The sequence below is a fragment of the Pseudomonas izuensis genome (assembly GCF_002356535.2).
GTDB lineage: Bacteria > Pseudomonadota > Gammaproteobacteria > Pseudomonadales > Pseudomonadaceae > Aquipseudomonas > Aquipseudomonas izuensis.
In genome coordinates, this window is sequence record NZ_AP017423.2 from 2,175,487 (window position 1) to 2,232,767 (window position 57,281).

At 61.3% G+C, this 57,281-nt stretch carries 51 protein-coding genes and 1 pseudogene (1 of these 52 running past the window's edge); 26 read left to right on the top strand and 26 right to left on the bottom strand.

What is annotated here, in order from left to right:
* The 13 genes from LAB08_RS09810 to LAB08_RS09870 form a co-directional block, all read left to right on the top strand.
* Positions 1–525: the end of a GspE/PulE family protein gene (locus LAB08_RS09810; RefSeq protein WP_096512408.1), read on the top strand. The gene continues 1,182 nt to the left of window position 1, outside the view; the window shows 525 of its 1,707 coding nt (coding positions 1,183–1,707); its start codon lies beyond the left edge, outside the window; it ends in the stop codon at positions 523–525.
* A complete protein-coding gene (locus tag LAB08_RS09815) occupies positions 506–1,309 on the top strand; it encodes a hypothetical protein (protein ID WP_096512407.1) in 804 nt (267 codons plus the stop codon). Before LAB08_RS09810 ends, LAB08_RS09815 begins: the two co-directional genes overlap by 20 nt.
* A 1-nt stretch (position 1,310) precedes the next feature.
* On the top strand, positions 1,311–1,856 hold the full coding sequence (locus LAB08_RS09820; RefSeq protein ID WP_096512406.1) for a pilus assembly protein: 546 nt from the start codon (positions 1,311–1,313) through the stop codon (positions 1,854–1,856).
* Positions 1,843–2,391: a GspMb/PilO family protein gene (locus LAB08_RS09825; protein WP_096512405.1), complete on the top strand. Its 549-nt coding sequence runs from the start codon at positions 1,843–1,845 to the stop codon at positions 2,389–2,391. The genes LAB08_RS09820 and LAB08_RS09825 overlap by 14 nt, the downstream gene beginning before the upstream one ends.
* Positions 2,391–2,909: a hypothetical protein gene (locus tag LAB08_RS09830; protein WP_096512404.1), complete on the top strand. Its 519-nt coding sequence runs from the start codon at positions 2,391–2,393 to the stop codon at positions 2,907–2,909. The genes LAB08_RS09825 and LAB08_RS09830 overlap by 1 nt, the downstream gene beginning before the upstream one ends.
* Positions 2,906–4,831: a secretin GspD/PilQ domain-containing protein gene (locus tag LAB08_RS09835; protein ID WP_096512403.1), complete on the top strand. Its 1,926-nt coding sequence runs from the start codon at positions 2,906–2,908 to the stop codon at positions 4,829–4,831. Before LAB08_RS09830 ends, LAB08_RS09835 begins: the two co-directional genes overlap by 4 nt.
* A gap of 2 nt (positions 4,832–4,833) precedes the next feature.
* Positions 4,834–5,307 carry a type II secretion system protein gene (locus tag LAB08_RS09840; RefSeq protein WP_096512402.1) on the top strand — a complete coding sequence of 158 codons (474 nt, stop codon included), beginning with the start codon at positions 4,834–4,836 and terminating at the stop codon, positions 5,305–5,307.
* A 4-nt stretch (positions 5,308–5,311) separates the two neighbouring features.
* Positions 5,312–5,686: a type II secretion system protein gene (locus LAB08_RS09845; RefSeq protein WP_096512401.1), complete on the top strand. Its 375-nt coding sequence runs from the start codon at positions 5,312–5,314 to the stop codon at positions 5,684–5,686.
* Positions 5,661–6,200, top strand: a complete 540-nt coding sequence (locus tag LAB08_RS09850; RefSeq protein ID WP_096512400.1) for a type II secretion system protein — start codon at positions 5,661–5,663, stop codon at positions 6,198–6,200. The genes LAB08_RS09845 and LAB08_RS09850 overlap by 26 nt, the downstream gene beginning before the upstream one ends.
* Positions 6,197–6,586, top strand: a complete 390-nt coding sequence (gene csgE / locus LAB08_RS09855; RefSeq protein ID WP_096512399.1) for a curli production assembly/transport protein CsgE — start codon at positions 6,197–6,199, stop codon at positions 6,584–6,586. The genes LAB08_RS09850 and csgE overlap by 4 nt, the downstream gene beginning before the upstream one ends.
* Positions 6,583–6,999, top strand: a complete 417-nt coding sequence (locus LAB08_RS09860; RefSeq protein WP_096512398.1) for a curli assembly protein CsgF — start codon at positions 6,583–6,585, stop codon at positions 6,997–6,999. Before csgE ends, LAB08_RS09860 begins: the two co-directional genes overlap by 4 nt.
* A 28-nt stretch (positions 7,000–7,027) precedes the next feature.
* The gene (locus tag LAB08_RS09865; protein ID WP_096512397.1) at positions 7,028–7,891 is read left to right on the top strand and encodes a CsgG/HfaB family protein; all 864 of its coding nucleotides are present in this window, start codon (positions 7,028–7,030) and stop codon (positions 7,889–7,891) included.
* A gap of 1,366 nt (positions 7,892–9,257) precedes the next feature.
* Entirely contained in the window at positions 9,258–9,533 is a 276-nt protein-coding gene (locus LAB08_RS09870) for a DUF6124 family protein (protein ID WP_096512396.1), read from the top strand.
* A gap of 104 nt (positions 9,534–9,637) precedes the next feature.
* On the opposite strand, the gene LAB08_RS09875 is transcribed toward LAB08_RS09870, so the two are convergent.
* From LAB08_RS09875 to LAB08_RS09890, 4 genes are all read right to left on the bottom strand, one after another.
* Positions 9,638–11,086: a curlin gene (locus tag LAB08_RS09875; RefSeq protein WP_096512395.1), complete on the bottom strand. Its 1,449-nt coding sequence runs from the start codon at positions 11,084–11,086 to the stop codon at positions 9,638–9,640.
* A 27-nt stretch (positions 11,087–11,113) separates the two neighbouring features.
* Complete coding sequence (locus LAB08_RS09880; RefSeq protein ID WP_096512394.1) at positions 11,114–11,575, bottom strand: curlin; 462 nt, start codon at positions 11,573–11,575, stop codon at positions 11,114–11,116.
* Between the two features lie 61 nt (positions 11,576–11,636).
* Positions 11,637–13,886 (bottom strand): Ig-like domain-containing protein, encoded by a 2,250-nt coding sequence (locus LAB08_RS09885; protein ID WP_096512393.1) that lies wholly within the window; start codon positions 13,884–13,886, stop codon positions 11,637–11,639.
* Between the two features lie 35 nt (positions 13,887–13,921).
* A complete protein-coding gene (locus LAB08_RS09890) occupies positions 13,922–15,265 on the bottom strand; it encodes a hypothetical protein (RefSeq protein WP_096512392.1) in 1,344 nt (447 codons plus the stop codon).
* A 292-nt stretch (positions 15,266–15,557) separates the two neighbouring features.
* Here LAB08_RS09890 and LAB08_RS09895 point away from each other — a divergent pair, with 292 nt between their 5' ends.
* The 5 genes from LAB08_RS09895 to LAB08_RS09915 all read left to right on the top strand — a co-directional run bounded on the left by LAB08_RS09895 (position 15,558) and on the right by LAB08_RS09915 (position 24,290).
* Positions 15,558–17,006 carry an ATP-binding protein gene (locus tag LAB08_RS09895; protein WP_096512391.1) on the top strand — a complete coding sequence of 483 codons (1,449 nt, stop codon included), beginning with the start codon at positions 15,558–15,560 and terminating at the stop codon, positions 17,004–17,006.
* Between the two features lie 321 nt (positions 17,007–17,327).
* Positions 17,328–20,129: a multicopper oxidase domain-containing protein gene (locus tag LAB08_RS09900; RefSeq protein WP_096512390.1), complete on the top strand. Its 2,802-nt coding sequence runs from the start codon at positions 17,328–17,330 to the stop codon at positions 20,127–20,129.
* A 17-nt stretch (positions 20,130–20,146) separates the two neighbouring features.
* Positions 20,147–21,295 (top strand): SCO family protein, encoded by a 1,149-nt coding sequence (locus LAB08_RS09905; RefSeq protein WP_254007511.1) that lies wholly within the window; start codon positions 20,147–20,149, stop codon positions 21,293–21,295.
* Positions 21,296–21,397: 102 nt separating this feature from the next.
* Positions 21,398–22,891, top strand: coding sequence for a sensor histidine kinase (locus LAB08_RS09910; RefSeq protein WP_096512388.1), 1,494 nt, complete (start codon positions 21,398–21,400; stop codon positions 22,889–22,891).
* Positions 22,860–24,290, top strand: a complete 1,431-nt coding sequence (locus LAB08_RS09915) for a sigma-54-dependent transcriptional regulator (RefSeq protein ID WP_096512387.1) — start codon at positions 22,860–22,862, stop codon at positions 24,288–24,290. Before LAB08_RS09910 ends, LAB08_RS09915 begins: the two co-directional genes overlap by 32 nt.
* Positions 24,291–24,395: 105 nt before the next feature.
* On the opposite strand, the gene LAB08_RS09920 is transcribed toward LAB08_RS09915, so the two are convergent.
* The gene (locus LAB08_RS09920) at positions 24,396–24,794 is read right to left on the bottom strand and encodes a hypothetical protein (protein WP_096512386.1); all 399 of its coding nucleotides are present in this window, start codon (positions 24,792–24,794) and stop codon (positions 24,396–24,398) included.
* Positions 24,795–25,093: 299 nt separating this feature from the next.
* Between LAB08_RS09920 and LAB08_RS09925 the strand changes: the two genes are divergently transcribed.
* Positions 25,094–25,900 carry a class I SAM-dependent methyltransferase gene (locus LAB08_RS09925; protein WP_096512385.1) on the top strand — a complete coding sequence of 269 codons (807 nt, stop codon included), beginning with the start codon at positions 25,094–25,096 and terminating at the stop codon, positions 25,898–25,900.
* A gap of 195 nt (positions 25,901–26,095) precedes the next feature.
* On the opposite strand, the gene LAB08_RS09930 is transcribed toward LAB08_RS09925, so the two are convergent.
* The 17 genes and pseudogenes from LAB08_RS09930 to LAB08_RS10010 form a co-directional block, all read right to left on the bottom strand.
* The gene (locus LAB08_RS09930) at positions 26,096–26,788 is read right to left on the bottom strand and encodes a GNAT family N-acetyltransferase (protein WP_096512384.1); all 693 of its coding nucleotides are present in this window, start codon (positions 26,786–26,788) and stop codon (positions 26,096–26,098) included.
* 204 nt (positions 26,789–26,992) lie between these two features.
* Complete coding sequence (locus LAB08_RS09935; protein WP_096512383.1) at positions 26,993–27,787, bottom strand: ChbG/HpnK family deacetylase; 795 nt, start codon at positions 27,785–27,787, stop codon at positions 26,993–26,995.
* Positions 27,759–28,982 carry a GNAT family N-acetyltransferase gene (locus LAB08_RS09940; protein ID WP_096512382.1) on the bottom strand — a complete coding sequence of 408 codons (1,224 nt, stop codon included), beginning with the start codon at positions 28,980–28,982 and terminating at the stop codon, positions 27,759–27,761. Before LAB08_RS09940 ends, LAB08_RS09935 begins: the two co-directional genes overlap by 29 nt.
* A gap of 4 nt (positions 28,983–28,986) precedes the next feature.
* The gene (locus LAB08_RS09945) at positions 28,987–29,676 is read right to left on the bottom strand and encodes a GNAT family N-acetyltransferase (protein WP_096512381.1); all 690 of its coding nucleotides are present in this window, start codon (positions 29,674–29,676) and stop codon (positions 28,987–28,989) included.
* An 87-nt stretch (positions 29,677–29,763) separates the two neighbouring features.
* Entirely contained in the window at positions 29,764–31,683 is a 1,920-nt protein-coding gene (locus LAB08_RS09950; RefSeq protein ID WP_096512380.1) for a hypothetical protein, read from the bottom strand.
* On the bottom strand, positions 31,680–32,984 hold the full coding sequence (locus LAB08_RS09955; protein ID WP_096512379.1) for a lipopolysaccharide biosynthesis protein: 1,305 nt from the start codon (positions 32,982–32,984) through the stop codon (positions 31,680–31,682). Before LAB08_RS09955 ends, LAB08_RS09950 begins: the two co-directional genes overlap by 4 nt.
* Positions 32,981–33,982, bottom strand: coding sequence for a polysaccharide deacetylase family protein (locus LAB08_RS09960; protein WP_096512378.1), 1,002 nt, complete (start codon positions 33,980–33,982; stop codon positions 32,981–32,983). The genes LAB08_RS09955 and LAB08_RS09960 overlap by 4 nt, the downstream gene beginning before the upstream one ends.
* An 11-nt stretch (positions 33,983–33,993) precedes the next feature.
* On the bottom strand, positions 33,994–35,130 hold the full coding sequence (locus LAB08_RS09965) for a glycosyltransferase family 2 protein (RefSeq protein ID WP_096512377.1): 1,137 nt from the start codon (positions 35,128–35,130) through the stop codon (positions 33,994–33,996).
* Positions 35,123–36,091, bottom strand: coding sequence for a glycosyltransferase (locus LAB08_RS09970; protein ID WP_096512376.1), 969 nt, complete (start codon positions 36,089–36,091; stop codon positions 35,123–35,125). The genes LAB08_RS09965 and LAB08_RS09970 overlap by 8 nt, the downstream gene beginning before the upstream one ends.
* A complete protein-coding gene (locus tag LAB08_RS09975) occupies positions 36,088–37,458 on the bottom strand; it encodes an O-antigen ligase family protein (RefSeq protein ID WP_096512375.1) in 1,371 nt (456 codons plus the stop codon). The genes LAB08_RS09970 and LAB08_RS09975 overlap by 4 nt, the downstream gene beginning before the upstream one ends.
* Positions 37,455–38,570: a glycosyltransferase family 4 protein gene (locus LAB08_RS09980; RefSeq protein ID WP_254007512.1), complete on the bottom strand. Its 1,116-nt coding sequence runs from the start codon at positions 38,568–38,570 to the stop codon at positions 37,455–37,457. The genes LAB08_RS09975 and LAB08_RS09980 overlap by 4 nt, the downstream gene beginning before the upstream one ends.
* Positions 38,555–40,147: a GumC family protein gene (locus LAB08_RS09985; RefSeq protein ID WP_096512373.1), complete on the bottom strand. Its 1,593-nt coding sequence runs from the start codon at positions 40,145–40,147 to the stop codon at positions 38,555–38,557. Before LAB08_RS09985 ends, LAB08_RS09980 begins: the two co-directional genes overlap by 16 nt.
* A 17-nt stretch (positions 40,148–40,164) precedes the next feature.
* Positions 40,165–41,193, bottom strand: coding sequence for a polysaccharide biosynthesis/export family protein (locus tag LAB08_RS09990; protein ID WP_096512372.1), 1,029 nt, complete (start codon positions 41,191–41,193; stop codon positions 40,165–40,167).
* Between the two features lie 23 nt (positions 41,194–41,216).
* The gene (locus tag LAB08_RS09995) at positions 41,217–41,864 is read right to left on the bottom strand and encodes a CpsD/CapB family tyrosine-protein kinase (protein ID WP_096512371.1); all 648 of its coding nucleotides are present in this window, start codon (positions 41,862–41,864) and stop codon (positions 41,217–41,219) included.
* Entirely contained in the window at positions 41,864–42,610 is a 747-nt protein-coding gene (locus LAB08_RS10000; RefSeq protein WP_096512370.1) for a sugar transferase, read from the bottom strand. Before LAB08_RS10000 ends, LAB08_RS09995 begins: the two co-directional genes overlap by 1 nt.
* Positions 42,607–43,668 (bottom strand): NAD-dependent epimerase, encoded by a 1,062-nt coding sequence (locus tag LAB08_RS10005; RefSeq protein WP_096512369.1) that lies wholly within the window; start codon positions 43,666–43,668, stop codon positions 42,607–42,609. The genes LAB08_RS10000 and LAB08_RS10005 overlap by 4 nt, the downstream gene beginning before the upstream one ends.
* A gap of 26 nt (positions 43,669–43,694) precedes the next feature.
* Positions 43,695–43,811 (bottom strand): annotated as a pseudogene (locus tag LAB08_RS10010) (hypothetical protein); the annotation flags it as partial.
* Between the two features lie 389 nt (positions 43,812–44,200).
* Here LAB08_RS10010 and LAB08_RS10015 point away from each other — a divergent pair.
* The 6 genes from LAB08_RS10015 (at position 44,201) to LAB08_RS10040 (ending at position 51,307) form a co-directional block, all read left to right on the top strand.
* Positions 44,201–45,898 carry a sulfatase-like hydrolase/transferase gene (locus LAB08_RS10015; RefSeq protein WP_096512368.1) on the top strand — a complete coding sequence of 566 codons (1,698 nt, stop codon included), beginning with the start codon at positions 44,201–44,203 and terminating at the stop codon, positions 45,896–45,898.
* Positions 45,899–46,061: 163 nt separating this feature from the next.
* Entirely contained in the window at positions 46,062–46,730 is a 669-nt protein-coding gene (locus LAB08_RS10020; protein WP_096512367.1) for an ABC transporter ATP-binding protein, read from the top strand.
* 1 nt (position 46,731) lies between these two features.
* Complete coding sequence (locus LAB08_RS10025; RefSeq protein ID WP_096515482.1) at positions 46,732–49,203, top strand: ABC transporter permease; 2,472 nt, start codon at positions 46,732–46,734, stop codon at positions 49,201–49,203.
* Complete coding sequence (locus tag LAB08_RS10030; protein ID WP_096512366.1) at positions 49,193–50,266, top strand: lipocalin-like domain-containing protein; 1,074 nt, start codon at positions 49,193–49,195, stop codon at positions 50,264–50,266. The genes LAB08_RS10025 and LAB08_RS10030 overlap by 11 nt, the downstream gene beginning before the upstream one ends.
* Positions 50,267–50,328: 62 nt before the next feature.
* Complete coding sequence (locus LAB08_RS10035; RefSeq protein WP_096512365.1) at positions 50,329–50,571, top strand: hypothetical protein; 243 nt, start codon at positions 50,329–50,331, stop codon at positions 50,569–50,571.
* 151 nt (positions 50,572–50,722) lie between these two features.
* Complete coding sequence (locus LAB08_RS10040; protein ID WP_096512364.1) at positions 50,723–51,307, top strand: hypothetical protein; 585 nt, start codon at positions 50,723–50,725, stop codon at positions 51,305–51,307.
* A gap of 340 nt (positions 51,308–51,647) precedes the next feature.
* On the opposite strand, the gene LAB08_RS10045 is transcribed toward LAB08_RS10040, so the two are convergent.
* The gene (locus LAB08_RS10045; RefSeq protein ID WP_096512363.1) at positions 51,648–52,166 is read right to left on the bottom strand and encodes an Hcp family type VI secretion system effector; all 519 of its coding nucleotides are present in this window, start codon (positions 52,164–52,166) and stop codon (positions 51,648–51,650) included.
* A gap of 331 nt (positions 52,167–52,497) precedes the next feature.
* Between LAB08_RS10045 and LAB08_RS10050 the strand changes: the two genes are divergently transcribed.
* Positions 52,498–53,175 (top strand): type 1 glutamine amidotransferase domain-containing protein, encoded by a 678-nt coding sequence (locus LAB08_RS10050; protein WP_096512362.1) that lies wholly within the window; start codon positions 52,498–52,500, stop codon positions 53,173–53,175.
* 86 nt (positions 53,176–53,261) lie between these two features.
* Here the strand turns inward: LAB08_RS10050 and hglS are convergent, their stop codons facing one another.
* The 3 genes from hglS to LAB08_RS10065 form a co-directional block, all read right to left on the bottom strand.
* Positions 53,262–54,641 (bottom strand): 2-oxoadipate dioxygenase/decarboxylase HglS, encoded by a 1,380-nt coding sequence (gene hglS, locus LAB08_RS10055; RefSeq protein WP_096512361.1) that lies wholly within the window; start codon positions 54,639–54,641, stop codon positions 53,262–53,264.
* Between the two features lie 111 nt (positions 54,642–54,752).
* On the bottom strand, positions 54,753–55,709 hold the full coding sequence (locus LAB08_RS10060) for an alpha/beta fold hydrolase (protein WP_096512360.1): 957 nt from the start codon (positions 55,707–55,709) through the stop codon (positions 54,753–54,755).
* A 22-nt stretch (positions 55,710–55,731) separates the two neighbouring features.
* On the bottom strand, positions 55,732–57,183 hold the full coding sequence (locus LAB08_RS10065; RefSeq protein ID WP_096512359.1) for a flavin-containing monooxygenase: 1,452 nt from the start codon (positions 57,181–57,183) through the stop codon (positions 55,732–55,734).
* Between the last annotated feature and the right edge of the window lie 98 nt (positions 57,184–57,281).

Here is a 57,281-nt window from a genome sequence, read left to right on the forward strand (position 1 = left end):
GGTGAAATCCGTGACCCCGATACCGCGCAAATCGCCGTGCAATCGGCACTCACCGGCCACCTGGTGTTCACCACCATCCACGCCAACAACGTGTTTGATGTGATCGGCCGCTTCACCCAGATGGAAATCGACCCCTACAGCCTGGTCTCCGCGCTCAATGCCGTGCTGGCCCAGCGTCTGATTCGACTGGTCTGCGCCAGTTGCAGCGCCCCCTACACCCCTGGCGAAGAGGAGCTGGAAGCCTCGGGGCTCGATCCGCAACAGGTCGCGCATTACCGCTTCGTCCATGGCAAGGGTTGCGGCCATTGCCGGGGTACCGGCTACCGGGGACGCAGCGCGATTGCCGAGTTGCTGCACCTGGACGATGAACTGCGGCAAATGATCGTCGAGCGCCAACCCATTTCGAAAATCAAGGCCCACGCCTGCAAGCGTGGCTTGCGCCTGCTGCGCGAATCCGCGCTGGAACTGGTGCAACAAGGCCGGACCACTCTCGAGGAGATCAATCGTGTCACTTTTATCTCGTGAGCGTTATGTCGCCGTCCTCGGCGCCAGTGGTGTCGGCCTCGGCCAGCGCCAGGGCAGTCAAACCCTGTGGCTGGGCAGCGTCGGCTTCATCGATGAAGGTTTCCTTGCCTGGACCGTCGCCCTGGAAACCCTCGACCGCCTGCTCGGCGAACATGCCCGCGCCGGTTCGGAACTGACCGTGGTGATCTCTGGCCACTTCAGCCGTTTCTGCCTGGTGCCCTGGAGCGACCAGATCGGCAGCCCTGACGAACTGCTCGGTTTTGCCCAGCTGTGCTTCGAAGACCTCTACGGCGCCCCGAGCCAACCCTGGAGCCTGGTGCTCTCGGCTGAACCCGCCGGCTACGACCGGATCGCCACGGCGCTGCCGCAAGACCTGCTGGAGCGCCTGCGCACCCTGGTCAGCGGTCGGGGCCTGCGCCTGCGTTCGGTGCAACCGTACCTGATGGCGGCGTTCAATCATTTCGACAGGAGCTTCGACGCCGGGGACTTCCTGTTCGTGGTTGCCGAGCCGGTGCGCAGCGTGTTGCTGCTGGCCCGTGAAGGGCGCTGGACGGCGGTGCGCTCGGTGGGCAGCAGCGACAGCGATGCCGCGCTGAGCGCGCTGATCGGTCGCGAAAGCCAATTGCAGGCCTCCACCAGCGAACGGCCGCTGAACGTTTACCTGCACGCCCCGGCGCGCATCGACTCGCACCCTGATGTACCCGGTGTGCACCTGCGAACCCTGGAAGAGGACCGGACAGACGTACGCGATTGCCTGTACGTCATGTCCCGGGCGGTGGCCTGACATGCGCGCCTTGATGCTCGACTTTCAACCCCGTCACCGCTCGACCCCGCTGGGCTGGAGCCTGTTGGCCGGTGGCGTGGTGCTGGCGCTGACCTGCGTGGTGATCCAGCAACACCTCAGTGTGGAGGCCGAGCAACAGCAAGGTCATCTGCAAACCACCCAGCGCGTCCTCACCGGTGACACCGGCACCAAGGTCAGCCTGACCCCGGCGGAAACCCGCGAACAGGCGCAGAACCTGGCCGAGATGCGCAAGGTGTCGCAGCAATTGCGCCGGCCCTGGGAGCGGCTGTTCGCCACCCTCGAAGCCATGCCCCGCGAGAACATTGCCTTGCTGACCCTGACCCCGGACGCCCGCAAGGGCCAGGTGCGGATCAGCGCCGAGGCGCGGGACCTGGAGGCCATGCTCGATTTTCACCAGCGCCTCGAAGCCACCGACGAGTTGTCCGACGTATCGCTGCTGAGCCACGAAATCGTTGCCAACGTGCCGGAGCAACCTGTCCGGTTCAACTTGTCGGCTACCTGGGAGATTGGCGATGCAAATCCCTAGATTGATCGTCCACGAGTACCTGCAACGCCTGGGCGTGCCTGGCCTGGCGGGGCTGGCCCTGCTGATGCTGGCGTTGACCTGGGGCCTGGCCGGGCTGTTGCCGGACTGGCAATCGTTGCAGAACCTGAGCCAGCAGACCCGCGAAGCCAGCGAGTACCTGGCCAAGGTTGAGGACGGCACTGTGGCCGCCCCGGTGGTGCCGCAACGTCAGCTCGATGATTTCCGCAGCAAGTTGCCGTCGCAGCCCCAGGCGACAGTGGCCATCGACAAGATCTACGCATTGGCCGCCCTGGAGCACATCACCCTGGCACGTGGCGAGTACTCGCTGGGGGTCGATCCCAAGACCCACCTGGCCCGTTATCAGATTCTGCTGCCGGTGCGGGGCAGCTACCCGCAACTGCGGCGCTTCCTGCACGCCTTGCTCCGCCAGTTGCCGGCAGTGGTGGTGGAGGACGTGGAGTTTCAGCGCAAGAAGATCGCCGACACCGACCTGAACGGGCGGATCCGCATGACCCTTTACCTGTCGAGGTCATGATGAACAACAAACGCGCAGTGGGATGGGTGGCGTTCCTCGGTGTGGCCGCGGCGCTGACCTGGTTGCCCGAATATTTCAAACAGGCCGATGACACCGGGGTCGACGTGGCCGCGGTGGCCACGCCTGCCAAAGACAAGGTCCGTGGTGCATTGCCGGCCGCCAAGGCCGCCGAGGCGGCAGCGCAAATCAAGGATTTGAGCCCGGCCGGCGACCTGTTCGCCGCCCGCAGCTGGAAGGCCGCACCGACCCTGGCCAGCGTCACCGAACAAGCTGTCAACGTAGCTCCCGTGGTGCAGGTCCCCACTGCACCGCCAATGCCTTTCCAGTTCATTGGCAAGATGGATGACCGCACCGACCTGCAAGTGTTTTTGCAGAACGGCGAGAAAATCTACGTCGTGCGCAAAGGGGATGTGATCGACGAAACATGGAAGATCGAGGGGATTTCCGATCTGGAACTGAGCCTCGTCTATTTGCCTCTGCATTTGTCCCAGACTCTGTCTGTGGGGAGCGAGCAATGAACAAATCCCGTTTGCTGTTGAGCATTGGTCTGTGTGCCGGGCTGGTCGCGTGCAGTTCTTCGCAGGTTGCCAGGGATGAAGCTTCGGAACTGATGGAGTCGGGTCAGTACGAAGCGGGGCTGGCGCGGATCGAGGAGGGGTTGCGACAAAACCCTCGAGATACCGAATTACACCTGGCACTGAACAGCAACCGTGCCCGTGCGGTGACCACGCTGTTGACCCAGGGCGACATGGACCGTGCCCAGCGCGATTTCGCTTCGGCCCGCATGGCGTACGGCCGGGTGTTGACCATCGAACCGAACAACCGCCGGGCCCAGGACGCGCTGCGCCAGCTCGAGCACATGCGCAACCTGGATGAAAAACTCGAACTGGCCCGTGGCGACCTGCGTCGTGGCGACATCTACGGCGCCGATCGTCAGGTCAAACAGATCCTCGAACTGGACCCGAACAATGAAGGCGCCCTGGCGTTGCAAGGTGACATCCGCCTGGTGCAGAGCCGCAACGTGGTGCCTTATCCACAACTGCGCACCCGCCTGGACAAACCGGTCACCCTGGAGTTTCGCGACGCCAACCTCAAGACCATCTTCGAAGTGCTGTCCCAGGTCGCCGGGTTGAACTTCATCTTCGACAAGGACCTGCGCCCGGACATGAAAGCCACCATCTTCGTGCGTGACGTGCGCATCGAAGACGCCGTGGAACTGCTGCTGCAACAGAACCAGCTGCATCAGAAAGTCGTGAACGAAAACACCCTGCTGATCTACCCGGACACGCCACAGAAACTCAAGGACTATCAGGAGCTGGTGATGCGCACCTTCTACCTGACCAGCATCGATGCCAACACCGCGCTGAACATGGTCAAGACCATGCTCAAGACCCGCGATGTGTTCGTCGATGAACGCCTTAACACCCTGACCATGCGCGACACCGGCGACGCGGTGCGCATGGCCGAAAAACTCCTGCAATCGCAAGACCAGTCCAACCCGGAAGTGGTGCTGGAAGTGGAAGTGATGGAGGTCGCCACCCAGCGCATTCTCGACCTGGGCCTGCAATGGCCGAACACCTTTGGCGTGGTCAACAGCGACGGTTCGGCGGTGAGCATTCTCGATCAGCTCAAGGGCATCAACTCAAGCCGGATCACCATCTCGCCGTCGCCACAGGCCAAGATCAATGCCCAGGACAAGGACATCAACACCCTGGCCAGCCCGGTGATCCGGGTGAGCAACCGCGAACAGGCGCGTATCCACATCGGTCAGCGCGTGCCGATCATCAGCGCCACCTCGGTGCCGTCGACCCAGGGACCGGTGATCACCGAAAGCGTGACATACCTCGATGTCGGTCTGAAACTGGAGGTGCAGCCAACCGTGCACCTGAACAATGAAGTGGCGATCAAGGTCGCCCTGGAGGTCAGTAACGCCACGCCGCTGGAACCGACGCGCCAAGGCACGATTCCGGTTCAGGTCGACACCCGCAACGCCCAGACCACCCTGCGTTTGCATGATGGCGAAACCCAGATCCTGGCCGGGCTGATGCGTAACGACCATGGCGCCACCGGCAACAAGATTCCGGGCCTGGGCGACATTCCCGGCCTGGGTCGCCTGTTCGGCAGCAACAAGGATGACGTCAGCAAATCCGAACTGGTGCTGTCGATTACGCCACGGATCGTGCGCAACCTGCCGTACCAGAGCCCGTCGGACATGGAATTCCCCACCGGCACCGAAACCAGCATGCACATTCAGGCGCCGGACCGCCGGCTGGAAACGCCGACCCAACCTGAGACTCCGGAACAACCTCTGTCTTCGGTACAGGCTAAGTCTTTGGTACAGGCTAAGCCTTCGGTACAGGCTAAGCCTTCGGTGCAGGCTGAGCCTATCGGTCGGCCAGTCACCGCAACCAACGTGCAAGTCAGCGTCGGGAAGCCTTGATCATGAACGCCTCGCAACGCGGTTTTACCTTGATCGAAGTCGTGGTGACGCTGGCCCTGATCGGCCTGTTGGCCGGCATGGCCGCGCCGCTGACCGAGACCGTGGTGCGCCGGGGCAAAGAGCAGGATCTGCGCACCGCGCTGTACCAGATCCGCGATGCCATCGACGCCTACAAACGGGCCTTCGATGCGGGCTACATCGAGAAGACGCTCGACAGCAACGGCTACCCGCCCAACCTGAAAGTGCTGGTCGATGGCGTGCGTGATGTACGCAGTGCCAAGGGTGCGAAGTTCTACTTCCTGCGACGCATTCCCCACGACCCGCTGGCGGCGGTCAAGCGTGACGACGAAGGTGGCTGGGGCTTGCGTGCTTATGACAGTTCGGCTGAGAACCCACGGGATGGCCAGGACGTCTTTGACGTCTACTCCAAGGCCCGTGGCAAGGGCCTCAACGGCATCGCCTACCGGGAGTGGTGAGCATATGCGTCGGGAAAAGGGTTTTACCCTGCTGGAACTGATGGTGGTCATGGCAATCATCGCGACCCTGATGACCATCGCCTTGCCACGTTATTTCAACAGCCTGGAGGCCTCGAAAGAGACCACCTTGCGCCAGAGCCTGTCGGCGATGCGCGAAGCGCTGGACCACTACTACGGCGACACCGGGCGCTACCCCGACTCCCTCGACCAACTGGTCGAGCTGCGTTACCTGCGCAACTCGCCGATGGACCCGATCGCCGAGCGCAAGGACACCTGGGTCATGGTGGCGCCGCCTGACGGCGTGGCCGGTGGGGTGGCCGATATCAAGAGTGGTGCCACAGGGAGGGCGCGTGATGGCAGCCTTTATTCCGAGTGGTAGGCCTGCTGCAGAGGACGGTTTCACCTACCTGGGTGTGCTGTTCCTGATCATGATGATGGGCATGGCCTTGGCCAGTGCCGGCGAATTGTGGGCGACCGCCGCACGGCGTGACCGCGAACGCCAGTTGCTGTGGGTCGGCACCCAGTACGCCCAGGCACTGCGCAGCTACTACCGCAGTTCGCCAGGCCTGGCCCAGTACCCGAAAGACCTCGCCGACCTGTTGCAGGACGAGCGGTTTCCCAGCGCCAGGCACCATATCCGCCAGCTCTATCCAGACCCGATGGGCAATGGCGAATGGTTCCTGATGCGCGGCTTCGACGGACGCATCACCGGCATCAGCAGTGCGTCCACGGACAAGCCGCTGAAACAGACGAATTTTCCCACCCAGTGGTCTGACTTCAACGGCATGGCCAGCTACAAGGACTGGCAGTTCGTCGCCGAGAAGGCCTTTACCGACGGCGCGTCGGGGCCGGTGAAAGCTCAGTCCACGGCACCTCAGGCGTTGCAGCCATGAACCGCTTCTGTGTGGCGCTGATCCTGGTGTTGAGCACCGGCGTGGCCTCTGCGGGCGAGGAGGACGAGATGCTGGGTTTCATCATCGACGACACGATCTCGCATATCGGCCATGACTTTTATTACTCATTCAGTGAACGCCTGCGCGCCACCAGCCCGATGGATTTCAACCTGGTGGTACGCGAACGACCTTCGGCTCGCTGGGGCAGCCTGGTGACCGTGGAGTATCAACAACACTTGGTTTATCGGCGCTTCCTGCCGCCGAACACCGTGGACCTCAAGGACGACGCCTATAACGCCGCCGACTGGGTACGCGGGCAGATTACCCAGCGCAGGCTGGAGACCTTGTTACAGGACACCACGGACCTTGAGAGGGACGAACTATGAAAACGAAAACGTTTTTGCAGCATGCGAGCTGGTGCTTGCTGGGGCTTGGAAGCTGTGCACTGATCCAGGCCACGGAACTGGTCTACACGCCCATCAACCCCTCGTTCGGCGGCAACCCGTTGAACGGCACCTGGCTGCTCAACAACGCCCAGGCGCAGAACGACTTCGACGACCCAGACTTGAAAAACCGCACCTCGGCGGCCGGGACTTCGGCCCTGGACCGTTTCACCGCGCAGTTGCAATCGCGGTTGCTGGGGCAATTGATGGACAACATTTCTACCGGCAACACCGGAAGCCTGTCCACGGACGCATTTATCGTCAACGTCGTCGACGACTCAGGGCAGTTGACGATTGAAGTGACTGACCGGGCGACGGGTGAGCTTTCGGAAATCAAGGTCAATGGCCTGAATTAATAGGGATTTGGGACGGGGAGTTAAGGACATGAAAAAAATAATAGCGCTAGGGCTGATGTTGGCGGCATTACAAGGGTGTGCACTGCACGAGCCATTGCCGGCCGAGCAAGACCCGAAAATCCCGACCCTGACCCCCAGGGCCTCGACCTACTATGACCTGATCAACATGCCACGGCCCAAGGGCCGGTTGATGGCCGTGGTGTACGGCTTCCGTGACCAGACCGGACAGTACAAGCCGACCCCGGCCAGTTCGTTTTCCACCAGCGTCACCCAGGGCGCGGCGAGCATGTTGATGGACGCCTTGCAGGCCAGCGGCTGGTTCGTGGTGCTGGAGCGCGAGGGGCTGCAGAACCTGCTGACCGAACGCAAGATCATCCGCGCCTCGCAAAAGAAGCCGAACACCCCGGTGAACATCCAGGCTGAACTGCCACCGCTGCAAGCGGCGAACATGATGCTCGAGGGCGGGATCATCGCCTACGACACCAACGTCAAGAGCGGCGGGGAAGGGGCACGCTACCTGGGCATCGACATCTCTCGTGAATATCGGGTGGACCAGGTCACGGTCAACCTGCGGGCGGTTGATGTGCGCAGCGGGCAGGTACTGGCCAACGTGATGACCAGCAAGACCATCTACTCCGTGGCCCGCAGTGCCGGGGTGTTCAAATTCATCGAGTTCAAGAAGCTGCTGGAAGCCGAGGCCGGCTACACCACCAACGAACCGGCGCAGTTGTGTGTGCTGTCGGCGATCGAGGCGGCGGTGGGGCATATGCTGGCGCAGGGGATCGAGCGGCATTTGTGGCAGGTGGCCGGGGATAACACGCCCGTGGCTGATGCGACGCTGGATCGTTACCTGACGCAGAACAAGGTGACGCCTGAGGGTGAAGATCAGTGAACGAGGCGGCCTTCGGGCCGACCTGGTTCTTGTTGCTGCGCACGATCCGCTTCTGTAGGAGCTGGCTTGTCGGGTCGCCGCATCGCAGCGAAGGCGGCCTGCGAGTCGACCTGACTTTCACGGCTGTACCCGGTTCAACTGTAGGAGCTGGCTTGCCAGCGAAGGGGGCCTACAAGCCGACCTGACTTTCACGGATGTACCCGGTTCAACTGTAGGAGCTGGCTTGTCGGGTCGCCGCATCGCAGCGAAGACGGCCTACGAGTCGACCTGAATGTTGTTGACCGCTTACATATCCATTCCTGCGGCAACGGCCACCTATGGTTCCGCTCTTACAGCGGGTCACTTGGAAAAACGGAACGCCGCCCGGCCCTAAGTAACCAAGGGCTCTTGCCCCTTTCGTTCGGTGCCTCGCCCAGGCTCGGCATTCCCTCGCTCCGGTCCTGCTCCGTGGGCCCGCCGCGATCGGCCATCCTTGGCCGGGCGCGGCTAACCCGGCATCCATGCCGGGTTGCCCACTGCGCAGAACCTGCACTCGGCCTCTCGAGGGTGCAAGAAGATCAAAAGCCAAAGCGAGGCGGCCTGACAGCCGACCTGGCTTTTGTGGATGTACTCCGGACCAAACTGTAGGAGCTGGCTTGCCAGCGAAGGCGGCCTGCGAGCCGACCTGACTTTCACGGATGTACCCGGTTCAACTGTAGGAGCTGGCTTGCCAGCGAAGACGGTCTACGAGCTGACCTGACTTTTGCGGGCGCACCCATCCCCTGTGGGAGCTGGCTTGCCAGCGATGGCGGCCTGCGAGCCGACCTGACTTTCACGGATGTACCCGGTTCAACTGTAGGAGCTGGCTTGCCAGCGAAGGCGGCCTACGAGCCGACCTGACATTCGCGGCTTCACCTGATCCCCATGTGAGCGAGCCTGCTCGCTCCCGTTCGGCTGCGCATCAGTCGTAAATCCATTGAACGCGGTGTGTCTGGTCAAACCGTATCGCCTGATTTCGGGGCCGCTTCGCGCCCCAGCGCGAGCAAGCTCGCTCGCCACGGGGGTTTGTGGTTGCAGGAAATTTCTTAGGACTCGGAGCAAGGCTACATCGCCTTGCGTCGCTGCCTACAACTACGCCAGAATCCGCCGGCTTGTTTGCTTTGGCCTTGGTCTCTATCGTTTCCGTGTCGCTGTCAATTCAGCGATCGGGTTTAGCAGCTCGGTAACTATCAAGGCGCGCCAGTGTCACCCCGTTATGGTGACTGTGCGTGGGGCACTTCGGTGCGCCGGGTTCCTTGATCCCTGGTCTGCTAACCCGCGTACAGTCGCCACCTCTTCGTTTAGCAGCGATGTTTGGCGGCTCCACTGATGATCAAGGAGCTTCACCATGCCCAAGCCCACCCCCAATCCCCCCGAATCCCCAACCGAAACCCCCACCCCCCACAACCCCAGCACCCTCTTTCATATCGCCCCAAACATCCGCACCGAAGACCTGCTCGCCCACGCCTGCGAATCCCTGGCCTCCGCCAGTGTCATGACCAGCGATCTGGCCACCTTTCTGGACGGCCCGCAGCGCAGCACGTTACTGGGCATCCACCAAGTAATCATGCTGGCGGATCTGGCGGTGAATCGGGCTTTGGATAACCTCGATCCACAAGGTTGACCTGTAGGAGCAGCCTTCGGCAGCTCCTACAAAGAGCTATATGTACAGCCATAAAAAAACCGCGACCCTCCCCCAAGAGCCGCGGTTTTTTTCATGCCACACAATTATTGTTGCATCACGGTTGCCTGGTTGTAGTTGCCGGTCTGTTGAATGGTGGCGGTCTGGGTCATGCCGCTCTGGTCCACATTGGCGATGTTGCCGGTGCCGCCCTGGGTGACGTAGGCCACGTTCATGGTGTCAGCCTGCTTGACGGTGATCATGTTGTCGTCGCCCCACAGCTGTGTGGTGTACGCCTGGTTGCCGGTGCCTTCCTGGTTGAACTCGGTGCTGTTGCCTGTGCCGTTGGTGGTGCCCTGGGCCAGGTTGGTGGTGCCGCGCTGGTCGGCGATCAGGATGTTGTCGGTGCCGTTTTGGTCGAAGTACAGCTCGTTATAGGAATCGGCCTGGCTGATCGTGGTTTTGTTGCCGTAGCCAGTCTGGTTGGTGGTCATGACTTGGCCGACGCCATCCTGTTTGAAGCTGGCGACGTTGCCGTCGCCGTTCTGTTTGACGGTGGCGAGCTGGTTGTAGCCGAATTGACCGCCCAGTTGCGGGCCTTTCCAGTTGCTGGCGTAGACCTTGTTGTCGTTACCCACCGAGGTGGCGTTGATGACCTGGCTGTCGCCGCTCTGGTAGGTGAAGTGCACGTTGCCGTTGCCCTGTTGATAGAGCGTGACGAGGGAATTGAGGGATTCGAACTGGTCGGCATAGATGGCGTTGAGGTCGCCGACTTGCAGCACATTGGCCACGTTGTTTTCGCCGAAGCTCTGGTCGACGATGGTTTCGTTGGTGTTGCCGTACTGGTTGATGGTGACCTGGCTGGTGAGTTGGGTGTCTTGCCAGACTTCGGAGCCGTTGCCGTCGCCATATTGGTTGATGGCTTGGGTGCCGCCTTCACTGTAGCGCTGGTCGCCGTAGGCATAGTTGCTGGTGCCGGCCTGGTTGATGTCGATCTGGCCGGCCATCTGGCCGATTTGTTCGGCGGTGGCGTAGTTGGTGGTGCCGTACTGGATGATCACCGCGTTATTGGCCGTGCCGAGCTGGATCTGTTCGATGTTGGCTTCGTTGCCGTCACCGTACTGGTAAGTCCTGCCGGAAGTGCCGTCCTGGCTGTCCTGATAGACGAACGAGAAGTTGCCGCTGCCTTGCTGTTGTTGCAAGGCTTCGCTGGCACCCACACCGATCGACTGGCTGGCATGGCTGGTGTTGTAGCTGCCGACCTGGTCCTGGGTGATGGTGCTGCCGTCTTCGTACAGCTGCTCGGCGTAGCCGGCGTTGTAGTCGCCGGTCTGGGTCTGGGTAATGGTGGTGGTGGCCGTGTCTTGCACGGCTGCTGCGTTGTTGCCCTGGCCCAGTTGCTGTTGGGTGATGGTACTGAACGGTGCCGCGTTTTGCTTCACATCGGCAATGTTGGCGTCACCGCTCTGGTTTTGGGTGGACACGCTGTCGTCGGCCATCGCCTGGGCGCTGACAATGACCAGCATGGCGGCGGTAAGGGGCGCAAGTTTGAACATGATGGAACCTCCAAAGGGTGCAGTGCTTTAGCGAAATTGAGTGACCGATACGCTCATTCCATTTCCTGCCTGGGTCACAGCACTTTGCTGCCCCGTGCCGGCCTGGACGATGTTGGCGTCGTTGTTGTTGCCGTTCTGGGATATCTGCGCGCGGTTGTGGCTGCCGGTCTGGGTGATGGACGCGGCATTGCCGGAACCTTGCTGGTTGATCAAGGCCATCAGGTCGCTGCCTTGTTGCAGGATGTAGGCTTCCTGATTGCTGCCGGACTGCACGATCTCGCCGAGCAGCGATTGGCCGTTCTGTTGCAACAGCGCGATGTTGGCCAGGCCGTTCTGGTCGATCAGTGCATGCTGGCCCACCGGTGGTGGCAGCTCGCCCAGGTCGGCGGCAGGCGCCAGGTCATCGTTTTCCATCAAGTCGTCGGCACGCACGCCTGTGCTGCTGCAAAGCAGGAGCAGGCAGAGCAGGGCGGTGGTCGGCGTTTTCATGGTGTCTTCCTTTTCACGAGAGGCTCGCCCCATTCACTCACCGAGTGAATGGGGCGAGGGCTCAGTTCGAGATCACTTGCACTGTGCGCACGGTGCCTTGGGACGAGGTGATGGTGGCGGTCGGGTTAGTCGATGGAACCACCGTGGTGAGGTTGTTCGCCGTGAACCTCCAGCGACCGGTCACCGGCACTGTGGTAGTGCCCAGGGTTTGCAGCCCGGTCGGGGTGGTGACCTGGATGGTGATGGTGTTGCCGGTGGTCACCGACGAGGTGCCCGCAAAGTCCCAGGTGAAGCGGTTGTTGGAGCGGGCCGACACCGTGGCCGTGGTCACCGCGAAGGTTTCCGCGGCTGGCTTCGGCGAGACTTGCACCGTGACCGTGGCCGGCGACACCGACACAGCACCGAGGCTGTCCCGGGCGAAGTAGGTGAAGGTCGTGGTGAAGGCCGTGGTGACCGAAGCCGGTGGGGTGTAGGTCAGGACGGTGTTATCAGGGCTAAGGGTGACAGTGCCGCGAGTTGGCGGTGTGAAGCTGCTGACCGTCAGCGGCAAGTTGCCTTCCGGATCGGTGTCGTTGGCCAGCACACTGATTGGAATGGCCACACCCAGGGTCGTGACGCTGTCAGCCACCGCCGTCGGAGCCTTGTTACCCGCCACGGTGATGGTCACCGTCGCCGGGGTGGTCGAGGCCAGGCCCTTGGCGTCTTGAGCCTTGTAGGTGAAAGTCACGGTCAACGGACCGTTGCCCGTCGTTGGTGGGGTGTAGACGACCGCTGACGTACCATTCAGCGCCACGGTGCCCCCGCCGATCGCTGGAGTCAACGCGGTGATGGTCAGTGGCGTGTTGCCGTCCGGATCGGTGTCGTTGGCCAGCAGGTTGAGGGTGATCGGCACCCCGATGCTGGTACTGGCGGAGTCGGCACGGGCGATCGGCGCCTGGTTCTCACCGGTATCCGGCGCAGACCCAACCACTACGACCGTCTCGGTATCACTGCCGCCCGCCGCGGACTTGACGGTGACACTGGCCGGAGGCTGCTTCAGATCGGAGACGGTCAGGCTTTGCAGTGTCCCGGCTTTTGTCAGGCGTCCGTAACCTTGGGCAACCATGTCTGGCACGACCACTTCATCGGTGGACGTGGCTTCGATCAGCAGGCTGTGATTGCTCCAGTTGTAGCGGGCGGTCTGGACTTTCACCAGGTCGGTGAGTTTGCTCGATACAGAGGTCGGGCGGGTGGTTCCGGCCGGATTGGTGGCGGTGAGCACCACCACCGCAGGCACGGGGCCATCGATCTGATGCTGCTCAAAAAACAGGCCGTTGTTATCACCCCGCATGTTGATCAGGCATGGCGTAGGCGGTGTGGCGGGTACCAGGGCGACGGTTTCGCGGAAACACAGCTTCGAGCTGTTGCTGGCTTTGCCGAAGACTTCGACCTGGGTGCTGACGCCGGTGCCGGTACCCGAGGGGGTGCGCCGGTAGGTTGCACGGCTAAGGTCCACCTGTGTTTGCGCACGGCTGTCGAGGACTTTACCTGCCACGGTGAACAGGTTGGTCTCGATGGTCCCGGCCGGACCCTGGATGCGCACAAAGTTGGTGTTATTGGGGCTGCCGGTGACCTGTTCGGTGAGGTTCGGGTCGCCGACAAAGGTTTCGATAGCGCCGGTGTCCGGGTTCATTTCGGTGTAGGGGCCCCTGATGCTGCGCAGGAATGGCCCGATGGCACCGTTCAATGCCCCGCTGAAATTCCCCTGCGCACCGATGCCGATGTCCCGGGTGATGTTGATGGCGCGACGACCGGGTGTCGTGACGTTCACCGTCTCCACGCCATAGGGGTGGGTGATGGTGTAGGTCCCGGCGACGGGCACGTTAATCCGCATGCGAATCCGCGCAAAACTGATTTGATCGCCATCGAGCGGATTGCCACCGGCGAATGCCGCTTCAATACCGGCCACGTAGGCGTCCATTCCATAACCGGCGGCGTTGTTGGGGATGTTGGTTTCGGCAAGGAACCAGAAAGCTTCGTCTGGCCAGTTATCCGGGAACACCATCGGCAGGGTGTCGTCGAAAATGCCCGGGGTCGGCAGCAGGGTGCACATGTAGGCCGGTGGTGTGGTGGCTCCCACTCGCGAGCTGGTGGCCCGGGACTGGCACAGTTCCATCGACAGCTGATTTTTGTCCTGATACCAGATCGGGAATTTACCCGTAGCAAAGGTATAGGGGCCGGGGTCGACGGCAGCCAATTGCGCGAAAGCACTGCCGGACAGCGATAGAGTCAGTCCCAGGGCGTTGAGCGCCAGGCGTGGCAATTTATTCATGATGCCTCCTGATGAGGATCTGGTCATGTGAGTGTTCATTGCACGATGACCACTTCTTCGGTATCGCTGCCGCCATTGGATGACGTCACCTGGACCTTGGCCGGAGGAATCGGTGAAATTCCGGTGGACAAGGTCTGCACCGCGCCGCCGCTGAGGGCGCCGATCAGGGCACCCGAGCCGGTGGTGGCGGTGAGTACCGGTGGCGATGTTTCATCGCTGGTCGAAGCCTCAACGGTGATTTTTCCGGAGCTCAGGCTGTACTCGGCACGTGAGATCACCACCAGGTCGGTCAACGGCGAAGGCAACGTTGTCGGCGTACTGCTGGGGATGGCCAGGTGGTTGTCGGCGGTCACCTGCAGGGTGCTCGGTAACGTCGGGTTGGTTGCCGACTGGGCGTACCAGTGGCCTGTGCTGTCAGCTTCGGTCAGGCTCAGCGCAGGGTTGTTGCTGTCCAGCGTCACGGTGGCTGGCAGTGGCGGGGCCATGACGAACACGTCCTGCTGGGCCACCGGCGCACTTGTGCCTGCCTTGCGCGAGTAAGTGCTGCGCTCGGTGATCATCGGAGTGGGGCGCACCACCGTCGACAACTTGCCGGAAATGGCCATCACCGTCGTGCGCAAGTCCAGCCCGTTAGGCCCTTCGATGCGGATGTAGTTGGTGTTGAACGGGCTGCCGGTAAAGGCTTCTGAAAGGTTCGGGTCACCAACGAATTGCTCGGCCTGACCGGTGACCGGGTTGGTCTCGGTGTAAGGGCCGCTGAGGCTGCGCAGGAAGGGACCGACGTCACCCTTGAGCGCGCCGTCGTAGGTTTTTGGCGCGCCGATGCCGATGTCCCGGGTCATGTTGATCGCGCGCTTCCCTCCGGCGGGAACGTCGAATATGTCGACGCCGTAGGGGTGGGTGATGGTGTAGGTGCCGGCGGTGGGCACGTCGACCCGAATACGGATACGGGCGAAACTGATCTGGTCGCCTTCGAGCGGGTCGCCTCCGCTGAAGGCGGCCTCGAGGGCGCTGACATAGGTCAGGTCGATACCTCGGGCGGCGTCGACGATGGATCCGTCGCCGGAGAACCAGAACGCTTCATCGGGAAAATTGCCCGGGAAAACGACGGGTTGGGTGTCATCGAAAATGCCGGGGTTTGGCAGCAAATTGCACATGTAGGTTGGAGCGCCCGGAGCGCTTGGAACCCTGGAACTGACAGCCTTGGACAGGCACAGGTCGAGGGTTCGACCATGGGTGTCCTGATACCAGGAAGCGAAGTTACCAGTGGTTGGCAGGTAGGGTCCCTTGTCTACAGCAAACAGTGCAGCCTGCGCAACGCCTTGGGCCAGAGCGGTCACGACCAGGACGGTCGCGGTCTTGGACAGTAAAGGGTGCATGAGTAATCCCTCTATCAAAGTACCTGCCCCTTGGATATGGGTCAGTTGGCAGGACTTCGGCAACTCCCATGCCAATAAGCAAAATTGGCCGTGAGAGGCCCGGTATACAGGCGTTCACCAGGCAAAGGGAGCCGCTTCCCCCACTAGTACTAATGGGCCTCTTTCCCCAGGTTTGGGGGTGGATGGGGGCAGCAGGACAGGGTGGGGAAAGTGGGGAGAAAGGCACCCACAATCGGGCAAACGGCTAGCACTGGGCTATAAACCTATAGGGGCAGTCCGGGACAATACCTACATGACCACGCTGGCAAGAACGCTTGAATCCGACAAGGGCGATATTCGCTTGAGCACGCGCAAACAGCCGTTCAATCTGCTGCGCTGGTTTTCGCTCATCAGCATGGCGGTGATCGGCACCGTGGCGGTGGCGTTGGGTTCGGTGTCGACCAAGTTCGTGATTACCGAAAGCGTGCAGCGCGATGCACTGCTGACGTCGCAGTTCATTCAGGCGATTGCCTCGGCCGAAGTACGCCATGTGTCGATTCCCAATGTGCGGACCATGGGCGAGATGCTGGATCCACGCAAGGACCGGGACTTTCCCGACGTCGATCCGCAGGCGCGAGCCGATGTCCGTGGCGAGTTCCTCGACCACATCGAACACTTACCGGACGTGATCCTCGCCAACATTTATGCCCCCGACCGCATGGTGATCTGGTCGACCAACCCGGCGTTGATGGGCACCACCATCCATGCCGACGAGGACCTCGATCGAGCCTTCCTTAATAAGACGCCGGTGTCGGCCAGTTACCACGATGTGGACAAGTCGCGCATGGAGCAGAAGTTCGTCACCCCACCGGAATACATCTTCATCGAGAACTACATTCCGCTGTTTGACGCCGACGGCAAGACCGTCACGGCAATGGTCGAGATCTACAAGGAACCCAAGGACCTGATCAGCCGCATGGAGCGTGGCCTGGTGATGATCTGGCTGGCCACGGCCCTGGGCGGCGGCCTGATTTATTTCGGGTTGTACTGGATCGTGCGCCGTGCGGCGATTTTGCTGGCGACGCAGCAAAAGCAACTGATCACCAATGAGACCTTCGTTGCCCTGGGCGAGATGTCATCGGCGGTGGCCCACAGTCTGCGCAATCCTTTGGCGACCATTCGCTCAAGCGCCGAACTGGCGCTGGAGTTCGACAGTGGCCCGGCGCACAAGAACATCAAGGACATCATTAACCAGGTCGATCGCATGTCGACCTGGGTACGGGAGTTGCTGCAATCCCTGAGGCCGCTCAATGACGATGCCGAGCCGGTCAATCTGGTGGCGGCTTTGTATGACAGCCTGATGGCCTTCGAACAACAGATCGCCAAGGCCCGGGTGAGGGTGGTATTCGAACCCAAAGAGACACCCATGGTGATGAGCCAGCAGGTGCAGCTGACGCAAATCCTCAACAGTTTGCTGGCCAATGCGCTGGAGGCCATGGACGAAGACGGTACCCTGGCCATCACCCTGGAGCGGTCCCATTCCCATGACGTCAGCGTGGTGGTCAGCGACACCGGCAAAGGCATGAGCGAAGAGCAACGCAATATGGCGTTCCGGCCATTTTTCACCACCAAGCAGGGTGGGCTCGGTGTCGGGCTGGTGCTGGTCAAGCGGATCATGGAGCGTTTCGGCGGCGCGGTGACCCTCGACAGCCGTGAAGGCGAGGGCACCCGTGTCCGTTTGTTGTTCAGGTTGGTTCCCTGAAGCAAGGATACGCGTACCCCCTGTAGGAGCTGGCTTGCCAGCGAAAGCGTTCTTCCTGACCCACCGCCTTCGCTGCGGTGCAGCGATCCGACGAGCCAGCCCCTACAAAGGATCGCGCTGTCTGAGGCCCCTGAAAATGGGGGCGAACTTTCCCCGCTAGCGGGTGTCATTCCCCAGTCGTTTTCTCCCGGTCATGGCACATTGATGTTGATAAGCCATTGTTTTGGCGGGTATTAATTCTTTTGTATAAAACAGTTACAAATCTGGCGAGAGAATTGCAAAACCACCATCACCCCCTTCACACACACGAGGCGGCTGGTGATGGACAGAAAAGCGCGGTATCCCTTCAAGTGGTTATTGACGCCTTTGAGCGTCGCCCTAGCAATGACAATAAGCACAGGGATGTTGCGTGCGAGCCCGATCGACGACGAGCGACAGCCAGAACCGTCCGATCCTTCGGCTTACCAGAACGAACCAGCCGACGAGCCGGCGGCGCTGAACGCCATCCTGAGCATGCCGGAGGCCAACCAGGATGCCTTCGATTTGCCTGATGGCGTCAAAGGCAACCGCGACGAGACGCGGGTAGAAAACCAGCTTCCGCCGGCACAACAGACCAGTTTCAACTACCCCACCAATGGCAAGCCCAGCCCTTTGTTCGGCGCTCAGCCATTCACCCAGCAAATGCTGCTGTTCGAGGAATTCGGACCGGAAAAACTCGACCCCACCACGCCGGCAGCGCCCTTGCCGTTTCCTGCCCCGGCAATCGGCCCGCTGCCACAACAGGACCCCACCAGTGCTGCGCGCAGTGCGCCGCCAAGCCTGGCACTCGATACCTTCTTGCGCCAACCCGGCTTGACACCGTTCCCCAGCCAGTATTCCAACTCGGTTGACCGTAACCCATGGCAGGCGCAGATCGAGCAATTTCTCAACCGCCACATCGGCTCTTCCGCCGAAGGCCGTCCACCAGGAAAAGGTTGGTCCCATCAGCGCTGGAACGAGTTCTACCCGCAGAACGCCTACAAGACCGTGCAGACCGGTATACGGACCAACGGCGGCTTGCGTGATAATCGGCAGATGCACCACTACGCCGTGGGTGAGTTCGGCCCCGGTGGTCTCTATCACAACGTCGCGGGAATACAGGCAACGGATGGCACCGCCAAGGGCGTCGAGCCGCGTCTGCATCCGCTGATGCCGGTGCAGAAACACAACTCGGTGTGGACCTTCGACGGCACACTGCCACCCAAACTGTTGATGGTGCGTTACGGTCAGCCGGTGCTCATGCGCCATTACAACGGCCTGCCTATCGACCCGTCGGCCAACATGGGGTTTGGCCTGCACACCATCACCACCCATGAACACAACGGTCACGCGCCAGCGGAAAGCGATGGTTATGCCAACGCGTTTTTCTTCCCCGGGCAGTATTACGACTACCGCTGGCCGATCCAGCTGGCCGGTTACGACACCATCAATACCAAGGCTGAAGATCCGCGTGCGGCGTTCCCGTGCTCGCCGGGCGAAACCCTGTGGACCAATGACATGAGCCCGGGTCTGAAGACTTGCGACCATGGCACGATCAAGATTCGCGGCGACTGGCGCGAAACCATGAGCACCCACTGGTTCCACGACCACATGCTCGATTTCACCGCGCAGAACGTCTACAAGGGCAACGCGGCGATGATGAATTACTACAGCGCCCTGGACCGTGGCAACGAGTCGGTGAACGACGGCGTCAACCTGCGTTTCCCCAGCGGCAGCGCCTTGCCTTGGGGTAACCGCGACTACGACGTCAACCTGTTGTTCGCCGACAAGGCGTGGGATCAGAACGGTCAGCTGTGGTTCAACCCGTTCAACACCGACGGCTTCCTCGGTGACCAGGTGGTGGTCAACTGGGGTTGGAAACCGACCCTGGATGTACGGGCCCGCAGCTATCGGTTCCGCATGCTCAACGGCTCGGTGTCGCGTTACTACAAATTTGCGCTCGTGCGTGAAATCAAGGGCACCAGTGGCGAGTTCCAGGGACCAAAAGGGTCAGGTGTGTCCTATGCCCGGGTGCCGTTCCATATGATCGCCAACGACGGCAACATCATGGAACACAGCGTGCCGTTCGACGGCACCATGGACCTGGACGGCGATGGCGACAAACAGAACCACAACGCCATCCTGCCAACCCAGGGCATTGCCGAGCGTTTCGACATCATCGTCAACTTCGCGAAAAACGGCATCAAGCCGGGGGACAAGATTTTCTTCGTCAACCTGCTGGCCCACGACAACGGCAAAGGCCCGAAAGAGCCGATCCCGCTGGCCGACGTGCTGTCCGAGAAGTACCTGGCGGTGATCAAGCAAACGAGCAAGGGACCGCAGTGGGACAGGGGCGACCCGGCGGTGGGCAAGGTGTTGCAGCTCAACGTCAAGGCCTACACCGGTCAGGACCTGGCCATGGACCCGGCGTTGTACGAGCCGGCCAAACCGGGCAAGGCTGCAGGCCTGGTGATGATCCCGCTGAAAATCCATCGTGACAACCCTGCCGACATGGCGCTGCTGGCCAATGCCCGTCACCGCAGCTTCATCTTCGGCCGTTCCGACGGCACCGATGAAGCCCCTTGGACGGTCAAGACCGATGGCGGCTTCGGCTACCACATGGACCCTCGTCGCCTGAACGCGGCCACCCAGTTGAAAAACGGTCCTACCGATGCCGGCAGCAGTGGCTTCGGCACCCTGGAGGTGTGGAACATCAGGCTCGGCGGCAGTGGCTGGAGTCACCCGGTACACGTGCACTTCGAGGAGGGGATCATCCTCAGTCGTGGCGGCAAGGCACCACCGGAATGGGAAAAATGGGCACGCAAGGACGTGTACCGCATCGGCTCGGAAAGCGATGGCCTGGACAATGTGGAAATGGCGATCAACTTCCGTGAGTTCGCCGGGACCTACATGGAGCACTGTCACAACACCCAGCACGAAGATAACTCGATGCTGCTGCGTTGGGACATTGAGAAGCCGGGTCAATTCCAGTTGATGCCGACACCGCTGCCGAGCTGGGATGGCGTGCGCTACGTGAACTCTGCCGCACTGCCAACCTTCCGTACCGGCGACGGCATGGGGCCAAAAGTAGCGGTCAAGAAATGAACCGGGAGGGTGTCGACATGAAGTTGAATACACCGCGCTCACGCGCCTTGGGAATGCACCTGGTGCTGATATTGGTCACCGGTTTGCTGGCCAGCCAGCTGCTGGTCGCCAACCAGGCACCGTCGACACCCACACCCACACCCGCACCCACCTCGGTAGAAGCAATCGCAACCGCAATTGCCGAGAAAGCAGCCGACACTGAATCCGCCACCCCGTGGGGTGGCGACTATTTCCCCAACACTCTGCTGACCGACCAGGACGGTCGGCAGGTGCGTTTTTTCGATGACCTGATCAAGGGCAAGGTGGTGGTGATCAACTTCATCTTCACCTCATGCAGCGACTCTTGCCCGCTGGAAACCGCGCGCCTGCGCCAGGTGCAGAAATTGCTTGGCGACCGGGTCGGCAAGGACATCTTTTTCTACTCCATCAGCATCGACCCCTTGAGCGATACCCCCGCCGTGCTCAAGGCCTATTCGCAGCGATTCCAGGTCGGGCCGGGCTGGCAATTCCTCACCGGGGAATTTGCCGATGTCACCGAGTTGCGGCAAAAGCTCGGGTTGTTCATCGAAGGCGTCGACAACGGTCGCAGCAAGGACCACAACCTGAGCCTGATCGTCGGCAACCAGCAAACGGGGCGCTGGATGAAAGCTTCACCCTTCGAGAACCCGTGGATTCTGGCCGATCAACTGGCCAACACCTTGCATAACTGGAAACAACCGAGCGCTGGCGAAAGCTATGCCAATGCCCCCGAAATCCGTCCGCCCAGCAATGGCGAAGAACTGTTTCGTACCCGTTGCGCGTCGTGCCACAGCCTCGGCCCGCTGGACGGGCAAGGCATCGGCCTGCGCAGCATCGGCCCGGACCTGATCGGCGTGACCCGACAACGCGATCCCGCCTGGCTCAACCGCTGGATTCGTGAGCCGGACCGCATGCTTGCGGAAAAAGACCCGATTGCCATGGAGCTGTTCGAACGCTTCAGCAAAATCCCGATGCCCAACCTGCGCATGGATGAGCATTCGGCGCAGTCGATCATCGATTTTCTACAAGCGGAAACCGATCGCCAGCATCCGCCGGCCAACGCGTTGGCCGCCGGTAACGAAGAGCCCGAACACCATCACGCAATCGCTGCACCCGGCAGCTCCAAGGTACAGACTGAGGTTGAATAGTGGCGAAATACCTTCAATGCTCCGTCGTTGTTATCAATGCCACCTACACTGATCCGAAACGCGGCTGAAAAGGCTTGAAGACCAGCAATCAGGACGGTCCCCATGCAGATACTAAAAGAACAAAAAACCGCTGCGCACACGACACCGGCAGCGCAAGGCAAGGATTGGCGGCCACCGTTCAACCTGGTGCGCTGGTTTTCGCTGGCGAGTTTTTTCATCATCGCCGCCGTGGCGCTGGGGCTGGGCTACATTTCCACGCGTTTTGTAGTGGAGGAGAGCATCAAGCGCGATTCGATGCTGACCGCGCAGTTCATTCAGGCCATCGGCGATGCGGAAATTCGCCATGCCCGGATCGACCCCAAGCGGACCATGGGCGAGATGCTTGATCCGCGCCAGGACAACGCCGACCCCGATGTGTCCCCGGCGGCCCGTGCCAACGCTCGCAGCGAGTTCCTCGATCATGTAGAGCACCTGCCGGACATTCTGCTGGCCACCGTATACGCCCTCGATCGTACCGTGGTCTGGTCGACCAACCCTGAGTTGATCGGCGTGCGCATCAAGGACGACGAGGAACTGGACGAGTCCTTCGAAATGAAGGAACCGGTGTCCACCAGCTACCACGAAATTGATGAAGAAAAGCCTGAGCAACGCTTGCTGCGTGAACCGCAATATCTGTTCGTCGAGAACTACATCCCGATGTTCAATGCCGACAGAAGCAAAGTGATCGCCATGGTGGAAATCTACAAGGAACCGGTGGACCTGGTGGAACGCATCCAGCGCGGGTTCAAGGCGATCTGGCTGGCGACCCTGCTGGGCGGGGCGATGATCTACCTGGGGTTGTTCTGGATCGTGCGGCGGGCGGCGATGCTGTTGCAGAGCCAGCAAAAACAACTGGTCGCCAATGAAACCTTCGTCGCCTTGGGGGAGATGTCTTCAGCCGTTGCCCACAGCCTGCGCAACCCGCTGGCCAATATCCGTTCCAGCGCCGAACTGGCCCAGGAAATCGCCAGCCAGACCGCGCAGAAAAACATCGGCGACATCATCAGCCAGGTCGATCGCATGTCGCGCTGGGTGCGCGAGTTGCTGGTGTCGTTGCGGCCGGTGAATGACGATCATGAAGACGTCGATCTGGTGCTGACCATCGACGACACCCTGGGGGCTTTCGAACCGTTGATCAAACGCTCGAACGTTGAGGTGCGCTTCACGCCCAAAAACGTTCCACCGGTCGTCAGCCAACAGATGCTGCTCACGCAAATTCTCAATAGCCTGTTCGCCAATGCCCTGGAAGCCATGCCTACGGGCGGTGTGTTGAGTATCGATATTGAAACACCCGCCCCCGGGCAGGTGAGCATGATTCTCAACGATACCGGCAAGGGCATGAGCAAGCAGCAACAGCAAATGGTCTTCAAGCCGTTCTTCACCACCAAACAAGGGGGGCTGGGCGTGGGCCTGGCTCTGGTCAAAAGAATAATGGAGCGTTTCGAAGGCTCGGTCGAACTGACCAGCCAGGAGCAGGAAGGAACCCGCGTTTGTCTGAATTTTAAAGTGGCAACGGGAGGGGAATATGGAACACAGCATTCTGCTGGTCGAGGATGATGAACTCCTCGCCGAGAATATCCAGACCTACCTGGAGCGCAAGGACTTCGAGGTGACCGTCTGCCACTCGGCTGAAGACGCACTGGAGCAATTGAGGGCTTTCGTTCCCGATGTGGTGCTGACCGACAATTCGTTGCCGGGCATGAGTGGTCATGACCTGATCCAAAAGCTGCGCATCAGCGCGCCGGATCTGAAAGTGATCATGATGACCGGCTACGGCAACGTCGAGGACGCCGTGGTGGCGATGAAAGAAGGCGCTTTCCACTACGTGACCAAACCGGTCGCGCTGCCGGAGCTCAAGCTGCTGCTGGACAAGGCCCTGGCCGCCGATCGGATGGAGCGCACGCTGTCGTTCTATCAGGAACGCGAAGCGCAGAAGTCCGGGGTGCAGGCGCTGATCGGCGAATCGGCGCCGATGGTTTACCTCAAAGGCACCATTGCCCAATTGCTCGACGCCGAGCGCCGGATGGCCAATACCGATCTGCCGCCGGTGTTGGTGGAAGGCGAGACCGGCACCGGCAAGGAACTGGTGGCCCGTGCCCTGCATTTCGACGGCCCGCGCGCCAAGGGGCCGTTCATCGAATTCAACTGCGCTTCGATTCCGGCCAACCTGGTGGAGTCGGAGTTGTTCGGTCACGAGAAGGGCGCCTTCACCGACGCCAAGGACCGTCGCGTGGGGCTGGTGGAAGCGGCCGATGGTGGCACGTTGTTTCTTGACGAAGTGGGGGAAATGGACCTGATACTGCAGGCCAAATTGCTCAAGCTGCTGGAGGACCGGACGATCCGCCGGGTCGGCGCAGTCAAGGAGCGCAAGGTCGATCTGCGGGTGATCAGCGCCACCAACTGCAACCTCGAACAAATGGTCCAGCAGGGCAAGTTCCGCCGCGACCTGTTTTTCCGCCTGCGCATCATCTCGATCAAGGTGCCACGCCTGTATACCCGCGGCGAAGACATCCTGTTGCTGGCCCGGCACTTCCTGGCGGCCCATGGCAAGCGTTATGGCAAACCGCACCTGCGCTTCAGCGATCAGGCCGAAGAGTTGCTGCTCAACTACAGCTGGCCGGGCAACGTGCGTGAATTGCGCAACATGCTGGAGCAGACCGTGCTGCTGGCGCAACACGACGTCATCGCCGCCCATCAGTTGAACGTCTGCATGAGCCTGGTGGATGAGCCGCCGCTGTTTCAGCACGAGGCGCCAAACGGCGACCCGCGTCCGGTCTACAGCGGCACCGAGTCGATGAACCTGCCGGAAGTCGAGCGCGACATGGTGCGCAAGATGCTCGACAAGACCGACTGGAACGTCACCAAGTCCGCACGGCTGCTGGGCCTGAGCCGCGACATGCTGCGTTACCGGATAGAAAAACTCGGCCTTGCGCGCCCGGACAAACGCCAGTGGTAGGCAGAAAGATGCACTTTTCTGTAGGAGCAAAGCTTGCTCGCGATGGCGATCGTTCAATAAAACACCTGTTGCCTGACACGGCGCTATCGCGAGCAAGCTTTGCTCCTACAGCTGCGAGCCCTGCAGCGCCGGGCCTGGGCTGCTTAGGCAAGCCCGCATGCACGTCGGGTCGAAGACTTCCTGGTTCACGTAGACACCGTGCTCCTCATCGTAGGTGCGAATGAATACCCGAACGGTGGCATCGGCCACCGTCGGCAACCGGGAGTCGTAAAACACGTGCTCGCTCGACACCGGGATGAATGTCTGGGGTGATGTCGGAATGTATGAGCCCGGCGGCACGGTGCTCAGCGAGGGGGGAGCAGGGTGGGCGAAGGGTTGGTCGGCCCCGTAATAGCTGAATTCACTGCTCGACTGCTCGGTCTGCATCGGGGTGTCCTGCGCTTGTGCACAGGTGGCGGCGGTCAGGCAAAGGGCAAGCAACAGCGTCTGTTCGGTCTTGTTCATGGCAGCACCTGTGACATCGGTTTTCGTGCATATCCCCAAGGCCATTAACTATAGCGCTCCCTGTATGAGCTGGCTTGTCGGATCGCCGCACCGCAGTGAAGGCGGCCTGACAGCCGACCTGGCTTTCGCGGATGTCCCCAATCCCCTGTGGGAGCTGGCTTGCCAGCGAAGACGGTCATTCAACTTGCATTGATGTCGCCAGATAAACCGCTTTCGCTGGCAAGCCAGCTCCTACAGGGGCCGTGGGCGTCGCCAGCTGCTACAGTCGTGGGTCGAACCATTCGATAGGGACATGTGCAATGGAAATGCCGACAAAAGAAAAAGCCATCGCCAGCAACCGCGATGCCTGGAACGACTCCGCCCGCCATCACAAGGACAGCCCCGACTGGCGGGTGCTCTTGAACGCTGTGGCCCACGCGGATTTTTCATGCCTGGATGACACCCTGACCACTGTGCTGACAGAACTCGGTGTCCATGGCAAGGACGTGGTGCAGCTGGGCTGCAACAATGGTCGCGAAAGCCTGTCCCTGTTTGCCCTGGGCGCCCGGCATGTGGTCGGTGTCGACCAGTCCGCGGCGTTTCTAGAACAGGCGCGGGAGCTGGCGTCACGCTCGCCCCATGGGCCCGAGTTCATCGAGGCCGACATTCACCATTTGCCACTTGAGTTGCAGGGCCGCTTCGACGTGGCGCTGATTACCATTGGTGTATTGAACTGGATGCCGGACATCGGCGAATTCCTGCGCCATGTGGCGCAGACATTGAAGCCGGGTGGGGCGCTGGTGGTGTATGAAACCCATCCGTTTCTGGAAATGTTCGATCCCGAAGCCGCCGACCCCTACGCCCTGGCCAGCTCGTACTTTCGTAGTGAGCCTTTTGTGCAAACCGAGCCGATTGTCTACGAGGGCAAGGTCGAACAACAGGCCGCACCGTCGTATTGGTTCGTCCACACCCTGGGCGCCATTTTCACCGGCACCCTCGCGGCGGGGTTGAACATCCGCCATTTCAAGGAACACCCGCATTCCAACCGCGAAGAACTGTATGACCGTTACCAACAGCGGGAGGCGCAGTTGCCGATGTGTTTTACGTTGGTCGCGGTGAAGGGTTGAGCAGGGTGTTGTTAGTCTTGCATCTGTAGGAGCAAAGCTTGCTCGCGATGGCAGTGTTGCATTGAGCATTGATGTTGACTGAACCAGCGCTTTCGCGAGCAGGCTCGCTCTCACATTTGATCGGTGCCTATGTAGATCTTCTGTGGGAGCGAGCCTGCTCGCGAAGGTGCCAACGCGGTCTGTCAGGTACAGTCCTTACGCCTGCGCCGCGGACGTCACCACCGGCCGTCCCGGTTTGCGCAGCGGTTCCAGGCGTGAGCCGGTGTAGCGGGTTTCGCGGAAGAAGCGCCAGCGGCCGAACAGGCCGTAGACGTGGGTAACCCGTCCCTGTTCGTGATAGCCCATGCGGATGTGCAGTTTCAGGGCCGGGATGTTGTGGGTTTCGCAGACGTCCACCACCTTGTAGCACTCTTGTGCCGCCATCGCTTCCCACAGGTTGACCTGCACGTCCACCGACAGGCTGCTGCCGAAGTAGGCCCGCGTCATTTCTCCGCCGAACTCGAAGAACTCACCGGGTCTTACCGGAAAATTGCAGCCGTAGTAGTGACGGTCGTGGTAGTCGCGAGTGCTGCCCCAGATGAACGCCACGGCATGACCGTCCTCATCCAGATACATGTGCCCGGTGTGGCCTTCGGCTGCCAGTTCGGCCATGGTCTGTACGCGATCACCGAAGTGCCTGGCGAACGCCGTGGCGTTTTCCGGGGTGATGGTCACCTGACGTACGCCGGCGTAGGGTCGCAGCTTGTGCGGCGGGACCGGGCTGAACAGGTCGCGCTCCATCCACAGCAACTCCCAGTGGAAGAACACATAGCGTTTCCACAGTGTGCCGAACGTGCGGCTCAAGCCTTTTTGTTTGATGCGTTCGCGGAGTTTATCGATCAGGGTCATGAAGCCCTCCTTGGCCAGGATTGGCCATGCTGGGGGTGAAGGTACTGATGGGTATAGATCACGCTGGACGCGGCATCTGGGCGCTGCTGCCAGCAATTTGTTTCAATTTATGTTTCAGTCTTGACACAGTTTTCAGGCGTCAAAAAGCCGTGCTCCGAGGGTGTCCGGTGGGCATTCCGAGGGAAACGCCAGGTGGCCGCGGCACTATTCCATCACCGTCTCTGCGTGATGACCGAAAGCGCTGCCCGCAGCGCTGTAGGCAACCCTCGGCACCCCCGGCAACCGCTGCTCCAGCAGCGCACTCAACGACTCGCCCTGATCCAGATAGGCGTCGCCAAAATCGGCACCGAGCTGATTGGGGTGGGCGACGATCTCCAGCAAGCCGTCACTGGGTGGCGCTGCGTTGCGCAGATCCACCGGGGTACACACATAGTCGGCGGAAGCGCCGGCCAGGCTGTTCAGACGATGATTGAGCAAGTCCTTGAACAGGCGCTTGGGCAGGCTCAGGTTTTGCCCCAGGTTGCGCGCCAGCCTCACGGGAACGCCCTGGCGGGCGGCGAAGCGTGCGACGATTTCGCCGACGGGCCAGATGTTGTGTACGTGTTGATGGGAATCCAGATGGCTGGGTCGCACGCCGTTATCCACGCAGCGTTGCCATTGGGCTTCGAGTTCCTCCTCCACCGCAAGACGGTCCTGGCGACCGAGCCAGAGGCGGGTCCGGGACAGGTTGAGGTCGAACACCCCGGCGCTGTCGCAGAAGGTCCGGCGCGTGAGAATGCGCCTGCTCAACGGCCGGCCATAGGTGAGGTTGAAGTGCAGGCCGATGCGCCCCGCCAGCAAGGGATGCTGAGCGAGAGCGCAGGCCGCTTCGAAGGCCGGCATGTTGGCCATGGCGGTGGCGGAACTGATGATCCCGGCCTGGAAAGCCCCCAGTATCACCGCGTTTTCACAGGCACTGAGGCCGAAATCGTCAGCGTTGACTATGACTTGGCGTGGCATGTTTACCCTCCATGAGTCTATCGGTGGCTGCAGGCGGCTTGGGCCCGGATACAGGCGCAGGCGCTGCGACGGGGGCAGGTGTGTCGGCCGCTGCCGCGCGCCGGGCCCGCCATTGCTGCAACATGGGTTTGAAGCGCTGCCAGACCCGCAGGGCGAGCCCCAGGGCCAGGCCACCCGGACGCCAGGAGTAGAAGCTCCAGCGCCAGTGTTCCATTTGCCCGGTCATGCGTTCATGCAGTTGATGACTGGAGTTTTCCAGGCTGACCCGCGAGGCATCGATCCAGCGCCAGTGGTCGTCCAGGCCCCAGCGAATCCACTCTTCGAGCAGCACCCGACCGCTGCCCAGGTCGGCGTACTGCGGCAGGAAGGCCAGGTTGTAGTCGTACAGCCGGCCCTGTTCCAGCAAGCCCAGGCGGTAGCTGATGCAGCGCCCGTCCAGTTCCAGCACCACCACACGCACCAGGTTCCGGGCGGCGAGGGCGGTGAAGGCCCGGTCCATCCATTGGCGGCGGCGGTCATCGGCAAAAATGCCCACGCCTTCATCGCCTTTCCAGCTGACGGCTTCAACTTCGCCGAGGGTCTTGAGCAACGGACCCATGGTTGTCGCGTCAGGGGTGATGCGCCGCACTTGCGCACCGCAGGCGGCAATCCGTTTGCGCGCCCGACGCAGTTTGTAACGCGGATCGCCGGAGACTTCCTGACGATCGGCCTCACTGATCAGGTGCACCGGTACGCGACAAGCGAGGCGTCGCTCACTGGTGGAGCTTTGGTTCATCCATCCGCCCAGGGCGCTGGCGTCTGGCGGTTCACACAATTCATTGAGTTGCAGCAGGGCATGGGGCAGTCGACGGCGAATCTCGATCAACGCCTGGCGCATGTCCGCCGTGTCGAGGCAGGCGAGTAGCGCGAGGCGGTCGGCGAGGGGATACCCCAGGTGGTGCAGGACCCGAAACGGCAGTCCGCCGAACCGCTCGATGGAGGCCACCAAGGGCAGGCACAGGACCAGTTCCGGCCCCTGCCAGCCGAGCAGAACGTGCAAGCGTTCGCCGGCCGTCAGTGCCTGTTCCGACGCAGACATCCAGGCCAGTGCATTGAACGGCGTGTGGTCCATGACTCGCAGACGCAGCGCTTCATAGGCCGCCGCGGGAAAGTCTGCGGCGCACAGCGAAGTACGCCATTCAAATCGCACTGTCATGGGATCAGGCCACCGACGTTGCTGCGGGAGAACGTTCCGGTTTGCGCAAGGTATCCAGGCGCGAGCCGGTGTAGCGGGTTTCGCGGTAAAAGCGCCAGCGGCCAAACAGTTCATACACGTTCATGATTCGGCCCTGTTCCGTATATCCGGTGCGTATGTGCAGCTTCAGGGCCGGGATGTTGTGCCATTCACACACGTCCACCACCTTGTTGCAGCCCTGGGCGAGCATGGCTTTCCACAGCTCCGTTTGCAGGTCCATCGACAGTTTCGTGCCCCAGTAGCCCCGGCTCAGTTCACCACCGAATTCGAAGAACTCGCCTTCCTTCACCGGGAACCAGCAACCGTAGTAGTGACGGTCGTGGTAGTTGCGCGAGGCGCCCCAGATGAACGCCACGGCGTCCCCCTGGTCGTCCAGATGCATCTGCCCGGTATGCCCTTCGGCAGCGAGCTCGGCCATGGTGTCCACGCGATCACCGAAGTAGCGGGCAAAGGCCCCGGTGTTGTGTGGGGTGATGGCGACAACCTGCAATGGCGGGTAAGGCTTGAGTTTATGCGGTGGCACGGGGCTGACCAGGTCGCGCTCCATCCACAACAGTTCCTGATGGGAAAACACGTAGTGCTTCCAGGCTTTTTTCAAGGTGGCCCGCAGACCTTTTTGTCGGATGTGTTCACTGACTTTTTGAATAGCACTCATGGTGTTGGCTCCTGACGGGGGCGACCCGTAAATGGAGTGATCCAGTGCACGGCGAAATGCCTGTGCGGCCAAACGGTCGAGCGACGGTCACGAGGTGCTCCAGGCCAGGGCGAACAGGGTTTGCCCTGGCAGCTCGAAGCTCACGCGACCGTCGTTGCAGCTAAACGGCGCGTCGCGGCTGCGGTTGTCGGCACCGAAATAACGCAGTGATCCATTGAATAGCGGGCAGTGTGCCCCGGACAGGTCGATTCGCTGCAAGCGCGAGCCCTTGTTGACCCCCAGCAGGCTGCGGTTGGTGTCGTTGGCCATGGCCAGCACATCGACTTCGAAGGCGTCGTTTTCCATATACAGCACGTTTTGCAGCCAATGCTGCTGGATGAACTGATGAGCGAGGCCGACGGGTTTGAGTTCGAAATGGTCGTCGCCCAGCACGCGCAGCATGCCCTTGGGCCACTCAGGCTCGTCGGCCGCCTGGAACCAGTTGAGCATCTCCAGCAAACCGTCCTGGGACGCGTTGATGACCACCGAGGCCCACCACAACGAGGCGAAGTGGGTTTCTTGATCGTAAGGGCTGAGGTCGGAACCCGGGGACATGTTGGTCTGGTCCAGCAGCAAGGCCTTGCGTGGCCGGCCGTTGGCATCGAGCCCCACCAGGTCGGCGGCACGCCGCACACTGTCGCGATAGACCCGGGTCGCCAGCAGGTCGCGGACCATCCATTCGTGCCAGGCCAGGGCATCGATCTTGTCGCCCGATTGCGCCAGCAAGCGTCTGGCCCAGTCGATGCCGCGCTTGTCGGCGGCGTTGTCGGCGAACGGGCCGTTCACCAGCCGTGAACTGGCGGGCATGGCGATGCGCACGCCGGCCTTGGCGTTGTCGGGGTTGCTGCGCACCTGCCGGGCCATGCTGTCGAAGAGGCTCTGGTAGTCGGCATAGTCCGGATAGTTGAGGTTCGGCTCATCGGCGAAAGCGATGTAATGGGTACCTTTGCCCCCCAGGGTGCGGGTCGCGGCGAGCCAGGCGTCCAGGCCGGCGTTGCTCATGGTGTCGGCGCGCAGATCAGACACGCGATGGCTGCCGGCCAGTAGCGTGATGTCCTGGGTGATGCCGAAGCGCTCCTGATACAACTGGCGGAACCCGTCTTCGTAGTGCGGCCGTTGCGCGGTGATGTCGACGAAACTGTAATAGCTGGCCGCCTGTGGCTTGAGCGCATCGAGTACGGCGTAGCTGGAGGTCGGCGGCATCACGTAGGGCAGGGCGATGCCCAGGTTCGGCGTGTTGCCCAGGACCTTGTCGTGCAAGGTCAGGTGGGTTTGGCCGTTGTCTTCGCGCAGCGGTTTGAGCTGCCGTGGGTTCTGCGCGAACAAATTGGCGGTGCCGTCCAGCCAGAACGCGGCTTTGCCACTGCCCTGCAAGCGCAGGCGCCAGACCTGTTCGTCCTTGGTGACGGGCAACTCGACCTGATCGAATTGCCAATAGGCGCGATACGGTTTCAGGGCCACCGATACCTGCTTGCCGTCGCCCACGCGCTGCGCTTGCAAGGCACTGACGCCACCATGGAACTTGCCGGCCAGCACCGCGTGTTCCCCCGCCGCAACCTTGAAAAACAACTCATCGCCGTCGCGGACTTCGGTGCTGAAATGCACCTTGGCCGGAGCGAACAGGGCCACCGTGCGCTCGTCGTGTTCGACCTTGTAGCGGCGGAAGCTATAGCCCGGAATTTCCAGCTGATAGCTGGTGGCGCCCGGCGCCAATGGCCAGCTCTGAGTGCCGCTCAATTCACTGGCGGCAATCAGGCGTTCGCCCTCAAGCTTGCCCTGGCCATCGAGCAGGTACAGCCGTTCTTCGTTGGCGTCCGCTTGCCACGCCGGTGTCCAACGGACCGTCACCGTGTCAGGGCGATCCGCTTGCAGGTACAGGCTGCCGTCGCGGATGTCGGCCCAACGCATGGACGCCGCCCAGGTGTCGAGCGACAGGCCCAGGCTCAACAAGAGGACGAGGCGTTTCAAGCCGACCTCCGTTGCAGCATCTGCAGCATCGGTGCGACATCGCTGGGCAGGATGATCAGGGTTTGCCAGACCGGCACACCGCTCAACCGGCAATACATCACCAGCATCGCCAGGGTCACCGCCACGTAGGCGATGGACGATGCCGCCGCCGCGCCAACGATGCCGTAGGCCGGAATCAACAACAGGTTCAGTGCAAGGTTGAGCAAGGCACTGAGGCCCATCAACAGCGAAATCGTGCCGGGACGGTTTTTGCCCAGCAAGTCCAGGCGCAGGATGCTCGCGTAGCACAGCCCCAGCAGGCCCGGCAGCAGCGCCAGCAAGGCCGGGTAGGCAGGCTGATAGGCGACGCCGAACAAGGTGACGATCAGCCACTCGCCGATCAGCGCCATGGTCAGGCACGCGCCGAGCATCACCGTGGCCGTCAGGCGCAGGGCCAGTGGCGTGACCTTGTCGATGCCTTCTTCCTGTTGCAGCAGGCGTTTCATCAGCGGCGTCGTCACCGCTTCCGGGACGATCAACAGCAACTCGGCGGCAGCGCTGGCCATGGCGTAATGACCCAGCGCGGTACTGCCGAGCAGGGCGCCGATGAACAGGTAATCGGAACGCAGGATCACTTGCTGGAACAGCAGGTCCGGATGGCTGCGGGCGCTGTAGCGCAGCAACTCGTTCTGACTGGTGCGGTCCCATTGCAAGGTCAGCTGCTGATCGCGCTTGAGCCACAACCAGCCCACCAGCACCACCAGGCTGATGCCGGCCAGCCAACTGATCAGCGCCGCTTCCAGGGCGGCGCTTTTCCACATCCAGAACAAGGCCAGAAACAGCAACAGCGGGATCAGCGATTCAATCAGGCGCAGGGCATTGAACGCCACCACGCCGCCTGAGGCATTGTGCAATGTCAGCAGCCCGCTCTTGAGCACGGTCAGTGGCACCGCCAGCAACAACAGCCAGGCCAGCAAACCCAGTTGCGTGGTGATGTCCAGTTCGCTGCCGAACTCACGGGTCAGCGCCACCACCAGCAAGGTCAGCAAACCGGCCAGCAGGCAACCGAACACCAGCACCTGACTCAGCAGCAACCCCATCGGCCGTTGCTTGGCCGCCTGATAACCCACCGCCGAATTCAGCCCGCCACTGGTGGCGGCGCTGATCAGATCCGGCAGGGTGCTGAGCAGGGCAAACAGGCCGCGTTCGCTCGGCCCGAGAATCCGCGCCAGCAGCACGTTGCGCAGCAGGCGCAGGGCGATCATCGCCAGTTTGGTGCCCATGCTCAGGGCCAGGTGCTTGAGGTAGCTGCCGCTTCTCATGGGCGGGCCCCACGGTAGATGCGCCAGGACAGTAGTTCCGGATTGCGTGCAGTGCGCTGGCTGACCCCGAAGCGAGGCAAGGCCAGCGGATCGGCGGTGCCGCGATAAATCCCGGTGCCGGTGCCCAGGGCAAAGGGGAAGTTGTGGTCTGCCACGTGCTGGCGCACCCGCGCGTCGTTGTCGCCATTGGGGTAGCAGTACACCGGCAGCGGTCGGTTGCAGCTATTCAACAGGGCCTGGCGACTGCGGCTGAGTTCTTCGTCAAGCCGTTGATCCTCGAGGCCGGTGAGGATCGCGTGGCTGGCACCGTGGGGGCCGAAGCGCACCAGGCCGGAGGCTTCGAGCGAGCGCACCTGATGCCAATCCAGCGCCTGTGGCAAGGATTCCTGCGGGCACTCGTCGGTCAGGCGATTGAGATCCACGGGGGACAAGGTTTTCAGCTGTTGCAGAAAGTGCAGCAGCGCCAGGCTACGACGCTGTGCATCCGGGTTATCGCACAGCACCGGCAGCGGCCGGCCCAATTGGTGCAGGCATTCGATCAAGTGCATGCGGGCCTTTTCCCCATGGCTGTTCCACAGGGTTTCGCCAATGCTTTCCCACCAGAAGCGCTGGCGGCTGCCGATGAAATCGGTGGACAGGAAAATGCTCGCCGGCACCTGGTATTTTTTCAGCAGGGGAAACGCGTTCACGGCGTTGTCACGCCAGCCATCGTCGAAGGTCAGCGTGACTTTCGGCCGCTCCGAGCGCAGGCTCCCCGGTTGCAGAATATCCATCAGCGACACGCAGTCGAAATGCTTTTTCAGCCAGACCAGCAGGTGTTCAAAAGCCTTGGGACCGACGCACAGTTCATTGCGATGGGGCAGGTCGGCGGCGCTGTCGTTGGACAGCACCCGATGCAGCATCAGGATCACGCCGGCACCATGCAGTTGCTGGCGTCCGACCGGGGAATTGAGGTAGAGCCAGCCGCTGGTGCGTTTTAATAATTGTTTGATCGCCATGGCACGTGACCTCATCGAGTCTGGTCGGGATTCCATTGGTTGTAGCTGTGCCCGCGCAAGAACTGCCACAGGCCGACGGTCATGCCGGCCAGGGTTACCAGTACGAACGCGGCGAGGCGAAACGGTTTGGGCAAGCGGTGACGCACGTCCAGCAGGCCGGCCACGGCGAAAGCGTAACCGAGCGCCTGGGCGGCCAGGGTCAGGCGGTAAAAGCCATGCTCATCGAGCAGCCAGAGGTTGGCCAGCAACAAGGGCAGCAACAGCACCGGCGCCAGCCGGCGGATCAGCTTGTGGCTGATCAACGCGATGGCGTACAGGCCATGGCGCAGCGGGTTGAGCAGCTCACGCCGGGCCGCCAGGCTGATCAGGCCGCCGACGGTGACGCGCTGACGGCGACTGAACTGGCGGTGGGCCTCGTCCACGCCCTGATCGAGCACCTTGGCATCGTCGACATAGACGACGCGCTTGCCTGTCACCGGTGCGCAGGTGTTGATAAAGAAATCGTCGTTGACCAGTGCGGGAATCGGTTGATACAGCTCGCGGCGCAACGCCTGCAGGGCACCGTCGGCCGAGACCGTGCAGCCGGTGCGGCTTTCCACCCGGCGCAGCCAGTCTTCGTAACGGCGGTACAGGCTTTCGCCCAGGCTCAGGCCTGAGCCTGGGACGGGAATGTTCATGTTGCCGACGGTACCACCGACCTCAGGGTCGGCAAACGGCTCCAGCAGCCGCTGCAAGGTGCCGTCGAGCCAGTGAACGTCGGCATCGGTAAACACCAGGATATCGCCCGTGCAGCGGCTGACAGCGGCGTTGAGCACACTGTTCTTGCCCTGGCGCGGCAGGTCGAGCACTTCGATGCGCGGGTCGTCGAAGCGGCGCGCCAGGGCCACGGTCTGATCAGTGGAGCCGTCGCTGGCGACGATGATCTGCAAGCTGGCGGCGTGATAGTCCTGGGCCAGCAGATTGTTCAGTTTGTTCTCGATATTGCGTTGCTCGTTGTGCGCGGCAACGACCACGCTGACCCGTTGCGCAGGCAGGGGCGCAGGCCTGTGCCTGGGAAAAAACGGCCCGGCAATCGTTAGCAGAAGTGGGTAACCCAGATAGGCGTACACCGGCAGCAACAGGCACAACCAGAAAATGAATTCAGCCACGGGCAGGCCTCCTGGCTTTCCAACGACAAAGGCTGAGGATGAACGCCGCGCCGGCCAGGTGCAGGCGCACCCAGTGCAGGCCCCAGAGCTGCACGGTCAGGCACGGGTTTCGGTGCTTGATGCTCTGACGCACGCTCAATACCAGCGCCGGTACCGTGGTTAGCAACGCCATGAGCAGCGCGTGGTGAGGAAAACCGTTGAACAGTGCCGAGATCGCCATCAAGTCCAGTAGCCAGGCGCACAGCGAGAGCAGCGGAAAGCGCAGCAAGCGCAGGGTCAGGCCGTGGGTGCGCAGCAGTTGCAAGTGACTGCCCTGGCGCCACATTTCCTTGCCCAGCCATTCGTGCCAGTTCATTTCGTAGCCCCAGTGCAGGGCGGTGTTTTCATTGATCGACATCAAGCGTGCGCCCTTGGCGGTCTGGCGCAGGGTGAAATCCTTATCCTCGCCGGTGCGCAACGTTTCATTGAAGCCGCCGACGGTGTCGAACCACGTGCGGCGCATCAGCAGGTTGGCGCTGGGCAGCCAGTCCACGCTTTGTACGGTGTGACGGGAGGGGCGCAAGGTCCGCCGCTGCCAGGCCGTGGCGTACCAGGGCGCTTGCGCGGGGGTGTGAAGGTCCAGGCTGAAGACGTCGCCGAGGCCGGCAGCCTCCACTTTCAGCAGGTGGGTCAGCCAGCCCTCGGGCATCTCGACGTCGGCGTCGATGAAGGCCAGCCATTCGCCGGTGGCGACGTCCGCCCCGCGATTGCGCAAGGCACCGATCAGCACGCCGGGAACCTCCAGCACCTGGGCGCCGAACTGCCGGGCAATCTGCGCGCCCTGATCCAGGGAACCGTTGTCGACCACGATCAACTCGCTTTCCAGACCCGCGGCGTTGGCGGCGCGTTGCGCAGCCAGCAGGGTCCGGGCGATGTGCCGGGCCTCGTTGTACATTGGAATGACAATACTGATGCGGCTCATGCCTTGGCCTCCATGACGGGACTTTCTTCAGCTTTCAGACGCAGCACGCTGGTCATGGCGAGCATGATCCACACGTACTTTTGGTTCGGTGCACTGAGGAACATCAAGAACAGGGTCAGCGACAGCATGCCCATGCCCAAGTGTGTGATCAGGTCGGCTTGCTCCCATTCGTGGCGCTTCAACCAGGCACTGCGGGCGCGATGCATATTGAGCAGGCCCATGCCGAGCAGGCCGACAAACAGCAACCCCGCCGGGATCCCGATTTCGCTGAAGATTTCCAGATAGGTGTTGTGAGCGCGGCGGTACAAGTCGCCGATCTTGCGGTTGGCCGAGAAGGCCTTGGCGTAGCCGGTGGTCGCGTAGTGCAGCGGGAAGGTTCCGGGGCCGGAGCCGAGCAGCGGATTCTCGCGGATCATCTGGCTGCCGACCACGATGTACGAAGCACGGCGTCCGAGGGATTCGTCGGTGTGACCGCTGGCGCCGGCACTCAAGACACTCAATGACTGGATACGCGCGACGTAGCCGGGCGGCATCAAATAGATCGCCAGGGGAATCAGGATGGCCCCCCCGAGCATGGCAAACCCCAGATGACGCGGACGAATGCGCGGCAGGTGGGCGCGGTAATGGTAGAGGCCAATGATCAGGCTGAGGAACAACACCACCAGCCCGGAACGGGATTGGGTCTTGGTCATGCCGCCCAGCAGCATAACGCTGCAACCGATCCAGAACAGCCTGTACATCAGGTTCGGGCTCTTGAGCGCCAGCAGCAGTGCCAGCGGAAAGGCAAAGGCGATCAGCATCGCAAAGCCGTTCGGGTCTTCCAGCAGACCGGAGGCGCGGCCTTGATCCTGAAACTTGGTGGAGAACATCGCGAGGATGCAGGTCAGCGTCACGCTGAGGGTTACCAGCCGGCAGAACATCATCAGGTTCAGTTCGCGACCGATCAGCAAGGTGATCACGAACAGCACCAGCCCGACACTCAGTTCGCGCAGGTGACCCAGGGACATGCCCAAGTCTTCAGTCAGCAGCATGCTCAGAAAGTACAGCACCATGAACCCCGTCAGAAACCGCCACAGGTTGCTGCGCAAGCGATCGGGCGGCAGTTGTTGCAGGGCCAGTTGCAAGGTCAGGATCAGTGCCAGTGCGGCACCGAGGAGTTTCGATCCGGTCAGCATGCTGTCCTTGAACAGACCTTCGAGTGGCACCAGCGCGGCGATCCCCAACAGACCCCAGGCCGGGCGTCGATACAACACCGCCAGACCGACCAGCCCCAACACGGCGCCAGGCGCCAGGAACGGCCAGGGACTGGCCAGCAGAATCAGACACACCAGCCCCAGGAGGCTGATCACCGACAGAGGAATAATCACGCGCGTGCCTCCCGTGCGGTATGGATATAAAGCTGCGACCAGCGTTCGGCCAGGGCCTTGAGGTCGTAGCGATCCAGTTGCGTACGTCTTGCGTTGTCGATCAGGTCACGCGCCAGGGCCGGGTCACACAGCAGGCTGTCGAGCTGCCGGGCGAGGGCGGCGCTGTCGGTGGGGGGCGCCAGCAGGCCGTTGTGCCGATCCTCCAGCACATCGGGAATTCCGCCGACGCCAAACGCCACCACCGGCACGCCGGCCTGCATGGCTTCGAGCAGAATCATCGGCGTGCCCTCGGTGCGCGAGCTGATCACCAGCGCGTCGAGTTGGCGCCACCACGGGCGCATGTCGGTCTGATAACCCGGCAGCGAGATGCGCTCCTGCAACCCGGCGGCGTTGATTCGCGCCAACAGATTGTCCCGTTCCGGGCCGTCGCCGAGCATCACGGCGTCCAGTTGCGGGGACTGTTGGCACAGCGGAATCAGGGCATCGAGAAACAGGTCCGGACCCTTTTCGCTGCTCAGGCGCCCGACGTAGCCGGCCAGCCAACGCGGGTGTTGCGCGGCCTGCGGTTGCAGATCCTGGCTGGCCGGCAGGCCGTTGGGGATCACTTGCAGTTTCTCTGCCCGCACACTGGCCTGGCGGCACAGCGTGGCAATGCTTTCGGCGACGCACACCACCCGGTTCACCGACGCCGTGCGGCACAGTTGCAGGCTCAACCACGTATAGAACTTTTGCTTGCGACTGCGCGGTGTGAAGCCGTGTTGGGTAATCACCAGCGGCAGGCGCAACAAGGTTGCGCCGACCCAACCGAACACCAGGCCCTTGAAATTGTGCGTGTTGATCAGCGGCCGCTCGGCCCGCCGCTGGCGCAAATGCGCCAGCAATGCCCCCAGCCCCGTGCAGTTGCGGCAGTCCACCCCGGCCTCGCGAAACCGCGTGAGCAGCTCGTAAGGGGCATCGAGAAACAGCACCTGATGCTGCCCCGGCGTCGCCAGGCAGTGGTCGAGCAACATCCGCTCGGCCCCGTAGAACCCGCCACTGCTGAGCAAATGAATGATCGGCAGTGATGGCCTGCTTTGTTGAGAGGGCAGGGGCGCGTTCAATTGCGCACCCAATGCACGAAGCGTGGTACGCCCCAGTTGCTGTGCGGGTTGATCGGCTCCACGTTCTGATCGTTGATCACCAGCAGGACCGGCAGGCCCAGTTCATGGGTGATTTGCGCCGGATGCTTGAAGCGATGATCGAAGAACTCACGCACGTAGACCAGGGCAATCGCCAACAGCAACCCGGTGAACAGCCCGAACGGAATGATCAGCAGCGGTTTGGGAAACGCCGCTTCGGTGGGTTCGAACGGCGGGCTCAGGACCCTGGCGTTGGACAGGTCGTTGTCCAGCGAACGGGTGGTGCTGCTTTCGGCGAAGCGCTGGGCGTAGGTGGAGAACGCCGCGTGCAGGGCATCGATCTCGGTGTCCAGTTGCCGCAGCTTGCTCTGGGTTTCCTGCAACTGATGGATGCGGTTCTTGAACTCGGCGATGCGCGCGGTCTTCTGGTCGATCACCGAGCTGACAATCGCCAGGTCGTTGGTGCGTTCCTGAATCCGGTTGCTCACCACCTTGAGGAACTGCTGGCGGGTGCGGGCGATTTGCTCGCGGGTCAGCAGCATCGGTTCACTGCCTGGCTGGAAGATCGCCAGGTCGTTCATGTAGCGACTGACCTGGGTGGTCAGCGCCTCACCCATCTGTTTGATCTCGCGATCTTCGAAGGCGACGTTGTCCACGGTGGTGGTGAAGGTGTAGGGGAAGGTGTAGTCATTGAGCTTGGAGTCCTTGGCGGCGGCCAGGCTGGTTTTCAGGTAGTCGAGCCAGCGTTGGCTTTGCAGCAGGCGATCGCGGTACAGGTTGAGCGCTTGCTCCTCAGTGTTGATCGCGTTGAGGCGGAAGGTGATTTCTTCCTTGGGATCGGACGCGCCGATCGCTCCGAGCAGTGTCTGCCGGTTGGCTTCCAGGCCGTTGAGGCGCACTTGATACTGGGTTTTCTTGGTTTCATAGAAGCTCTGCGGCAGGTCGATCGATTGCAGCGCCTGACGGCTGACCAGGTAGTTTTGCAGCAGCGCCGCGACAAACTTGGTGCCCTGGGCCGGGTCGGGGAAGCTGTAGATGATCGAGATCACGTTGGAGCCCGGCAGGGTTTCGATCTTCATGCTGTCGACGGCTAGTTGGGTCAAGTCGTCGAGCTCGGTGTCGCGCACCGGATCGGTTTCCATGCCCAATGCAGACTTCAGCGGGTTGATGACGTGCTCGCGCAACGGCGTGCTGACATATTTCTTGAGTGGCTGGGTCACCAGTTTGTTGAGCAGGCGGGGAGGCAGGGTGTACTCACCCTTGGCCCGCTGTTCGCTGATGGTCTGACGGATCAACGCCGGCGAGCGCAGGATATTGCTCTCGGTTTCCATGTCGGCCAGCGACGGCGGAATGAAGGTCGCGTTTTCCTGGTTCAGCGACGTGGTGGCGTCGCCCTGTGAGAGTTTTTTCGACTGCACGATCACCTGGGCGGTGATATCGAAGCTCTGTTTGAGCATCAATGGCAAGACCAGCGCGATCACCGCAAAGACCAGGAATACGCGCTTCACCATTTGCTTGTTGGCGAAGAAGATCCTGAAGAACTCGTGCAGGTAGTTTTCCTTTGGATTCATGTCAGGTCACCTGAGAGTCAGTTGTTGTTGTTGCTGTCTTTGTTGTCGACGCGGTAGCCGAAGCTGAAGCCCACACCCTGGAACAGCACTACGTCCGCCAGTTGCCGCGCGAGGTCACCGGCGCTGGCCAGTTTGGTCTTGGGCACGTAGAGCATGTCGTCCGGTTGCAGGTAGGCAATCTGCGAGGCATCGCCGGCCAGGGCTTTTTCCACGTCATAGCGCCGGGCCTGAACCTGGTTGCCGTTGCGCCGCATGATCACCACCGAGTCCAGGCGCGCCTTGACGTTGGAGCCGCGGGCCAGGGTCAGGGCCTCAAGCACCGAGACCGGGCGGCGGATCGGGTAGGAGCCCGGCTGGCCGACTTCGCCAAGCACATAGATCTCGTTGCCCGCGGTGGACTTGAGCAGCACGTCGACGGTCATCCGACCGGGCAGTTGCGCGTACTTCTGATTGAGGAAGGTTTCCAGTTGATTGACGGTCATGCCCTGCAACGGCACGGCGCCGATTTCCGGGAAACTGGCATAGCCGTCGGTGCCCACCGTGATCTCCCGGCTCATACCGGTGGCCGGGTGGTTCAGCGCGCTTTTGAGGTTCGACTCATTGCTCAGTGGGCTGATGACCTGCACGGACAACTGATTGCGGTTGGGCTGGAACAGTTGTTTGCGTTGGTAGGCACGCTGGATTTCCTGACGCGCCTGTTCGCTGGTCAACCCGGCGATTTTTACCGAGGTGTTGGCGCCAGGCAGTTCAATCGTGCCATCGGGCAGCACCAGTTGATTGCCGTTGAGCTGGCTGGCGGCGGTGAAGTTCAGGCCGATCTGGTCACCGGACTGAATGCGATAGGCATCCGAGCCGGTGGTGCTGATGTGGAAGATCACGTCCAGTACATCCTGCGGACGCAAGGTCTGTTCGACCTTGGGCATGTCGGTGGCCTGGGCGTTGGCCGGGGTGGCGGTGAGGATATTCACCGGCATGTTCTGGGTTTCCGAAGTGCTGGAGCAACCTGCAAGCGGCAGCAACAGCAGGACAAGCATCTTGGCGTTCATGGCGTCATCCTTTTTGCGGTTGCTTACAGGTTCTTGTAGAGCCACTTGGGCATGTAGTACTTGCGTCGGTTGAACACGCTGCCGACCAGTTTCGCCCCGGCCTGGGTCAGGCGCTGCACCGCGGCCTGGGCCACTTCCCAGCGGGTGTCTTCGGCGCGCACGACCATGATCACGCCGTCCACCTGGGTGCTGATGACCAGCGTGTCGGCGGCTGAATACACCGCGTCGCCGTCAATCACCACGAAGCGATAGCGACTGCCGAGTTCATGGAGCAGCGGCCCCAGGCGTTCTGGCGTGAGGTGCTCGTTGCCCCGGGCGTGCCGGCCGTTGGGCAGGATGTGAAAGGGCAGGCTCGACACGTCCACCACGCAGTCCTGCAACAGGGGAGGGCTCTGCGTGTTGAACAACAGGTCGCGCAAACCGCGCTCCTTGGACAAGCCAAGCTGTTGTGTGAGGTTGCTCGACGACTGGCTGGCGTCCACCAGCAACACCTGGCCGCTGCTCATTTGCGCCAGCTGACTGGCCAGCACCAGGGTGCTGGTGGTCGTGCCCGCGCCGGGGTTGGCGGCGGTCAGAAACAGGATGCGCAGATCCTGGTCGAGCACGGTGGAGGCCAGGTTGGTCTCGCTGGGGTTGGCGATGCTGAGACTCTTTGCAGTTGAACCGTCCATTAGCTTGCTCCGTGGCCGCTGAATACTTTGAAAGGGGTTTTCAACAGGATCTTCAAATCAAGCAGCAGGCTCTGCTCGGCGATGTAGCTGAGGTCCAACTCAACGCGCTGGTCGAAGTCGATATTGCTGCGTCCGGAGATCTGCCAGAGGCCGGTCATGCCGGGGTAGATGCTCAGGCGTGCGAGGTGATTGTCCTTGTAGCGATAGGCGTTGAACGAAGTCGGCCTGGGACCGACCAGGCGCATGTCGCCGGTCACGACATTGATCAGGTTCGGCAACTCGTCGAGGCTGGTGCGGCGCAGGAAGCCGCCGATGCCGGTGATGCGCGGATCCTTGTCGATCTTGAAATCGATGGCGTCGGCCCCGTGCTTGTTCAGGTGACGCAGCGATTCCTTGAGTTCCTCGGCGTTGGCCACCATGGTGCGGAACTTGTACATGCCGAACATGCGGCCACGGTAGCCGGTGCGTTTCTGCACGAACATCACCGGCCCCGGGCTGGTGAACTTGATCGCCAGTGCCAGGCCCAGCAGCACCGGGGAAATCAGCACCAGGATCACCAGTGCTCCAAGGCAGGCGAGTACGCGGTTGGTGCGCGACAGCGTCCAGGGCCGCCCCCCGTCACGGCCCGTCACCCAGCCGCGACCCTGCATGTGGATCGCCGCATCGAGGCGCATTCGGTGTTCGGGGTCCAGGCGCTTGTCACGGCGCAGCATTTCGATCGGCACACCTTTTTCATGTCCAGTCATTGAGCAGTCCTCCGCTGTAGTTCAGCCGCGAGCGGCGCGTGGGCGATGGGCAGTGGGTAGTAGTCGCGGAACCAGGCGATGAAACGGCCGAGTCCCTCATCCAGCTCGATACGGGGCTGGAAACCGGTGGCGCGGGCCAGATCGCTGGCATCGGCGCAGGTGTTGAGTACGTCGCCGGGTTGCAGGGGCAGCAACTCGACCAGGGCTTTTTGCCCCAGGTGTTTTTCCAGCAGCGCCAAATAGTCCTTGAGCTCCACCGGGTGCTGGCCACCGATGTTGTAGATCCGCCATGGCGCCATGCTGCTGGCCGGGTCCGGTTGTTCACGGTCCCATTGGGCATTGGCTTGTGGTGGCCGCTCGATCAGCCGGGCGATGCTTTCGATGATGTCGTCGATGTAGGTGAAGTCGCGCTGGTGCTCGCCGTAGTTGAACAACTTCAGTGGCGTGCCTTCGCTGATTGCCCGGGCGAACTGGATTGGCGACATGTCCGGCCGACCCCAGGGCCCGTACACGGTGAAAAAACGCAGCCCGGTGCAGGGGATGCCGAACAGGTGGCTGTAGCTGTGGGCCATCAGTTCATTGGCTTTCGTGGTCGCGGCGTACAGCGATAGCGGGTGATTGACGCCGTCCTGCACCGAGTAGGGCGTGTGCTGGTTGGCGCCGTAGACCGAGCTGGAGGAGGCGAAGATCAGATGCTTGACCGGGTGGTGGCGGCAGCTTTCGAGGACGTTGAGAAAACCGCTCAGATTGCTGTCGAGGTAGGCACGGGGATTCTTTAGGGAGTAACGCACGCCGGCCTGGGCCGCGAGGTTGATCACCACCTCGGGTTTTTCCTGGGCAAACAGGGTGTCGATGGCCGAGGCATCGGCCAGGTCAATCGTTGCGAGCTGGAAATGGCCGACCTGCTCCTGCACCCAACGCACGCGATCGTGCTTGAGTTGCGGGTCGTAGTAGTCGTTGAAGTTATCCAGCCCGACCACCTGGTGCCCATCGCGCAACAGCCGCAGCACGCAATGGGCACCTATGAATCCGGCGGCTCCGGTTACGAGTATCTTCATGGGCGCGGCGCCTCGGACACGACGTTTAACTGCTTGATCTTGTTCGGGGCGATGTCGACACATAAGACGCGATGTCCGACATCGGTCAGTGCCGCTGCTTGTATCAGGCCAAGGTAGCCCGTACCCAATACGCTCACGTCCATATTGGCGTGCCTCGTAATACGGTGGAGAGATCAAAAATGGGACTGTCAAAAGGGGTATAGCCCAGCCTTGGCAAACCGTGTCAGCAAACTGACATGTAAGAGAGCTAAGACACCCCCACTTCTGGGGGGCCATTTGCCATCAAAGGCTCGGCCCTGCTGGCTTTACCCCAATTTTTGGGGAACGTTTAGATTTTCAAGAAAGCGATAAACGGTCTTAAGGCTTGAAATACAAGGGCTGTAGGCCCTTTAGTGTGTCAGAATTGAGACGATTTTTTTTTGACGCTTTCCGCTGATTTTTGACGTTTCTTGCGCTTCGATGGCCCGGTGCTAGTGTCAAAAAACGGCCGGCAACCTTTTGGCCGCCGTGGTGGATAACTGGCGTCAAAACAATGAATCGATACCTCAAAGAAATTCTGATAGCTGTCTATTTGATTACCCATTACGACTATTACTTTGGTCGTATCAGTGCGATCGGATTCAGTTTTCCACTGGTGCTGTTTGCCGGCATGTTCGTCGTTTTGACAGTTGCCTTGTTCATGACGGCGTACATTCGACAGACCCTGATTCGTCATCTATTCGCTTTGGCGATGTTTTGCTCGGCGGTGTTCTTTGATGTGTATTCGCGGGTCACCGCCGACTACCTGACCTACAGCAGTTTTGTCTCGCTGGTGTATTCCGGCGGCTTCATCGAAGAAGCGCTGTACCAATACCGTGGTGCAATCATCAGCGGCGTGCTCGGTGGCTTGCTGCTGTTGATCGGCATCGGGCTCAAGCCGCGTCGGCGGATGCCGGTGCCGGGCGCGTGGTTGGTGGCGGCGCCGCTGTTGGGGGTGTTGTTGCTCAGTGCGGTATTGTTCGTGCGTGCCGGGGAGGGCGCGCGGGGTTTGCCATTCATGTATACGCCACTGGCTTACCTGAACCTGTTCGCCTACGAGTCTCTGCACAACACCGTCGGGCCCCGCGAGCCTGTGAGCCTGGCGCGCGTCGAGCAACCGGTGGGTCACGACATTGTGTTGATCATCGACGAGAGCATTTCCGGCAATTACCTGGACATCAACGCTCCGTTCGGCGTGCACAGCACGCTCAAGGAACCGCACCAGGGCGTTGAAATCTTCAATTATGGCTACGCCGCCTCCATCGCCAATTGCAGCGTCGATACCAACGTCACCCTGCGTTACGGCGGCACCCGCGCCGACTATGTGCGAATCAACAGCACACTGCCGTCGATCTGGCAGTACGCGAAAAAGGCCGGTCTGGGCACGGTCTACATCGATGCGCAGCGCACCGGCGGCAATTTGCAGAACCTGATGAGTGCGACCGAGAAAAAGGACATCGATGAGTTCGTGCAATTCGACCAGACCAGCGTGCGCGACCGCGATATGGCGGCGGCGGCCAAGTTGATCGAACTGCTCAATGACGACAAACCGCAGTTGGTGGTGATCAACAAGGTCGGGGCGCACTTTCCGGTGCATGACAAATACCCGGACGGGTTCATGGCCTATCGTCCGACGCTGCCTCGGGGGCAGTTCGTCGAAGTCTCGGACACGGGCGAGCGTAAGGGTTTCAATGGGCAGCCGGACGATTGGGTGCTGTACCGCAATGCTTACAAGAACACGCTGTTGTGGAACGTCGGGGAATTTTTTTCACGGATCTTTGCCCAGGCAAATCTGAGCAACGCCTTGCTGATCTACACCTCGGACCACGGCCAGGACCTGCATGAACGGGGCAATCCCGGATTGAACACCCATTGCGGTGGTGACCCGGTGGAAGAGGAGGGATTGGTACCGCTGGTGGTGATTCAGGGCAGCGGATTGAGGACCCTGGACTGGCAGGCTGCACTGGCCGGCAACAAGGATCGTTCCAGCCACTACAACATCTTCCCCACCCTGTTGCAGTTGATGGGGTACGACCTGGCGGGGGTGGAGGCGGTGTATGGCAAACCGCTGAGCGTGCCGACGGCCGATGATTTCACGTTCAACTATCGGTTCAATGCGCGGCTCGGGGCCAAGCCTGAGTGGAAGCATATTGATTTGAAGAGCATTGTCACGCCGTCGCAGGCGCCTGCCAGTGTGGCAGTGGGGCAGTGAGATTCTGGTCGTCTGATCGGGCCTCTTCGCGAGCCGGCTAGCTCCCACATTGGAACTGAATACTCAGGACAAATGTGGGAGCGAGCCTGCTCGCGAAGAACGATAACGCGGTCGCATTTGCGTCCGCTATCCTAGGCTCACGGTTTTCAATGAGCCCCCCTCCATGCTTGAAGTCCAGGGCGTCTTCAAAAGCTACGCTACCCCACAAGGCCCGTTGCCGGTGCTGCAAGGCGTCGACCTGAGCCTCAGGCCCGGCAGCAGCCTGGCGCTGATGGGGGAGTCGGGCAGTGGCAAAAGCACTTTGCTGCACCTGATCGCCGGGCTGGACAAGGTGGATCGTGGCAGCATCCGCAGCGGTGAACAACGGCTGGAGCGCATGAACGAAGGGCAGTTGGCGAACTGGCGGCGCACGGAAATCGGCCTGGTGTTCCAGCAGTTCAACCTGATCGGCAGCTTGCGGGTGGAGGACAACCTGGCGTTTCAGGCGCGGCTTGCCGGGCGTCATGATCCGCGCTGGCAGGCGCATTTGGTGCAACGCCTGGGATTGGCCGATCTGCTGCGACGTTACCCGGAGCAACTCTCCGGTGGCCAGCAGCAACGGGTGGCGCTGGGTCGGGCCCTGGCCTCGCAACCGAAACTGCTGCTGGCCGACGAACCCACCGGCAGTCTCGATGAAGCCACCAGCGCCGAGGTGCTGAAACTGTTGCTGGAACTGCTCGATGACAGCCCCACGACCCTGTTGATGGTGACTCATAGCCCCAGCGTCGCGGCGCGGCTGGCGGAAAAAGTGGTGTTGCACGGTGGTCGCCTGGCCGGTGTGGACGGGCGCTGAAGTGCGTATTTTTCGCGAAACCCTGCGGGCGCTGCTCAGTCACTGGCGGCAACACCCGGTGCAGTTCTTCAGTGTGCTGACCGGCTTGTGGCTGGCCACCAGTCTGCTGACCGGCGTGCAGGCGCTGAACAGTCAGGCGCGGGACAGCTATGCCCGGGCCAGTCAATTGATTGGCGGCGAACCCCAGGCCAGCCTCGGCACGCCCACTGGCGCAACCTTCCCGCAGCAATGGTTCATTGACCTGCGCCGTGCCGGTTGGCCGGTGTCACCGGTGTTGCAGGGACGACTGACGCTCGAGGGCCATGAGGATCAGCGTCTGCAACTGATGGGCATCGAGCCGGTGTCGCTGCCGGCGGGCGGCTCCGTGGCCGGACAGGCATTGGCCATGGAGCAGGTGGTCGAGTTTTTCACCCCGCCGGGCAGCACCTGGATTTCGCCGCAGACCTTGCAAGCCTTGGGGCTGACGGAGGGCGATCGTCCGCTGGCGGTGAACGGACAGGCATTGCCGCCGTTGCATGTACAGGCGGACATGGCACCGGGTGTGTTGCTGGTGGACATCGGGTTTGCCCAGCGGATTCTCGGTTTACCGGATCAGGTATCGCGCCTGCTGCTGCCCAAGGGTTTCACCGCGACGCTGCCCGAGCCGTTCAAGGGGCAATTGCAGTTCAAGAGCAGTGGCGAAGAAAACAATCTGGCACGCCTGACCGAGAGCTTTCATCTGAATCTCGATGCCTTGGGATTTCTATCGTTCGTGGTTGGCCTGTTCATTGTGCATGCGGCCATCGGACTGGCGCTGGAACAGCGTCGAGGCTTGCTCCGAACACTGCGCGCCTGTGGCGTGAGCGCGCGGATGCTGATCGCCTGCCTCGCTGTCGAATTGGGTGTGTTGGCCTTGATCGGTGGCGTGGCCGGTGTGGTGAGTGGCTACCTGTTGGCCAGCGTGCTGCTGCCGGATGTCGCCGCCAGCCTGCGTGGTTTGTATGGTGCCGAAGTGGCGGGGCAATTGAGCCTGAGCCCGCTGTGGTGGTTCAGCGGCATCGGCCTGAGCCTGCTGGGCGCCTTGTTCGCCGGCGCCAACAGTTTGTGGCGGGCGGCGCGCTTGCCGCTGCTGGCCCTGGCCGACCCCCAGGCCTGGCATCAGGCCCACGCACGCTGGTTACGCCGTCAGGGTGGGGTGGCGGCGCTGGCCTTGGCAATCGCGTTGCTGGCCTTGCTTGGCGGAGACAGCCTGGCCAGCGGTTTCGTATTGATGGCCACGCTGTTGCTGGGCGCGGCACTGGCGCTGCCGGTGGTACTCAACACCGTGCTCAACGGGCTGCTCCCTCGCAGCCGTTCGGTGCTCGGCCAATGGTTTGTCGCCGATTGCCGCCAGCAACTGCCCGCCCTGAGCCTGGCGTTGATGGCGCTGCTGTTGGCACTCGCAGCCAACATCGGCGCCGGCAGCATGACCGCCGGTTTTCGCCAGACCTTCAGCCATTGGCTCGAACAACGGCTGACCGCCGAGCTTTACCTCAATCCGCAAAACCCCGCGCAGGCCCGGGAGCTGCTCACCTGGCTCAAGCAACAGCCGCCAATCACGGCGGTGCTGCCCAGCTGGCAGGTGTCGATCCAGCTGCAAGGGTGGCCCACGGACGTCTTCGGCGTCATCGATCATCCGACCTATCGCCAGCACTGGCCGCTGCTGGAAGCGCTGGGCGACACGCCCTGGGAGCGCCTGGCCACGGACGATGCATTGATGCTCAGCGAACAACTGGCCCGGCGCCTGAAAGTACGATTGGGCGATCACCTGACGATTCCCACGCCCAATGGCCCATGGTCGCCGCGCATCGTCGGGATCTATGCCGATTACGGCAATCCGAAGGGGCACGTGCTGGTCAACGTCAACCATTTGCTGCGCGGCTGGCCGCAATTGACGCCGAGTCGCTTCAACCTGCGCATCGAACCGGCTTCGATTCCCTCGTTCGTGAAGGCACTGCAAGAGCGTTTCGCCCTGGAGGACAGCCGCATCGTCGATCAGGCCCGACTCAAGGGGTGGTCCACGCAAGTGTTCGAACGCACCTTTGCCGCCACCGCCGCACTCAACAGCCTGACCCTCTGCGTGGCCGGGGTCGCGCTGTTCATCAGCCTGCTGACCCAAAGCCAGAGCCGTCTCGGACAACTGGCGCCGCTGTGGGCGCTGGGCGTGACGCGCCGGCAACTGATGCTGCTCAACCTCGGGCAAACCTGGTTGCTGGCGCTGTTGACGCTGGTGCTGGCATTGCCGCTGGGCATAGCGTTGGCGTGGTGCCTGGACACGGTGATCAATGTGCAGGCCTTCGGTTGGCGCCTACCCTTGCGGGTATTTCCGCTGCAATTGCTGCAGTTGATGGGATTGGCACTGGTGGCGACGTTGCTGGCCTCGGCGTGGCCGTTGTACGCGTTGTATCGCACGCAGCCGGCGGACTTATTGAGGACGTTTGCCCATGAGGATTAAGTTCGCCGGCGTGCTGCTGACCTTGCTATTGAGTGGCTGCGATCAATCGGTGCCCGTGGAAAAAGGCTTCGCGGGGATGGGCAATCAAGCGTCTGCGTTCACGCCGGTGGTGCCCGGTCGGGTGTTCGGTTTTCCGGCGGATCACGGCCCCCACGACGGGTTTCGCATCGAATGGTGGTACGTCACCGCCAACCTCAAGGACGAACAGGGCCATGAATTCGGTGCGCAGTGGACGCTGTTTCGCAGTGCCTTGAAAGCCACCCCTGAAGTGGCCGGTTGGGAAAATCAGGTGGTTTGGCTCGGTCACGCGGCGGTGACGTCGGCGACGGTGCATCACGCTGCCGAACGCTACGCCCGTGGTGGCGTCGGCCAGGCCGGTGTCAGCCTGGCGCCGTTCAATGCATGGATCGACGACTGGCGTTTGAGCAGTCAGTCGAGTGACGCCGACCCGCTGGCCGACGTGCAACTGACTGCCCGCGACAAGGCGTTCAGTTATCAACTGCGGCTGACGTCGAATCGGCCGTTGGTGCTGCAAGGGGACAAGGGCTTCAGCCAGAAATCCGAACAAGGCCAGGCGTCGTATTACTACAGCCAGCCGTTTTTCCGGGCCAGCGGCCTGCTGGAGATCGACGGCAAGCCGTATCAGGTCAGTGGACCCGCATGGCTCGACCGCGAATGGAGCAGCCAACCATTGACCGCCAGCCAGACCGGTTGGGACTGGTTTTCCCTGCACCTGGACAGCGGCGAGCAGGTGATGCTCTATCGAATGCGGCAAAAGGACGGTGAACCTTACCTCACCGGTACGTGGATCGACGCCCAAGGCCAGACCCAGTTACTGCACGGCGCCGACATCCGCCTCATCCCGCAAGACACCACCCGCGTTGCCGGGCGCTCGATGCCCGTACGCTGGTCGATCCTGATTCCCGGCAAGCACCTGGACATCGTCATCAGCGCGCTCAATCCCAAGGCCTGGATGGATTTGCGCATTCCCTATTGGGAAGGCCCGGTGCAGTTGAGCGGCAGCCATGGCGGGCAGGGGTATCTGGAAATGACCGGTTATTGAGTCGGAACTCTCGACAGCGCGCCGGCCTCAAAAATCCAGAAGCCCTTTGACCGGAGCCTGCCATGCGCGAAGACCTCACACCGCCCGACCTCGATGCGTGGCAGCGCCTGTTCGAAGACGAGGCTTACTGGCAACAGTCCCCCGACGCTCATTACCAGCAGCTACTGGATCTGGCCGATGACCTGTTGGGGCAGGGCGCCATTGACCTTGAACAATGGCAGGACCTGAAGGCCAGGGCGGAGCAATCCCATATGGATTCACCGGCCATCAACGTGGCCCGGGAAGTCGACGATCCCGAAAGCTGAGGAAAGCGGCAAAAGGCACGGCCAGCGGAGAATCGACGGCACAAGAAACTGCGAAGCGTTCCTGATCAGCGTCTATGCTCATCGGCACGGTCGGCGCTTGATCGCAATTGAGCGCCGTTCGTTGCCATCAATCACAGGGAACGTTCAGCCTATGAAACGTCACGCACTGACCAAAGCCATTACCCTCGCTACCTTGCTGTCTGCGGCCAGCTTCAGCGTCGTTGCCGCCGATATTCCGCTGTCCGCTGTCGTGGAAGCCGATCAGATCTCCACCAAAGTCGTTTCGGTGGATGCGGCCAACCATCAAGTCGTCCTTGAGGGGCCGGAAGGTCGTCAGGCCACTGTGCAATTGACCGAAAAGGCCAAAAACCTCGACAAACTGAAACCCGGCGATCAGGTCGATATCAAAGTCACCCGCGCCGTGGCGGCCTACCTCGATACCGATGTCGACAAGGGCTTGCCAGGCAGCACTGAGCGCACTGGCGAAGTTCGTGCCGCCCCGGGCAGTGCCAACCCAGGGGGGGAAGCCTATCGCCAGGTGAAGGTGCAGCTGAAAATCACCGGCATTGATGTGAAGAACAATCGGGTGACCTTTGAGAACCCGAAAGGACAGTCCAAAACCGTGGATGTAGAACGCCCGGAAGTTCAGGCCAAGTTGAAGGAACTGAAAGTTGGACAGAGCGTTTATGTGACCTACACCGACATACTGACCGTGACCAGCAAACGCGGAAGTTGAGTGCCAGCACTGTTGTTGATTGTTCCTGTACAGCTTCTTGTATAGGAATAATCACTTTTTTATGGACGAACTAGTGAGTTCTATCGGTCTGCAAGAATAATATTCAAGCTAACATGTTATAAAAATGTATCCGCAAATTTCATGTTTTCAGACGCGGACATATTCATTGACTTCAATTAAAATACACCCCGTTCGCCCAGTGTTACGGCTCTTTACCAGTGCATGGATTGCCGAGGCCACTGCACTGGGCGAACACTTTTCAAATGATGGATCCCGCCTTTTTTACCTTAAAAAATACAATCGGCCAGCAATGCTGGCCGATATAAAATGTCGAAAAAAATTAGCCCGCGATCGGGGTGCGCCAATCATCGGAGCCCGAAGTTCCGGCCACTTCGTGAGTCCAGGTAATTTTGCGATAAGTGAAATGTACATCTTGCAAGTGGGTGAAGTGTGAGTTCGCCGGGTCCTGGCAGTTGTGCATATAGTCCTTGATGTCAACGATGATCGCGTCTTCAAGTTTGGTGGTGTAGTAGTGCTCTTGAGTGCCATGAGCCGAGCCGCGATACCACTTGATTTCGACAGTCTTCATGCGTTCGCCGGAAGTCAGTGCCGCCAGCAGCAGTGGTGAGGCCTTGTCGAATACTTTGGTGATTACCACTGCTTTATGGATGCGTTGCCCGGTTGGCTGGCCAGACTGCGGATCACGCGGGATGGTGACTTCATGGCTAAAGCCCTGAACCATTACCTCGTCTTCGTGACCCTCCTGATAGGTATTTCCGACGGAGTCGGCTGTATACGCGCCGGCTGTGATCAGACCTTGTTTCTCGCCGGTGACGGACATGTACGCGGGGGTAGCCATGGATGCTCTCCTTGCTAGAGTTAAGTGAGACTCCCGGAAGGCAGTTGTGCCTGGCGGGGGCCTGACGGTTAACAAGGTCCGTGCCACAAGCCACGAAGCCCCACAAATCAACGGGTCGAGCATTTCCCCGCAAGGTGCTACCCCAGAATCACCCGATATTCGCGCGCAAAGTTGCGCAGCACGTGGCATCGGCTTGCGCACCTGGTGAAAGGCCTTTGCGACCGAACGATCAACCTCGCACCAGGGTCTTACGCCAGGATCTACGCGCAGCTTCTTGCGCATCACGGCAATAGGCCACCCCCGCTAACCCCTGAGATGGAGTGAAGACGACATGAAAATCCTGATGGTTTTAACGTCCCACGATCAATTGGGTAACACCGGCAAGAAAACCGGCTTCTGGCTGGAGGAATTCGCGGCACCGTATTACGCCTTCAAGGATGCCGGCGTGCAGTTGACCCTGGCTTCGCCCAAGGGCGGCCAGCCACCGCTGGACCCGAAAAGCGACGAGCCCGATTTTCAAACCGAGGCTACCGAGCGTTTTCGCAAGGATCCTGCTGCCCAGTCCGCGTTGGCCTCGACCGTCCTGCTCAGTTCCGTGAAGGCCGGTGATTACGATGCGGTCTTCTATCCCGGTGGGCATGGCCCGCTCTGGGACCTCGCCGAAGACAAGCATTCGATCGCCCTGATCGAATCGTTCTACAACGCCGGTAAACCGGTTGCGACCGTTTGCCATGCCCCCGGAGTATTGCGTCATGCCAAGGACGTGAATGGCCAGCCGTTGGTCAAGGGCAAGAAGGTCACCGGATTCACCAACAGCGAAGAAGAAGCGGTGCAGCTGACCAATGTCGTGCCGTTTCTGGTGGAGGACGAGCTCAAGGCCAAGGGCGGGATTTTTTCCAAAGGGCCTGATTGGGCGAGCTACGTGCTCACCGATGGCCTGTTGTTGACCGGGCAGAATCCGGCGTCGTCGCAGGCGGCGGCGGAAGCCTTGTTGGCGAAGTTGAAGTAATCACAAACCCTGTGGGAGCACGGCTTGTCGGCGATGGCGTACGTGAGGTCGCCATCGCCGGCAAGCCGTGCTCCCACAGGTCCGCGTTAGTCCGCCAGTGCGGCAAAACACTGCTCGATCGACCGCCGCTGGGTTTCTGCATACAGCCCCAATTCATCAATGGTCGGCCGTCCCAGCGCCTTTTCGAAGGCTTGCTGGTTGGAATGCACGCCATAGCGGGTTTGCGCGGCGTCCCCCAGGTTTGACTGGAAGATTCCCGCCGCGCTGACCGGCAGGAAGTCTTCGTACACCAAGGGTTCAACCCGCAGATAGCCGCCGCTGACCAGCGCTTCCAGTGGCAAGGTTTTCAGCTCGGCCGCCGCCAGGCCTTTTTCCGTCACGAAGTAGCGAAAGTACGCCAGTTCCTGTTGGCGCATGCCCTCGTATGTGTCGGGAAATTCGCTGAAGTGCTGCACCATCAACGCGTTGTAGCGCGCGGCGTTGGCTTCGTTGGGGAAGTCCTTGAGTTCGTCCCGGGCGGCATTGAGCAAGCGGTCATACAACGCCCGGCCTTTGGGGGTGAGGGCGGCGCCGCGTTGTTCGATCTCGCCGAAGCGGGCACTGTGGCTGCCGCGGGACTCGGTCTGGTCGGTGAAAGCGACCGGCTCGTCGAGTGCCTTGAAGCTGGTCTGGCGCAGCAGGATCGGGCACTGGCGGCGGGGCGGGCCTTCGATCACCGCCTTGGGGGTGATGCCATGAACCGGCATCTGCACCTGGACGATGTCGATGTCCAGGGTGCGGGGTGTCAGGTGGTTGATGTGCGGGCCTTTGAACGCCACGACATCGGCAATCAGCCGATGCTGTGCGCTGAGCGTCCGGTATTGTTCGGCGGTGACCGTGGCGCTGTGGTGCCAGCGGAAGGTTTCCAGCGCCTGTTCGACGAATTCCCCGGCCTCCTGGTCGGTGAGACCGCCCTGGGTTTCGGCGTGGTCAATGAGTTTCAGCGCGGCAGGGGTGAAGATCGACCGCTTGTCCAGCACCGATTGGGCAAACGCCCGCAGTTCCAGGTCTTCGATCAGTTCCAGGCGCAACAGTGAGGTGAACACGCGGAACGGGCTGACCTGCAACGACGCTTCATGCACTGCGCGAAACGCCGTGGAATGCACCGGTACCCCGGCCGGGGTCAGGTCGTAATAACCCACCGGCTGCATGCCCATCACCGCGAACAGGCGGGCGAGGGTCGCCAGTTCAGCCGCGGTGCCGACGCGGATGGCGCCATGGCGTTCAAGGTCAAGGCGCTCGATTTCGCCGGTGCTGTTCAACTGTCGGGCCACTTGCGGATCGCTGTCGAGCACATGACGGTTGGTCTGTTCCACCAGCTCCATCAACGCGCCGTACAGTGGCACTTCTTCGCGGTACATGTCGGACATCGCTTTGGAGAAGCGTTGGCGGATCAGGTCGGGGCTGACGAAGCTCGGGTGATTCATGAACAGGTTTCCTGGCGCGGTGACGTGAAGGATGGGAGAAAAGATCGCAGCCTTCAGCGGCGCCGACAAACGAAGTTTCTGACGAACTTCATTCTGCAAAGGACTGCATCTTCAGTGCAGTCGTTGATCCTGGGGGCTCTCCGAACGCAGCGATGCCAAAAACTCCCGATACAGGCGTGCCGAACCGGCGGGCGCCTCGACCATTGGCATGTGGCCGATGCCTTCCCAGATTTCCACTCGCAGATCGGCAATGCCTTTGCTCCAGATGGCGACGCTGCTGACATCGATCAAGCGATCCTTGCGCCCCCACAACAACAGCGCCGGGGCCTTGATCGCCGGCAGTTTCGGCTCCATCGGCGGGCTGGCGCGAAAATCGCGGAAGATTTCTTCCAGTTCGTCGCGCGACTGTTCATAGCGATGGGCGATGGCGTCCAGTACCACCCGTGGCACCCACGGGGGATCGGCCATGGTCATGGCATAAAAGTATTTGAACTCTTCCCGCGAGTTGATCAGGAACGGGTTGTGACCGCGGAACAAATGGTGTTCCAGATCACTGGGCTCGGGCGAGGCGACGCCCGCCGGGTCAAACAGGGCGACCGAGACAATCCGTTCCGGGTAATTGGCCGCCAGCCAGGCCGCGATGTAGCCGCCCATCGAATTGCCGATCACATGGACCTTCTCGACCCCGCAGACATCCAGCAACTGGATCATGCGCTTGGCCTGCAACGGGATGTCATAGCCGCCACCGGCCTTGAAGCCGGTTTCGCCATGGCCGGCGATGTCGGGGATGATCACCCGGTAGTTGCCGACAAAGTACCGGGCAAAACGCAGCCAGATATTTTTATCCGCGCTGTAGCCGTGAAGCATCAACACATTGCTGGAGGCCTCGTAAGGCCCGCCTTGCCAGGTCGAGACGGTCATTTCGGTGATGGGCACGACAATCTTGTGCAACTTGTACAACCTGGCCTCGGCGGCCACGCTCAAGTCGTACAGCCAATACCCGATGGCCGGGTAGCTCAACCAGCTCCAGGCCGCGAAAACCGCGATAGCGACAACCAGTAAAAGCATCAGGCGTCTTCCTTCTGAAGGATCAGGACAATATGTGATCGGCGGGTTTCAGGGCTCGGGTCATGCGGTGAAAGCTGAAACTGAACCCCGGAAATATGGCAATCACATGACCGCTCTTGCTTTGATACCAACTGTGGCAGCCTCCGGACTTCCACACCGTGCGCTCCATTTCTCTATGGATCATTTCAGTGTAGGTACGTTCTGCCTCGGGGCGTACTTCGATGCTGCGCAAACCTTGTGCTTTTAACGTGCGAATGCAGTCGAGGATGTAGTTCATCTGCGATTCGATGATGAACAGCGCCGACGTGTGGCCAATGCCGGTGTTCGGGCCGGTGACGATAAACAGGTTGGGAAAGTCCGGCAGGCTGGTGCCGAGGTAGGCTCGGGGATACTCGGCCCAGACGTTTCGCAGTTGCGTGCCGTTTTTGCCGGTGACGGGGTAGGAAATCACCCCGTCGGTGGCGTCGTATCCGGTGGACCAGACGATCAGGTCGAGGTCGATGTGCTGGCCGTCCTGCATGACGATGCCGGTTTCGTCGATCTCGGCGATACCCTGTTCGCGGCTGTGCAGCGTGACGTTATGGCGCGCCAGTGCCGGGTACAGCGTGCTCGACAAAATGATCCGTTTGCAGCCGATGGTGTAGTCCGGCGTCAGTTTTCGCCGCAATTCGGCGTCCGGTACCTGGCGCTTGATGAAGCGCAGGGCCTGAAGCTGGACCATGCGCACCGCCGGTTTCGAGTATTTGAAGGCAATCACCCGGGTTTCGAATTGCCAGTAGATCATCCAGCGCAGCAGCTTGTAGGCTGGCTTGAGCCCGAGCAGCCAACGCTGGAAGCGGCCAAAGCTGCGGTCCGGCCGGGGCAACACCCAATGTGGCGTGCGCTGGAACACATGCAGGTGCTCGACATGCGGTGCAATCGCCGGAATGACCTGCGCTGCACTGGCGCCACTGCCGACGATGGCCACGCGCTTTTGCCGGTAATCGTAGGAATGGTCCCAGTCATTGGTGTGAAAGCTCTTGCCTTGAAAGCGTTCCTGTCCCTTGAAGTGCGGCACCACCGGTTGACTCAGCGGCCCGGTGGCATTGATCAGGAACTGGGCGTGAAACGTGCCTTTGGTGGTGTGCACTGCCCAGCGTTTGCCGACATTGTCCCATTCCACGCGCTCGACATTGGCTTGCAGTTCCACCCGGTCGCGCAGGCCGAAGCGTTCCACCACATATCGGGTGTAGCGATGCAGTTCGGCCTGTTCGGCGAACATCTGTGTCCAGCGATAAGGGGCGAAGGACAGTGAGTAGAGCGGCGAGGGCACGTCGACCGCCGCGCCGGGATAGGTGTTCTGGCACCAGGTGCCACCGAAGAAGTCCCGCCGTTCCAGCAGGCGAAAGTCAGTGATGCCGGCCTTGAGCAAATTGACCGCTGCACACTGCCCGCCAAAGCCGCTGCCGATGATCAACACCTGGAAGGTCTGCATGGGCCTCCTGTTTGTCGTTATGGGTCCAACCCTATCTTCATGTATAGCCAAACGGCGGGCCATTGCCTTTGATCTTGTAGGAGCGAGCGTGCTCGCGA

Coding starts and splice junctions, on each gene's coding strand:
- hglS (WP_096512361.1), bottom strand. CDS start 54,641: ATGAATCACCCGAGCTTCGTCAGCCCCGACCTGATCCGCCAACGCTTC.
- LAB08_RS09930 (WP_096512384.1), bottom strand. CDS start 26,788: ATGACCCTGATCGATAAACTCCGCGAACGCATCAAACAAAAAGGCTTG.
- LAB08_RS09920 (WP_096512386.1), bottom strand. CDS start 24,794: ATGAACAAGACCGAACAGACGCTGTTGCTTGCCCTTTGCCTGACCGCC.
- LAB08_RS09910 (WP_096512388.1), top strand. CDS start 21,398: ATGCAGATACTAAAAGAACAAAAAACCGCTGCGCACACGACACCGGCA.
- LAB08_RS09970 (WP_096512376.1), bottom strand. CDS start 36,091: ATGAGCCGCATCAGTATTGTCATTCCAATGTACAACGAGGCCCGGCAC.
- LAB08_RS10050 (WP_096512362.1), top strand. CDS start 52,498: ATGAAAATCCTGATGGTTTTAACGTCCCACGATCAATTGGGTAACACC.
- LAB08_RS09995 (WP_096512371.1), bottom strand. CDS start 41,864: ATGGACGGTTCAACTGCAAAGAGTCTCAGCATCGCCAACCCCAGCGAG.
- LAB08_RS10045 (WP_096512363.1), bottom strand. CDS start 52,166: ATGGCTACCCCCGCGTACATGTCCGTCACCGGCGAGAAACAAGGTCTG.
- LAB08_RS09885 (WP_096512393.1), bottom strand. CDS start 13,886: ATGAATAAATTGCCACGCCTGGCGCTCAACGCCCTGGGACTGACTCTA.
- LAB08_RS09900 (WP_096512390.1), top strand. CDS start 17,328: ATGGACAGAAAAGCGCGGTATCCCTTCAAGTGGTTATTGACGCCTTTG.
- LAB08_RS09820 (WP_096512406.1), top strand. CDS start 1,311: ATGCGCGCCTTGATGCTCGACTTTCAACCCCGTCACCGCTCGACCCCG.
- LAB08_RS09905 (WP_254007511.1), top strand. CDS start 20,147: ATGAAGTTGAATACACCGCGCTCACGCGCCTTGGGAATGCACCTGGTG.
- LAB08_RS09880 (WP_096512394.1), bottom strand. CDS start 11,575: ATGAAAACGCCGACCACCGCCCTGCTCTGCCTGCTCCTGCTTTGCAGC.
- LAB08_RS09940 (WP_096512382.1), bottom strand. CDS start 28,982: ATGACAGTGCGATTTGAATGGCGTACTTCGCTGTGCGCCGCAGACTTT.
- LAB08_RS09875 (WP_096512395.1), bottom strand. CDS start 11,086: ATGTTCAAACTTGCGCCCCTTACCGCCGCCATGCTGGTCATTGTCAGC.
- LAB08_RS09945 (WP_096512381.1), bottom strand. CDS start 29,676: ATGAGTGCTATTCAAAAAGTCAGTGAACACATCCGACAAAAAGGTCTG.
- LAB08_RS10000 (WP_096512370.1), bottom strand. CDS start 42,610: ATGACTGGACATGAAAAAGGTGTGCCGATCGAAATGCTGCGCCGTGAC.
- LAB08_RS09835 (WP_096512403.1), top strand. CDS start 2,906: ATGAACAAATCCCGTTTGCTGTTGAGCATTGGTCTGTGTGCCGGGCTG.
- LAB08_RS09895 (WP_096512391.1), top strand. CDS start 15,558: ATGACCACGCTGGCAAGAACGCTTGAATCCGACAAGGGCGATATTCGC.
- LAB08_RS09830 (WP_096512404.1), top strand. CDS start 2,391: ATGAACAACAAACGCGCAGTGGGATGGGTGGCGTTCCTCGGTGTGGCC.
- LAB08_RS09955 (WP_096512379.1), bottom strand. CDS start 32,984: ATGAGAAGCGGCAGCTACCTCAAGCACCTGGCCCTGAGCATGGGCACC.
- LAB08_RS09865 (WP_096512397.1), top strand. CDS start 7,028: ATGAAAAAAATAATAGCGCTAGGGCTGATGTTGGCGGCATTACAAGGG.
- csgE (WP_096512399.1), top strand. CDS start 6,197: ATGAACCGCTTCTGTGTGGCGCTGATCCTGGTGTTGAGCACCGGCGTG.
- LAB08_RS10040 (WP_096512364.1), top strand. CDS start 50,723: ATGAAACGTCACGCACTGACCAAAGCCATTACCCTCGCTACCTTGCTG.
- LAB08_RS09850 (WP_096512400.1), top strand. CDS start 5,661: ATGGCAGCCTTTATTCCGAGTGGTAGGCCTGCTGCAGAGGACGGTTTC.
- LAB08_RS09840 (WP_096512402.1), top strand. CDS start 4,834: ATGAACGCCTCGCAACGCGGTTTTACCTTGATCGAAGTCGTGGTGACG.
- LAB08_RS10020 (WP_096512367.1), top strand. CDS start 46,062: ATGCTTGAAGTCCAGGGCGTCTTCAAAAGCTACGCTACCCCACAAGGC.
- LAB08_RS09825 (WP_096512405.1), top strand. CDS start 1,843: ATGCAAATCCCTAGATTGATCGTCCACGAGTACCTGCAACGCCTGGGC.
- LAB08_RS10030 (WP_096512366.1), top strand. CDS start 49,193: ATGAGGATTAAGTTCGCCGGCGTGCTGCTGACCTTGCTATTGAGTGGC.
- LAB08_RS09990 (WP_096512372.1), bottom strand. CDS start 41,193: ATGAACGCCAAGATGCTTGTCCTGCTGTTGCTGCCGCTTGCAGGTTGC.
- LAB08_RS09870 (WP_096512396.1), top strand. CDS start 9,258: ATGCCCAAGCCCACCCCCAATCCCCCCGAATCCCCAACCGAAACCCCC.
- LAB08_RS09860 (WP_096512398.1), top strand. CDS start 6,583: ATGAAAACGAAAACGTTTTTGCAGCATGCGAGCTGGTGCTTGCTGGGG.
- LAB08_RS10065 (WP_096512359.1), bottom strand. CDS start 57,183: ATGCAGACCTTCCAGGTGTTGATCATCGGCAGCGGCTTTGGCGGGCAG.
- LAB08_RS09845 (WP_096512401.1), top strand. CDS start 5,312: ATGCGTCGGGAAAAGGGTTTTACCCTGCTGGAACTGATGGTGGTCATG.
- LAB08_RS09985 (WP_096512373.1), bottom strand. CDS start 40,147: ATGAATCCAAAGGAAAACTACCTGCACGAGTTCTTCAGGATCTTCTTC.
- LAB08_RS09890 (WP_096512392.1), bottom strand. CDS start 15,265: ATGCACCCTTTACTGTCCAAGACCGCGACCGTCCTGGTCGTGACCGCT.
- LAB08_RS10035 (WP_096512365.1), top strand. CDS start 50,329: ATGCGCGAAGACCTCACACCGCCCGACCTCGATGCGTGGCAGCGCCTG.
- LAB08_RS09960 (WP_096512378.1), bottom strand. CDS start 33,982: ATGGCGATCAAACAATTATTAAAACGCACCAGCGGCTGGCTCTACCTC.
- LAB08_RS10015 (WP_096512368.1), top strand. CDS start 44,201: ATGAATCGATACCTCAAAGAAATTCTGATAGCTGTCTATTTGATTACC.
- LAB08_RS10005 (WP_096512369.1), bottom strand. CDS start 43,668: ATGAAGATACTCGTAACCGGAGCCGCCGGATTCATAGGTGCCCATTGC.
- LAB08_RS09925 (WP_096512385.1), top strand. CDS start 25,094: ATGGAAATGCCGACAAAAGAAAAAGCCATCGCCAGCAACCGCGATGCC.
- LAB08_RS09915 (WP_096512387.1), top strand. CDS start 22,860: ATGGAACACAGCATTCTGCTGGTCGAGGATGATGAACTCCTCGCCGAG.
- LAB08_RS10060 (WP_096512360.1), bottom strand. CDS start 55,709: ATGCTTTTACTGGTTGTCGCTATCGCGGTTTTCGCGGCCTGGAGCTGG.
- LAB08_RS09935 (WP_096512383.1), bottom strand. CDS start 27,787: ATGCCACGCCAAGTCATAGTCAACGCTGACGATTTCGGCCTCAGTGCC.